The organism is Candidatus Poribacteria bacterium (genome assembly GCA_016866785.1).
Lineage (GTDB): Bacteria > Poribacteria > WGA-4E.
Genome location: VGLH01000007.1, coordinates 1 through 57,671 on the forward strand (window position 1 = coordinate 1; position 57,671 = coordinate 57,671).

34 protein-coding genes, 4 tRNA genes and 1 pseudogene (1 of these 39 running past the window's edge) are annotated in these 57,671 nt (G+C 64.4%); 8 read left to right on the forward strand and 31 right to left on the reverse strand.

Features of this window, described 5'->3' with window-relative positions:
* The 10 genes from tuf to FJZ36_02035 form a co-directional block, all read right to left on the reverse strand.
* On the reverse strand, positions 1 to 127 hold a 127-nt coding region (tuf, locus tag FJZ36_01990; GenBank protein MBM3213675.1), incomplete at its 3' end, for an elongation factor Tu.
* A gap of 116 nt (positions 128 to 243) precedes the next feature.
* Positions 244 to 319 (reverse strand) — tRNA-Thr (locus FJZ36_01995).
* Between the two features lie 52 nt (positions 320 to 371).
* Positions 372 to 446 (reverse strand) — tRNA-Gly (locus tag FJZ36_02000).
* Positions 447 to 523: 77 nt separating this feature from the next.
* Positions 524 to 609: transfer RNA gene (locus FJZ36_02005), tRNA-Tyr, on the reverse strand.
* A 47-nt stretch (positions 610 to 656) separates the two neighbouring features.
* Positions 657 to 731 (reverse strand) — tRNA-Thr (locus FJZ36_02010).
* Between the two features lie 111 nt (positions 732 to 842).
* Positions 843 to 1,340 carry a hypothetical protein gene (locus FJZ36_02015; GenBank protein ID MBM3213676.1) on the reverse strand — a complete coding sequence of 166 codons (498 nt, stop codon included), beginning with the start codon at positions 1,338 to 1,340 and terminating at the stop codon, positions 843 to 845.
* A gap of 91 nt (positions 1,341 to 1,431) precedes the next feature.
* Complete coding sequence (locus FJZ36_02020) at positions 1,432 to 2,373, reverse strand: LysM peptidoglycan-binding domain-containing protein (GenBank protein ID MBM3213677.1); 942 nt, start codon at positions 2,371 to 2,373, stop codon at positions 1,432 to 1,434.
* On the reverse strand, positions 2,291 to 3,262 hold the full coding sequence (locus tag FJZ36_02025; protein MBM3213678.1) for a hypothetical protein: 972 nt from the start codon (positions 3,260 to 3,262) through the stop codon (positions 2,291 to 2,293). Before FJZ36_02025 ends, FJZ36_02020 begins: the two co-directional genes overlap by 83 nt.
* An 85-nt stretch (positions 3,263 to 3,347) precedes the next feature.
* The gene (locus tag FJZ36_02030) at positions 3,348 to 10,991 is read right to left on the reverse strand and encodes a hypothetical protein (protein ID MBM3213679.1); all 7,644 of its coding nucleotides are present in this window, start codon (positions 10,989 to 10,991) and stop codon (positions 3,348 to 3,350) included.
* A gap of 338 nt (positions 10,992 to 11,329) precedes the next feature.
* Positions 11,330 to 23,011, reverse strand: coding sequence for a hypothetical protein (locus tag FJZ36_02035; GenBank protein ID MBM3213680.1), 11,682 nt, complete (start codon positions 23,009 to 23,011; stop codon positions 11,330 to 11,332).
* A gap of 294 nt (positions 23,012 to 23,305) precedes the next feature.
* On the opposite strand from FJZ36_02035, the gene FJZ36_02040 reads away from it, so the two are divergent.
* Positions 23,306 to 24,898: a hypothetical protein gene (locus tag FJZ36_02040; GenBank protein ID MBM3213681.1), complete on the forward strand. Its 1,593-nt coding sequence runs from the start codon at positions 23,306 to 23,308 to the stop codon at positions 24,896 to 24,898.
* A 62-nt stretch (positions 24,899 to 24,960) separates the two neighbouring features.
* Here the strand turns inward: FJZ36_02040 and FJZ36_02045 are convergent, their stop codons facing one another.
* From FJZ36_02045 to FJZ36_02125, 17 genes are all read right to left on the reverse strand, one after another.
* Positions 24,961 to 26,511 (reverse strand): hypothetical protein, encoded by a 1,551-nt coding sequence (locus tag FJZ36_02045; GenBank protein ID MBM3213682.1) that lies wholly within the window; start codon positions 26,509 to 26,511, stop codon positions 24,961 to 24,963.
* A complete protein-coding gene (locus FJZ36_02050; GenBank protein MBM3213683.1) occupies positions 26,508 to 27,191 on the reverse strand; it encodes an HAD family hydrolase in 684 nt (227 codons plus the stop codon). The genes FJZ36_02045 and FJZ36_02050 overlap by 4 nt, the downstream gene beginning before the upstream one ends.
* The gene (locus FJZ36_02055) at positions 27,076 to 28,080 is read right to left on the reverse strand and encodes a GHMP kinase (GenBank protein ID MBM3213684.1); all 1,005 of its coding nucleotides are present in this window, start codon (positions 28,078 to 28,080) and stop codon (positions 27,076 to 27,078) included. Before FJZ36_02055 ends, FJZ36_02050 begins: the two co-directional genes overlap by 116 nt.
* A gap of 45 nt (positions 28,081 to 28,125) precedes the next feature.
* Positions 28,126 to 28,839: a nucleotidyltransferase family protein gene (locus tag FJZ36_02060; protein ID MBM3213685.1), complete on the reverse strand. Its 714-nt coding sequence runs from the start codon at positions 28,837 to 28,839 to the stop codon at positions 28,126 to 28,128.
* Between the two features lie 10 nt (positions 28,840 to 28,849).
* Positions 28,850 to 29,965 carry an NAD-dependent epimerase/dehydratase family protein gene (locus FJZ36_02065; protein ID MBM3213686.1) on the reverse strand — a complete coding sequence of 372 codons (1,116 nt, stop codon included), beginning with the start codon at positions 29,963 to 29,965 and terminating at the stop codon, positions 28,850 to 28,852.
* Entirely contained in the window at positions 29,962 to 30,609 is a 648-nt protein-coding gene (locus FJZ36_02070; protein ID MBM3213687.1) for a sugar transferase, read from the reverse strand. The genes FJZ36_02065 and FJZ36_02070 overlap by 4 nt, the downstream gene beginning before the upstream one ends.
* A gap of 107 nt (positions 30,610 to 30,716) precedes the next feature.
* Positions 30,717 to 31,847 carry an adenylyltransferase/cytidyltransferase family protein gene (locus FJZ36_02075; protein ID MBM3213688.1) on the reverse strand — a complete coding sequence of 377 codons (1,131 nt, stop codon included), beginning with the start codon at positions 31,845 to 31,847 and terminating at the stop codon, positions 30,717 to 30,719.
* Between the two features lie 145 nt (positions 31,848 to 31,992).
* Entirely contained in the window at positions 31,993 to 33,183 is a 1,191-nt protein-coding gene (locus FJZ36_02080; protein ID MBM3213689.1) for a glycosyltransferase family 4 protein, read from the reverse strand.
* 81 nt (positions 33,184 to 33,264) lie between these two features.
* Complete coding sequence (locus FJZ36_02085) at positions 33,265 to 34,425, reverse strand: glycosyltransferase family 4 protein (protein MBM3213690.1); 1,161 nt, start codon at positions 34,423 to 34,425, stop codon at positions 33,265 to 33,267.
* A gap of 3 nt (positions 34,426 to 34,428) precedes the next feature.
* Positions 34,429 to 35,970, reverse strand: coding sequence for a DUF362 domain-containing protein (locus FJZ36_02090; protein MBM3213691.1), 1,542 nt, complete (start codon positions 35,968 to 35,970; stop codon positions 34,429 to 34,431).
* 19 nt (positions 35,971 to 35,989) lie between these two features.
* Positions 35,990 to 37,405 (reverse strand): phenylacetate--CoA ligase family protein, encoded by a 1,416-nt coding sequence (locus tag FJZ36_02095; GenBank protein MBM3213692.1) that lies wholly within the window; start codon positions 37,403 to 37,405, stop codon positions 35,990 to 35,992.
* 34 nt (positions 37,406 to 37,439) lie between these two features.
* Positions 37,440 to 39,614, reverse strand: coding sequence for a zinc-binding dehydrogenase (locus tag FJZ36_02100; protein ID MBM3213693.1), 2,175 nt, complete (start codon positions 39,612 to 39,614; stop codon positions 37,440 to 37,442).
* Positions 39,611 to 40,372, reverse strand: a complete 762-nt coding sequence (locus FJZ36_02105) for an FkbM family methyltransferase (protein MBM3213694.1) — start codon at positions 40,370 to 40,372, stop codon at positions 39,611 to 39,613. Before FJZ36_02105 ends, FJZ36_02100 begins: the two co-directional genes overlap by 4 nt.
* A 59-nt stretch (positions 40,373 to 40,431) precedes the next feature.
* Positions 40,432 to 41,274 (reverse strand): class I SAM-dependent methyltransferase, encoded by an 843-nt coding sequence (locus FJZ36_02110; GenBank protein MBM3213695.1) that lies wholly within the window; start codon positions 41,272 to 41,274, stop codon positions 40,432 to 40,434.
* Positions 41,267 to 42,673 (reverse strand): lipopolysaccharide biosynthesis protein, encoded by a 1,407-nt coding sequence (locus FJZ36_02115; GenBank protein MBM3213696.1) that lies wholly within the window; start codon positions 42,671 to 42,673, stop codon positions 41,267 to 41,269. Before FJZ36_02115 ends, FJZ36_02110 begins: the two co-directional genes overlap by 8 nt.
* Positions 42,670 to 44,076, reverse strand: a complete 1,407-nt coding sequence (locus FJZ36_02120) for a glycosyltransferase family 4 protein (GenBank protein ID MBM3213697.1) — start codon at positions 44,074 to 44,076, stop codon at positions 42,670 to 42,672. Before FJZ36_02120 ends, FJZ36_02115 begins: the two co-directional genes overlap by 4 nt.
* Positions 44,070 to 45,386, reverse strand: coding sequence for a UDP-glucose/GDP-mannose dehydrogenase family protein (locus FJZ36_02125; GenBank protein MBM3213698.1), 1,317 nt, complete (start codon positions 45,384 to 45,386; stop codon positions 44,070 to 44,072). The genes FJZ36_02120 and FJZ36_02125 overlap by 7 nt, the downstream gene beginning before the upstream one ends.
* 79 nt (positions 45,387 to 45,465) lie before the next feature.
* On the opposite strand from FJZ36_02125, the gene FJZ36_02130 reads away from it, so the two are divergent.
* A complete protein-coding gene (locus tag FJZ36_02130; GenBank protein ID MBM3213699.1) occupies positions 45,466 to 46,491 on the forward strand; it encodes a sugar phosphate isomerase/epimerase in 1,026 nt (341 codons plus the stop codon).
* Here the strand turns inward: FJZ36_02130 and FJZ36_02135 are convergent.
* Positions 46,488 to 47,780, reverse strand: a complete 1,293-nt coding sequence (locus FJZ36_02135; protein ID MBM3213700.1) for an enolase — start codon at positions 47,778 to 47,780, stop codon at positions 46,488 to 46,490. The two genes, FJZ36_02130 and FJZ36_02135, sit on opposite strands and share 4 nt — an antisense overlap.
* Between FJZ36_02135 and FJZ36_02140 the strand changes: the two genes are divergently transcribed.
* Together FJZ36_02140 and FJZ36_02145 are read left to right on the forward strand one after the other, a co-directional pair.
* Positions 47,722 to 48,672 carry a slipin family protein gene (locus tag FJZ36_02140; GenBank protein ID MBM3213701.1) on the forward strand — a complete coding sequence of 317 codons (951 nt, stop codon included), beginning with the start codon at positions 47,722 to 47,724 and terminating at the stop codon, positions 48,670 to 48,672. The two genes, FJZ36_02135 and FJZ36_02140, sit on opposite strands and share 59 nt — an antisense overlap.
* Positions 48,662 to 50,398, forward strand: coding sequence for a hypothetical protein (locus tag FJZ36_02145; protein ID MBM3213702.1), 1,737 nt, complete (start codon positions 48,662 to 48,664; stop codon positions 50,396 to 50,398). Before FJZ36_02140 ends, FJZ36_02145 begins: the two co-directional genes overlap by 11 nt.
* Positions 50,399 to 50,424: 26 nt before the next feature.
* On the opposite strand, the gene FJZ36_02150 is transcribed toward FJZ36_02145, so the two are convergent.
* The 3 genes and pseudogenes from FJZ36_02150 to FJZ36_02160 form a co-directional block, all read right to left on the reverse strand.
* Positions 50,425 to 51,402 carry a M23 family metallopeptidase gene (locus FJZ36_02150; protein MBM3213703.1) on the reverse strand — a complete coding sequence of 326 codons (978 nt, stop codon included), beginning with the start codon at positions 51,400 to 51,402 and terminating at the stop codon, positions 50,425 to 50,427.
* Between the two features lie 288 nt (positions 51,403 to 51,690).
* Entirely contained in the window at positions 51,691 to 53,316 is a 1,626-nt protein-coding gene (locus tag FJZ36_02155) for a DUF5110 domain-containing protein (GenBank protein ID MBM3213704.1), read from the reverse strand.
* Positions 53,317 to 53,347: 31 nt separating this feature from the next.
* Positions 53,348 to 53,842, reverse strand: a pseudogene (locus tag FJZ36_02160) (hypothetical protein).
* Between the two features lie 144 nt (positions 53,843 to 53,986).
* Here FJZ36_02160 and FJZ36_02165 point away from each other — a divergent pair.
* The 4 genes from FJZ36_02165 to FJZ36_02180 all read left to right on the forward strand — a co-directional run.
* Positions 53,987 to 55,162 (forward strand): Gfo/Idh/MocA family oxidoreductase, encoded by a 1,176-nt coding sequence (locus FJZ36_02165; protein MBM3213705.1) that lies wholly within the window; start codon positions 53,987 to 53,989, stop codon positions 55,160 to 55,162.
* A 65-nt stretch (positions 55,163 to 55,227) separates the two neighbouring features.
* Complete coding sequence (tmk, locus tag FJZ36_02170; GenBank protein MBM3213706.1) at positions 55,228 to 55,881, forward strand: dTMP kinase; 654 nt, start codon at positions 55,228 to 55,230, stop codon at positions 55,879 to 55,881.
* 44 nt (positions 55,882 to 55,925) lie between these two features.
* The gene (locus tag FJZ36_02175; GenBank protein MBM3213707.1) at positions 55,926 to 56,792 is read left to right on the forward strand and encodes a phytanoyl-CoA dioxygenase family protein; all 867 of its coding nucleotides are present in this window, start codon (positions 55,926 to 55,928) and stop codon (positions 56,790 to 56,792) included.
* Positions 56,793 to 56,833: 41 nt separating this feature from the next.
* On the forward strand, positions 56,834 to 57,671 hold part of the coding region annotated (locus FJZ36_02180; protein MBM3213708.1) for a PAS domain S-box protein (this coding region is incomplete at its 3' end). The annotated region continues 1,412 nt past the right edge of the window; 838 of 2,250 annotated nt are visible.

Below are 57,671 nucleotides of genomic sequence, written 5' to 3' on the forward strand. Positions count from 1 at the left end.
TCGCCATCCCCCGCTTGGAGAGAACGTTCGTGATCGCCGCCGTCAACGTCGTCTTCCCGTGGTCCACGTGACCAATCGTCCCAACATTGACGTGAGGCTTCGTCCTCTCGAACTTCTGCTTCGCCATCCTCGAATACCCCTTACCAGTGTTTCTTCGGCAGCGCCCATACGGGTCGCGCGCTCACGAATCTCCCCATCGGGCCAGTACTTCGGGATTCCGCTGGCGGGACGGCAGTTCTGAGTTGGAGCCGACGACCGGAATCGAACCGGTGACTCCGTCCTTACCAAGGACGTGCTCTACCGTCTGAGCTACGTCGGCGTGTCTCACGACGCCACGACCCGGCAAGTCCCGATCACAGAGCGAAACGAAGTGGAGCGGGAAACGGGACTCGAACCCGCGACCGTCAGCTTGGAAGGCTGTCGCTCTACCACTGAGCTATTCCCGCCTATCGCGCGACTCGACATCGCCCATGGGACGCAACACGACCTTCCTGATGGCGTCCCGTTCGACTGGACCGGTGAGTGGTGGGGAGAGGAGGATTCGAACCTCCGAAGGCATGCGCCGACAGATTTACAGTCTGTTCCCGTTGGCCACTTGGGTATCTCCCCGTCCGACGCCCACTGCGAACCAGTCGTCTGCCGCCAGACCGCGCTAATGGAGCTGGCGAGAGGATTTGAACCCCCGACCAACTGATTACAAATCAGCCGCTCTACCACTGAGCTACGCCAGCGTCGTGACCGTAAGCGCAATCCGGCATGGCGCTGGGAAGCGCAGGGGTAATTGTAGGTAGCCCACCACGGCTTGTCAAGCCGATTTGACCCAAGACCGCGCCAGCACCGGCTTAGGAAGACTTTGCCTGCAGTCTCGCCGACCGTTGCCTCTCGAGCAGCGCGGGATCGAACACCGCCGCCGAGAGAGCTCGAGCGATTGCTTTCCGCAAGGTCGACGGAGCCGAGGGTCGAAATCGGTAGTCGGAGTCGATGTCGTCCACCGACTCCGACACGATCGACAAGTCCGAAATGCTGCGCAGGTCGTCATGTCCTGGATGGATCACTCCCAGTACTGGCGTGTCTGCGCCGACCAGCGCCGTCACGACGGCGTTCGGAAGACCGACCGAGCCAGACGGGTTCCCAGCAACGACGATTGGCACGCGCATGTGCCGTGCCAGCGCGACGCCGCGTTCGGTCTTGCGAACCGCGATGTCGCTTGGTCCGCCTGAAAGCTCGATCGCGACGCATCGCTTGCCTCCGATCCACGCCAGGAAGAGCCCGACCTCGTCCGTGTCCCCGGACGTCCGGTCGCCGCGCAGTTCGAACCGACGGTCGTAGGGAAGAGACATCGACGCTCCTCTGAACAGCAAGACGGCAGGGACGCTCAAACAATGCGTCCCTGCCGCCAACACTACGTCAACACTACGTTTACTGCGCCGTCTACTGAGAAGCGGAGACCGCCAGGAACGCGATACCCACCGCCAGCGTCGACACGAGACCGACGATCCCTCGGTTCTTCTTCTCTGTTGCCTGATCGCCGTGCATCGGCATCGCCGACATCTTGGCGTTCAGTTCCTCGACAGCCTTGTGCTGCATGTGCACCTGGGCTTCAACCGACTTGCTCAACACGCCAAGCTCGGCTCGAAGCGCCTTGACCTCCGCAGCAGTCTCCTTGACCGCGCCGCTCTGCATCCCGCCGTGTTCCTCGACGAGTTGCTTGAGGTCCTTCTTGGACAACAGCCCACCCAGGGCTTTTTCCAGCTTCGCGAGACGCTTCTCGATTGCCGCCGTGTCAGCGACAACCGGAACAGAAGCCTTCGCCGCGTGTTCACTCAGCATGCCAAGCGAGGCTTCCAGCTTCTCGAGGCGCGCGCGCATGGCAGCGAGATCGGCAGTCAGCGGCTCCAACCGGGCGTTCATGTCCCGCAGCATCTTCTCAACCGAGGACACAGGCATCTCGATGGCGTCGGGCGTCTCCTTGATAACGACCGGCTCCTCCGCCGCCTGAGTTCCCGGAATGTTCAGCACCTGTCCGGGGCTGATGCGGTTCGGATTGCTGACGGTGTCTCTGTTGACTTCATGGACAGCACGCCATTTCTCGCCATTGCCCAAGTACTGCTTGGCAATCGCCCACAACGTGTCGCCTTTCTTGACGACGACGGTCTGCATTTTCTGGGCAATCACCGGAACGGCGCCAGCGACCGTGATCGACACGAGCGCGATCGCCAGCGGACGCAGCCGCCGCCAGCGCGGCAAAGAGAACGTCATTGGGTTCGCTCCTTTCGGGGTCGTCATGAACTCAGTACGCGTACGACAGCGACACGAAGTGCCTCGGGACATCTTCGAGGCCTCGTGCGGTACGATTGATGAACTGGAACGCATAGTCGGCTCGGATGTCGGCGATGCTGACCCCGAATCCCGCGAACCATCGGCTGCGATCGGCGCTCTGGCTCGTACCCAGTCGCAGCGCCACCGGGGCGATTCGATACTCTGCCCCCATGCGAACGAACAACGTGCGCTCTTCGAGCTCGACGAACTGCTTCTCGACGTCCATCGAGAGCAGGACCGAGCGCCTCCCCGGAGTCACCGTGGCGACGCCTGCGCTCATCGTCACAGGAATGGATGAATCCTCGCCCAGCGAACCGGCGAGATTGCGCACGCTCACGCCGTATTGGAGCAGATCAGGGATACTCCCAGCGAGTCCCAGGCTGAGCCCGCCGAACCCCGAACCGTCGGCATCGTCCGCATAGGCTGTGCCGTCCAGGCCGCTGAACGAGTCGAGTGCGTAGTCGATTCCGATCCCCAACTGCATGTCATCGTTCGCCTTGATTCCATAGGCGAACGTGAGGGCGTTGGCGCTGTACTGACCGCGACCGATGTCGGCACCCGTCGGATCCGTATAGATGAACGGCGCATCGTCGCTGTCACCGGCTCCGGCGTTCCGCCAAGCGACGCCGATGGCTCCAGGCCCGACCTTGGGCCACACGGCCGCGAGGTAGTTCTCGTGGATGTCGTAGGAATTCTCGCGCGTGTAGAACAGCGCTTCGACGCGGCCCATCTTGCCGAGGCCCGCCGGGTTCAGCGACACGCTCGCGACATCGTCGGACAGGGGGGTGTAGGCCTGAAGAGCGATGGCGCGCGCGCCGACCGGCTCCAACAACCAAGCCCCGGCGTTCTCTTTAGCCGCGTGTGCCGTTCCCCAAATGCCCGCGAGGGCGTAGGTCAGGATCGCCACGGCGCCCACCTTGCGCCACTGCTTGCGAACTGGCATTGCACGCTCCTTGTGCTAACTCGTCCCTTCGGCGTACCAGCCGACCGCTGGGCGTCCCGACACGCGTCGGGACGCCCGCGTGTGGCTAGCGAACCTTCGCCATCTTCAGGACTTTGACGACACGTTCTCCGCCGAAGCGGGACTCGATGGTCACTTGAGCGAAGTAGACGCCGCGACCGAAGTCGGCGATCCGAGCTCCGAGCGCCAGCTTGTGAACGCCCGGCAGCAGGCCTGGGTCATGGCGTTCTGCGACGAAGCGCTGACTGAAGTCGTAGATGCGCACGGTCACGTCCGACTCCTGTCCGAGCGAGAACCAGAGAGCGGTCTCCGCATCGAACGGGTTCGGCACGATCCGCATAGACGAGCCGGCGATCACCTGCTCGTCTTCGATCATGAACAGCCAGCTATGCTCCGCCTCGTTGCCCACCGTGTCAGCGACGGCTACGGCCGCGCGGTAGACGCCCGGCGCGAGGGTCGCGCTGGGCCGCCAAGTGACCGCGCTCGCCTCCTGAGCGACGGTTCCCGCGACTTCCTTGCCCTCAGACGTCACGACCAGCGACGCCGACGACTTGTCGATGCCAGCCTGGTTGTCCGAGTAGAAGGCGCTGACGATCACGTCAGAGCGTTCCTTCTCGTTGCCTCGGATCTTCCCGCCTGGCGCCGGAACCACTGATGTGATGCTCGGCGGCGTCGTCTCGATCGAGAACTCCCACTTGACGGACGTGGCGTTGCCGAGCATGTCGGCGACGGAGACCGTCACGACGTGGGAGCCTGTGGCGAGGTCTGACGTCGGTGTGTAGACCAACCGGCTCGTGTCCTTCGCCGTCGGGGTCACCGACTTGCCGTCGACATCGAGCGTCACCGCGTCAGCCTTCACGCCACTGCCGCTGTCGGAGTAGGACACAAGGATCGTCGGTTTGCGCGTTCCGACGAATCCGGTCGGCGAGTGCGCGGTGATGGCTGGCGCGTCGCGGTCGAGCTCGACCGTGAAGGTCCACTCGACCGAGGCGACGTTGCCGTTCGCGTCCGTAAGGTACGCGATCACGGTGTACTGTCGCTGCGTCAGACCGCTGACGGCGCGGGTCCAGCGCGAGTCATCGACGCGGGAACCGGCCTGCTGCGCCGCCTCGGTGTCGAGGCGGAACGTCACCGTGACCGGCGAGGCATCGGTGAAGGAGACCGCCAGCGTGGCGTCCGTCCGCGGGACGATGCCCGTGGGCGAAACAGCCGTGACCACCGGCTTCTCCTTGTCCTCGACGACCGTGAACTGCCAAACCGCTGGGACGCTGTTGCCGTCCACGTCGGTGACCACGGCGCTCACGACGTACTCGCCCGCCTTCAAGTCCGCGTTCGGCGTGAACACGGCGGAGCCGCTCAGCAGCGCCGAGCCGGCTGCCGCGTCCGTGCCGTCAGCCTTCTTGAGGACGGTGGAGCCGGCAACGCCGTCGATCTTGATCGAGACGCCCGCGGCGGCAACACCTGAGATGTCGTCGGAGAACGCCACGGTCACCTTCGGGCGCTTGGTCGTCGTCGTGCCCGTCGGGGCGAACGACGAAATGCGCGGAGCCGTGGTGTCCGTCTCGACGACAAAGCTGATGGCAGCCGTCGCCGGATTCCCGGCGCGATCGACGACGCGCACGTTCGCCGTGTGCGGTCCCGGCTTGAGTCGGGACTCAGGCGAGTAGACCATTCGGGTAGCTGTCGCGTTCGCGCCCTTGCTGTCGCCAGCAAGAGCCTTCTCGGTGTCTCCGAAAGCGACATCGACCACGCTGCCCTTCAGGTCCGCGAGTCCGAACGTCAACTGCACCACCGTCGACGCGTCGGAGTAAGCAGCCCAGACGTAGGGCCGCGTTCCGACCGTCGTTCCGGCTGCCGGAGCGACGAATGCGAGCGCCGGCGCGGTGTTGTCGACGAGAATCGGCGCCGCAGGCACGAAGACGTTCGGGCTCCCGCCCAACACGATCCGCGCTACGGATGCCCCCTCGGGTAGCTTCTTGGTATCCACCGTGAAGCGGAAGGTGTCGGAGCCGGCAGCCTTCACGCCCGGCACATGCATGGCGGCGATCGGCGCATCGGGCTTCGACGGGTTGACCGCGCGCAGCACTTCCTCCGAAACGTCCTCCGCCTTTGCGGCGATGAACAGCCCGGCAATGTCGGCGAACGGCGCATCGATCTCAATGACGGCAGAACCCGCCAGCGGTCGATCCTCCGGCGTCATACCAAGGTGGCGCTTGACGTCGAAAACGCCGGTCTTGACGATCCGGGTCTTTGCCAGCACTTCGGGGTCCTTGGCGACGAGGATGTTCCGCACCTCGACGGACTTCACGGCGTCGGCTGCGACCGCCTCTCGGTTCCCTGCGGCGTCAACCGCCAAGACCGCAAGACGATACGTGCCGTTGGCGAACGCCGTGCTGTCCACCTCGAACCGGTACTCCGGTCCTTCGGCAGCCGGCAGTTCGCCGACGACGCTATCGACCGTGTTGTCCGCCTTGACGCTGGCGAGCAGAACCTTGCCGCCCGCGTACGTCGCTGCCTTGGCAGCAACGACCGCCGTGAACCGCGCCTTCGCGCGAACGACGATGCTCTTGCCGTCCGCGCTGACGGCGGGCTCCCAAGCGGTCAACACGCGCGCCTGGCGCTCGACGGTGGCGATCACCGTGCCTGCTGCCGGGGACACGTCGTCCACGTTGTCGACCGCGACCGTGACCGTCTTGCTCGCCGGATAGGTCTTTCCAGCGGCGTCTGCCGGCACGATCCGCAGGATGTACGGGTTGTCGTCCTTCGTGGCGTCGCGCGCCTCGGGGGACTTGTTCTCGACGGTGTCCTTCGCCTTCGTGGTATCCCACTTCGCCGACCACGCGACCGTGTTCTGCGCGCCGGTCACTGGGGTCGACTTGATGATCAAGCCGCCCTCGGGCCCGCCGAGGCTGGCGCCGAGAGGCGCGAAGGTCTTCCCGCCGTCGGTGCTGAGCTCGATGCCCATGGCGAGGATGGCAGGAGCCGTGAACGCCGCCGTGTTGGCGGTCACGATCAGCGTGCCGCGCTCGCCGCCGCTGTCGGGGCTAGGCGTCGAACCTGCGTCCCGCGTGACCGTGAAGCTGAGAACCTCTGGCTCGATCGCCAGTGGGTTCTTGTCGACCGACAGCGCCGTGACGACGCTCGTACCGACGACCGTCAGCGCATTCGTGGTCACGACACGCAGAGACGCCGTCGTTACGCTCGCGGCGAACGCCGGCGTGTAGTTCAGCGTGAACGTGTCGCCCGCCTTGGCGCTCGCCAACTGAGCCGACGTGAGCGAACCGATGTTCGTCCAGGTCGTGCCGTCGACCGAGAGCTGCAGCGTTGCCGCGCTCAGCGGGTGTGCCGTCCGTGTCTGAACCGTGATCGTCGTCGCCAGAGACTTGGTGTTGGACCAGATGCGGAACGCAGCCGGGTCCACCTTGCCATCTGCGGCGACGCTGATCGACTCGAACGGACCTTGATCGTTCCCGTCACCGTTCTGATCCCCGATGGACAGCTTCGACACGCGGATCACGTCCGCGTCCGGAGGCACGATGTCGATTCGAACCGACGAGCCGTAGGGCCCGAAGTTGCCGAACTGGTCCACCGGCAACGCTCTCAGCGCGTACTGCCCGGACGGCGGGAACAGCATGTTCACCGACCCGCTCAGTCCTGGGAACGTCGGTGTGAGGGTACGGAGCGCGGCGACGAGCCCCGCGTACTCCTGTAGCGTGGCGAAGTTCAGGCTGAGTGCCGCGCCCGCTGCAACCAGGTCCTGACCGATCACCGCGCGCCGTACGATATCCGCCGCCGCCTGAACGTCAGCCTTCTTCGATGCCGAGAGCGCGTTGTACCCGGCGAGGAAGGTCGCGACGCCATCCGGCTCGAGGACGGAGAGCTTGGCGATGAGTTTCGGATCCGTCAGCACGACGGCGAGCAGCGCGATGTCGTACGCATCGTCCTTGTCGGCTGCGACGCCAGCGGACTTGAGCGCCGAGGCGATCAGGATCGCCGTCTGGTTGACCGGCAGCCAGATGCGCTGCGCTTGCTTCGCGGCGTCCTTCTCGATACCGAGCATCTGGAACACGCCGCCCTCGGCGTCACCGGTGATCTTGGCAGCGAGCCCAAGCGTGCCGCTCTTGTCGAGAGCCGTCGCGACCTGGACTCCGTCAGCGGACCGAATGTAGGACGCGGCGCCCCGGTTCGGAGCGACCGTCAGGCTCGTGACCTCTCCGGCGGAACGGTCGATTCGCAGCGGCTTCGCCACGAGTCGATTGTCGGTTCCAGCGATGACTTCGACGGTGTAGTTACCGTCTCCCACGGTCTCGAGGTCGAAGGTCGCGACCCACAGACCAGCCGCGGCAGGAACGGTGAACTTCGACACGAGCGGAACTTCCATCGTGCGCTGGATTTCCGCCGTCACCTTGTTGCCGAACGGAATCAGCTCTGCCTGAGCGCGAGCGATCAGCGCGGATGGATCGCCCACCACGTTCGCGAGCGCCTGGTTCAGGAACCGTGCCCCGTACTTGGCGATCAGGATCGGCTGAATGTCCGCCTGCACCAGCGGCAGGATGTCGTTGCCGACCACCGGCACGAGGTCCGGAGCCACCACCGGCAGGATCTTCGGCGCGGCGAGCGGCAGGATCGCGGCAGCGACCGTCGGATCGCCCAGCAATCCCGGTAGCGCCGCGTTCAGGCGTGCCGTCACGATGGGAGGAGCCAACTCGCGGATCTTGGCTTCCGCGGCTGCCTTCGCTGCTGCCTCCGCCTGCGCCGGTGTTCCGCCGGACAGCAGCGTCGCCTGCGCAGCGTCGTTCGCCGCCTTCACGACAGCCGGATCGCTCGCCAGTTCGGTTGCGACCTGGGTGGCAATCTGGTTGCCCCTAGCCCGAACGACTGCGTTGCTCTCCAACGCCGACTTGATCGCGGGATCCGACAGCAGTTGCTGCTGGATCGTCGCATCCGTCTGCAGCCGGCTCTGGATGACCGACCGTGCCGCCGGATTGTTGATGATCGCCGCCTGCAGCGACGGATCGCTCTGGATGCGCGCCAGCAGAATCGCCCGCACCTCAGGATCGTTGGCGATCTCAGCCTGAATGGCAGGATCGTTCAGGACGGCGTTCTCAGCGATGCGAATCGCCTCGCGTTCGACGTCCTTGACCAGCGCCCCGACGATGGGCTGAATCCGCAGCGCGACGGAGTCGAGCAACGGACGCCGGAGTTCGGGGTCGGTGGAGGTCGGAAACCCGCGATCCTCGAACTGGATGTTGCGGACGTCCGGCACCGCCCACTCGCTGGTGAACGACGCGGGGAGCGTGCTGATCGGGATCGGGTTCGTGAGCTTGATGCGGTAGTAGTAGTGGTAGACGCGTCCCGCGTTGAGCGTCTCGGTGACAGCCCAGCCGGTGCGGCGATGCGAGCCAGCCCGGAACGTCGTCTTCGTCAGCGGAACCGTACGATAGGGACCGCCTCTGCCGCTGTCCGACAGGTAGAGCGTCACGCCTGCGACTGGGTTGCTCGTCGATCCGGGCCACGACGGAAGAACGGCAAGGAGCTGTTCCTCGTCAGTCGTGAACTGGTAGTCGAACGTCCCGCTCGCCGTGACATCGCGCATGGACGCAGGAATCGAAGCGCCTGCGGTCGGCTTCAGGGCGACCGAAATCCCGGAGTCCGTTCCGCCGCGAACGTAGAGGTTCAGCTTGTTGCCAACGAGGGACACCGGAACTCGGAACGAGTTGTCCGCCAACCCGATGGGGTTCTCGTTCGCCGCATCCAGCAGCGGAACGAACAACGGGTTGCCGAAACTCTCGAGGTCGAGGTCCGTCGGATCAGGAACAAGCACCGGAGCCGTCGGCTTCTCATCGAGCGTCGCCGGGAACACCGGGACGGCGATTCCAAGGAGCGAGCCGTCGCGGACCAGTTGAGGCAGCAGGCTCTTGATCAGCGCCCTCGTCGACTCGTCGAGTTCAGGAGCCTCGACCACAGTCGCGAGAGTCTTCTGGAGCATGCGGATGTAGTTGGGGACGTCGATCGCCAACCCGCCGACGGACACAGGGCCCGTGAGCTTGAACTCGACATTGACCGACGCGCCGAGGACGTGCGCGGCAGTCAGGGTCACCTTGCTGCGTCCGACCGAAGTCCCTGCGGCGTTGATCGCCTCGAACACGAGCACGTCGCCGGTCTGGGCGACTGGCTCGCCGAGGGCGTCGAAGAACACGACGCCGAACTTGCCGGCTCCCGCCACGCCGATAGTGCTGGTCGCGACACCCGCCGACGGTCGTGACGAGTTGGTCACCCGGATCTGCGTGCCGGATGCTGCCAATGTCCCGTCTGCGTTCTTGACGGTTCCAGTCACTGCGAGGGTGATCGTCGACGGATTCAGCGAGGTGACGATCTTGCCGGCGTCGATGGCTCCGGCAGTCACCTGGGCGGCGGTCGCCTTGGACGTCACGGTGGCAACTGCCTTGCCGCCCTTGAGAACCACGACGGTGATTGTGTCGCCCGTCGCAACCACTGGCTGTGTCGCGTTGAAGAATGCGATTGAGAACTTGCCGACGCCGGCGTTTCCAAGAGTCTGCGTCTCTTGCAGTCCGCGCACCTCGACGCGCACCGACGCGCCTTCAGTGGCCGATAGAATCGTCGAGCCGTCGGCGTAGTAGACCTGACCGGACACGGCGAGCACCGTGCTCGTGGCTTCGGGCTGCGTCAGCCTCGAGGCGAGGGTTCCTAGGTCGAGGGCTCCCGCAGTCACCGCACTTGACGAGACGATGACGCTCTTCTCTGCGACGACGGTGCTCCCCTGCAAGACCCTGACGGTGACGACATCACCGGATGTCACCACGCCGCCCGTCGCGCTCACGAACGCCACGGAGAACTTCCCGCCTCCCGCCGAGCCTATCGTCTGCGTCTCCTTCAGAGCCCGCAGCGAAACCTCAGCCGTGAGGTTCTCGAACGCGGCGACGGGCGACTTGCCATCGACGTACGTGACGAGCCCGGACACGGCGAGCACGGGCCCAGACACGCCGGGCTCACCAACCTCGCCGCTCGCAACGACGAGCGACACGTCCGAAACGGACGACGTCGACAGTGCAGCCGACGTGACCGTCAGACGCGCTGAAGTCGTTGTCGCCACGGACGCGGCGGTGTAGGTCGCGGTGTAGACGCCACCAGCCGTGTGCGTGAAGGCTGTCAGCGTCCCGGCGGTCGCTGTTGCGGTCAGCGTGTCGTTGGTGACAGCCGCGCCACTTCGGTTGACCACCGTCGCCGTGACGGTCGCAGTGGCTTTGCCATCGCCCGGCAGAATCGACCGGCTCAAAGTCACCAGAAGTCCAGACAGCTTGACATTGACGGTGACCTTGGCGTTCGTCTCATCGGCGGCAGACAAGGCGACGCTCGCCTCTCCGAGCGTCGATCCGCCCTGGCGAATCGCCACGGAGATGTTGTCGCCGGCGGCGGCAACGTCCTCGACGAAGTTCGTGACCAGGAGAGCGGAGTAGGTTCCGCCGGCAGCCGTCTTTTCGGTCACCGAGACGTCATGTCCCAGCCGGGTCGCAGCCGTCGGGTTAGAGATCGCGACGTCGAGACCGGAGGCGGCAGGAGTTCCGTCAGCCTTCGTGACGGTTCCGCTGACTACGAGAACCTGTGCCGCCTGGGCCGGAAGCGACAAGAGGAGTGCAAGGAGCAAGCTCCCATAGACGAGATGCGGGAACCGCCTCTGGAAAGACCTCATGCGTTGCCTCCTGCTAGACCGAGTCACCCGGGCTGGCACCAAGACGGCACACCGGCGTGACGTTCCTTCGATGGGGTACGAAGCTCTTCGCGCGGACGCGGAGTTGCATAGATGGAAAGAAGTCCTCGTGCGAGCCGGACGCAACCACGTACGCGATGTCGAACCGAACTGAGCGAGCTCTTAGCCGTCTATTCGCGCCGAATCCGGGCTCGTCTCCGAAACCAAGACGAGCCCGGACTTTGCAGGGCGAAGCGGATGCTCTGCGTATGGCGTGAGCGCGGGGGCTCGCCGATTGCTCGGCGCTGCCCCGCGCGGTTGGGGTTAGGGTCGGAAGGCGACTACTTCAGAATGACCATCCGGCGCATCGCGCTGTAGGAACCAGCCTCGATGCGGTAGAGGTAGAGACCGCTGGCAACGCGCTCGCCAGTCTCGTTGGTGCCATCCCAGTAGGCAGCCTTGGACCGTGTCGTGTATGTGCCAGCCGGCAGCGCGCCGAGATCGAGCGTTCGAACCACCTCGCCAGCCGGGCTGTAGATGGTGATCCGAACCGCAGCGCTCTCAGCGATCTGGAACGGGATCCAGGTCTCCGGGTTGAACGGATTCGGGTAGTTCGGCATCAGAGCCGACTGAACCGGAACCACGCTCAGGAGAATCGAACCCATGTCCAGATGTCCGCGACGCACGTCCTCGGAAGTGATCGTGTGCCGCACCGGCTTGACGCCACCAAAGGTTCCGCTACCGTCGGTGACGCGCAGTTCGAGCGTGTCACCTACGCGGAAGTCCGCATCGCCGGAGCCGAGGTTCACGAACGTGGCAGCGTATCGACCGTTGCCAGCCGTGTTCCCGGAAGCCTCGGACAACGTCAGACCAGACCGCAGGTTCGTGACCGTCACGTCGATGCCGTTGACTGCGCGAGCGTTATCCTCGCGCGCCAGCGTACCGTCGATCACGAAGACCGGTGTCGCATCGGCGTTGTAGACGGAGCTAACGGGCGCGGCAGACGCCGAGTTCATCCAAGCGCCGCCCTTGAACGTCAGCGTCGCCGCCGTCGTCGCGTTGACGAGGTACGCCGCACCACCGGAGACGCTGACGTCAGCTGCGGCACTCACAGGCTTGAACTGCCCACCGGACTCGGCAATCACGACGCTGACCGCGTCGGGAGCCAGGCCCTTGATGGCGCTCGCCGTCGCGACCGCGCCAGAGCGCGTCACGCCGACGACGTTCAGTCCCTTGTTGAGTGCGACGGTCTCACTCAGCATTCCGCCGGTGACCTTGACGCTATTCGCCTTCTTCATGACGACGATCGCACCCGTTCCGTCGCTGATCGCACGGTCAGACGGAGATCCGACCTCGACCGCCGACGTGAACGGCTGGAACTTGCCAGCGGCATCCGCGAGGATCACCACGCTCACGAACTCGTCGCCACCAAGGAGCTTGAACAGGTCGCTTGCGCGGGCAAGGGTCTTGATCTTGACCGGCACGCTGACCAGATTCACGCCTGCATGGAGACTGACCGTGTAGGTCGTCTCGTTCTGGAGACGAACCTTGAGCTCGGCGCTCGCGGTGTTACCTGCCGCGTCGGTGACCGTCACCTTCACGACCTTGTCGCCGCTCGCGGACGTCGAGTCGGAGCTGATCGCAACATCCGCCGAGAACGACCCGGCAGTCGTGGCGCTCTCCGTCAGGTTGACGGCAGCCGTCTTGGTGCTGTCAACCGTCGAGACATCCGCCGTGATCTTGGCGCCGGCCTCAGTGGTCACCTTGACGGTGAACGTCAAGCCGTTGCGGACCTCGGCGGGCTCCAGACTCGATGCGGTGATCGCAAGCTTCGTGTCGATTGTGACCGTACCAGTCGCGGTGGCGCTGGACGTCTTCCCAGAAGCGTCCGTCGACGTGACCGTGACGGCTGCCTTGGAAACGTCATCGCCATCCTTGACCGTGTATGAGCCCTTGACCGCCTTGTAGCCTGCAGGCGCCGGGGTTGCCGGGCTGGCGTCCGTCGCCATGGCGACGTCCTTAGCTCCAGCAACACCAGTGATCGTGAACGTCGCGTTCGACGCGCTGCCGATCTGAGCCGTCACGGTGATCGCAACACCAGCCTTCGCAGGCGTGGTGGGCGACACCGAAACCGCCTCGATCGCATTCAGGTAGACGAACGTGTCGTTGGTCGCGAGTGCCGCGGTGTCGGTCTTCGCCGTCACGACGACGCGCGCGCCTGCGGTCTGAGCCGCGCTGATGGTGCCCTTGACTTCGATCGTTCCGCTCGCCGTCGCCTTAGGCGCGGCGAAGTTTGCGATCGTGCCGAAGTCGATCGTCATGTTCTGGTCGGCTGCGAAGCCATACCCCTTGACGGTGACCTCGGTGCCAAGCGTACCGGTAGCCGGCGTGACGCTCAGGCTGGCGTTCATGTGGAGCGCTTGGGCGACGGTGATCGTCAGACCCGCCGCGTCGCTGACCGTGATCGCCTGCACGCCGTTGACGACGGCAGGAACCTTGATGACGGCGCTGAAGTCACCCTTGGCGTCCGTGGTCGCACCGGAGACTGCCTCAGCAGTCGTCGACCCGACCTTGAACGTCAGAGCGCTGTTCGCCGTGAAGAGCGTGCCCTTCACCGTCACCTCGCTGCCCATCGTGACAGGCAGCTTGGCGTCGGCTGCAGGCTGCGACACCGCCGACGGGAGCGTCAGCTTCGCCGTGCCAGACGACAGCAGCCCTTGCGCGATGACGTTGATCGCGCCACCGGGCAGATCGCCCAGTTTCAACGTGACTGCGGCAAACGAGCCATTGGCGTCGGTTGTGACGACCAGCGGCGACGTCTCCACCGTAGCCTCGGCACCAGCGGACCCGACCTTCACCCGGATCGTCTCACCGGGATTGAAGCCCTTGCCCGCGATGGCGACGATATCGCCACGCGCAGCCGAGGTCGTCTTGGTGGCATCACCGTTGATGCTCGTCACCGTGACGCCGCCGACCACCGTGAACACGGTGCTTCGGTCACCGACCGTCACGAGGTACGTCCCGCCAATCTTGTCAGCCAGCGTGAACTGAACGGCGTAGTTCCCGGTCACGTTCGTGATGATCTGGTCGGCGCCCACGATCTGACCCGTCGTCGCCGTCAGGCCTGTGACGACCTGAGTGGCGAAGAACAGGTTCCCGAGGTTCGTTGACGGGTTGGCAACGCCGCTCACGACGATCGTGTCACCAGGCGTGCCGGTCGCAGCACCCGTCCGCGTGGACACGATGCTGACGAGCGCGCCGGAGAGCGTCACCGTCGCAGACTTCGCGAACCCGGTCGTGGCACCCATGACCTCAACCGTCTTGGACGCTGAGAACGGGCGGTTCGGGACCGAGAACGTCAGCGTGAACTGACCATCGGCTCCCGTCGTCCCGCCGGACACCGCCGGCACGACCTGACCGTCGTACTTGACCGTCAGCGACTCACTGGCGCCGAACCCGGAGCCAGTCACCGACACGATGTTGCCCGGAGCAACCGTCGTCGGCGAAACAGCCACGGACTGACCGATCGTGATCGTGTCGCCGAGCGACAGCGGGCTGGAGCCCGTGCCCTCACGGGCGATCAACTGGACCGGTCCGCCGGGGACTGCCGGCACGGAGAACTGGACACCGGAGAAGGCGCCGGTGCTATCCGTGAACGTCGTCGCAACGCGGATGCCCTTGACCTCCACGTAGACGATCGTGTTCGCCGCGTAACCCGTCGCCCGCAGGCTGATGAGTCCGCCCACGTTCGCGCTCGTCGGGGTGATGGTCAGCGAGCCGCCGACGTTGAACGTCGCATCGACGTTACCCGTGCCAGTGCCGGCAGCGCGAATCGTCCGCGCGCCAAACGGCACCGTGACCGGCATCGTCTTGACGACCGTGAACGCGCCGCCGCCGTCTGTCAGGGCGGACCCAAGGCTGGTGGCCGGGTCAACGATCGTGAACGTGACGGCATCACCACCGGGGAACCCGGTACCTGTGATCGTGAACGACGTGACGGACGCGCCGCTGTTGGGTGACAGCGTGATCTTTGGCTTGACCGTGAACGACGGGTTCGTCGCCGGCTTCGTCGAATCGACGGAGATGACTAGCGCCTTCGCGCCCATCGTCGTCGCCGGAGCCGTCGCGCTCAGCGCAACCGCACCGTTCGCTTGGACGACCGCCGTCGCCACGACCGCGCCACCGTCGCCGTCGAACCGCAGGCTCGCCGTAGCGCCCGCCGGGAACCCAGAGCCGGAGACCGTGAATGCGGTTCCGACGGTTCCATTGGCGGGGCTGGGAGCAGCAGCCGACGGTATCATCTTGTAGGCGAGCTGACGTTCCGTCGCCGAATTCAGCGCCTGACCCGAGGTCGTGCCACGGAGCTGAATGTCGGTCACGCCGAACGCATGCTCCGGCGCCGAGAACGACAGGACGATGCTTCCGTCGCTCTTGGCGATGGTGCTGAACGACGTGCCGTTCACCGTCGCCGTGACCGTCTCGCCGCCCGCGAAGCCGACGGCGTTGATCACGATCGCCTCGCCCTTGCGCGCCTCAGGAGGCGTAAAGGAACCCGACGGGGTCGATACGGTTCCAGGGACGCCGTTGGCGAGGACTGAGCGGACACCCGCGACGACACTCACAGACCCCGACGCAACCTGATCCGTGCCGACATCCACGACAATCGCCTGGCTCCCGTAGGGAACCGGGGGTATGTCAAGCGCTAGCTTGAACGTCCCATTTGCCGTTGCCGTCAGGGTACCGGCAGCAGGATTGTTGAGGTCACTGATGCTCGTCGGGTTCAACCCGCCGACCTTGACCTGCGTGGTCAGGATCGCTTGGCTCGCCGCAAAGCCATCGCCCTCGACGACGATGCGCCCGCCCGGTTCAACCGACGCCGGATCGACCTTCGTGATCCGCGCGCCCTTGATCTCGAACGTTCCAGCCGTGTTGAACACCGTCAGCACCGTCGTGGCGACTGGGTAGCCGGCGAGCTTCGACCGCGTCGGAACGCTGATCGTCGCGACGATGACGCCGTTGCTGTTGCTCTTGACGGTGAACGGGTCGCTGCCCTCGCGGACGCCCGTCGAGACGGAGGTCGTCTGGACGCTCGTGCCGCCGAAGGTGATCGAACCGTAGTTCGTGTCCGCCTTCAAGCCCGTCAGGGTCACAACCAGAGCCGTGCCCGGAGCGCCCGCGGCAACGTTCAGCGCCTGCTTGGTCAAGAGCGTCATGGCAACCGCCGTCGCAGCGCCGACGCGCACGTTCTTGGTTCGGCTAACCGTCTCCGTGGCGTGAATGCCGCTCGTGGGCCAAGCGAACTTGGCTTCGAACACGCCATTCGCGTTCGTGATGATTTGGTTGCCGATCTGCGTCCCGAGCGTGACCGAGCTCAACAGCACGTCGGTGTACTGCTCACCCGCCGACGTCAGCGAGCTGATCTGGATCGCGCCGACCGTCGTGTTCGACGCGAAGCCAACGCCCTTCACGGTGATCGTGTCCCCCGGCAGAACCGTCGTGGCAGACAGCGTGATCGCTGTACCCGACCCTGGGGTCGAGAGCAAGAACGTGCCGTAGGTCGCAGTTCCTGTGCCTGCAGTCGCGACGATCGACTTGACGCCGGCGGTTGCGGCGGCTGGGATAGAGTCCTTGTCCAGCCGGATCGATGCGCTGAACGATCCGATCGCGTCGGTCGTCACCGTGGACGGGCTGACGAGTCCGCCAACGCCTCCTGGCACGGCAGAGCCGCCGAACGTGAACGTGACGGCCTGGCTAGCCGGGAAGCCCTGACCGGTGACGAAGATCGTCGAGCCGGGTTGAGCATCCGACGGCGAGACAGAACTGATCACGGGTGTTGTGGTGACCGTCGCCGCGGTGGCTTCGGCGATGACCGCCGAGGCGGAACCGACGGCGCGGAACCACTTCGTTGCGCTGCCGCCGGAGCCGGCGTCAGACGCCTGGACGATGTAGTCGATGCTGAAAGTACCGTCGGCGGCGGCAGTCGTCGACTGCGGGTTCTTGAACCCGAGGGTCGTGTTGCCGAGCGACACCGTCACGGTCTCGCCAGCGCCGAAGCCGTTGCCCTTGACGGTGACCTTGTCGCCGATCGCCTTTGCTCCGACGACCGCCGACGGATCGGTGATCTTGCCGGTGATGACGACCGTGACGATGGGGGCGGTGATCTTGGCAGACCCATGCACGCCCGTCGTCACGCCGCGCAACCGAATGTCGCGCGCGCCCGCAGCCTTCGTCGGAACCTTGACGCTCAGCGTCAGGGCGCCGCCGGAACTCGTCTTGTGGCTACCGTCGCCCGACTTCTTGCCGGCGGAGTCGGCGATGTCTTGATCGAAGACTGGATTGTTCCCGAAGTCGATCGCGACCTGCTCGCCGCTGCCCATGTTGACCAGCGAGATCGTGCGGACGTCAGCGACGTTGACCGTCGCGCTGCCAGTCAGCGTCGCGCTGGGCAGGATCTCGAGCGACAGGCCGCTCGACTTCTTGTCACCAGGACCCACGATCTCGATGGCTTTCACGCCACCGGCGATCGTGCTGGGAACGAGGAAGTAGGCGACCGTGGTGCCGTAGCTGTTGGCGACGGCTGCGGCGACCGGCGTTCTGTCCGTACCGCTCGTCACGAACGACGTCGCCGCGTCAGCGCCGAGCTTCACGGTGAGAGCGCCGCTTGCCGGGAATCCGGTCACGCCGACGCCGATCACGTCCGCGAGGACGCCGCCGCGCAGGCTGATCGCCTCGAGGACGCCGTTGAAGTCGGCATCCGGCTGCGTCACGCCAGGCACGGAGAAGTTCTCGATGCCCGTCAGGTTCGGAACGACTGTGAACTTGTCGGAGGTGAAGCCGCCGACCTTCACGAAGTAGTCGTTCGTCGGGAGATCGAGGACCTTGATGCTGGCGTCGAACGAGCCGTTGGCGTTCGCCACGATGTAGCCGGACTGCAGGATGCCCTCAGCCACGGTGATGTTCGTGGTCGAGATGGTTCCGCGTCCTGCGGCGATCGCGTCCTGGCTGTCGGCAGCCTTCGAGGCGTCCGAGCGGGTGACTTGGAGGTTGTCCGACCGGAGCCATGCCGTCGAGGTCCCGTCGACGATCGACCACTTGTTGAAGCGGGTTGTCGAGAACACCTCGTAGGTGGCGCCGTTCGCCTTGAACCCGGTACCGCTGAAGGTCACGATGCCGCCGACCTTCACGCTCGCCGTCGCCGCCGAGATCGTGACCTTGGGCACGATCTGGACGTTCGTCCGCGCCGTCGGGACGCTCGAGGACGCCAGTGCGTAGATTGCGGCTGGCGCCTCAGGCATCGTGAACGTCACTTCGAACGCCCCTGCGCCGTCGGCGATGATCGTCGCCCCGGACACGATCCCGACTCCAGCGCTCGCTGGAGTCAGCGTGATTGTCCCGAGCTGCAGCACGCCGGTACTGGCGTTGGCGCTGAACCCGGCGCCGACCACGCGCACCGTCGTGCCAACCTGAACGTCCGGCGCACCGTCGCTGCCGGCGTCCGTGAAGGACGACTTGTCCGACTTCGTGACCGTCAGCGTTGCCGCTGTGCCGGTCGGGCTGAAGACGAACGCTGACGAGCTTGCCGTCACCGTCGCGTCCCCGCTGTCGGTCGCCGAGATCGTCACGGATCCGGCGGTCGTCGTCCCAGCGGTGATCTGGGCGCTGAACTCGCCATTCGCCGCGACTTCAGCCGTCCGCTGAACGATTCCCGCATAGGAGATTGACACAAGCTGGCTGGGTCGGAATGCCTTGCCGCTCACCGTGATCGTCGTTCCGCTCGCGCCACTCGAAGGCGACACGGCAATCGACGGGGTGATCTTGACGAGGCTCGCCAGTTGCCCAGCGAAGTCGAGGATCGAGTCCCCCTTGAATGCCAGGCTCAGCAGGCCCGCGTTCAGCTCGGATGGGACCACGAAGCTGGCGCTCATGTCGCCGTTGGACCCAGCCACACCGGACAACGTCAGCGCCTTCCCGCCATCGAATGCGGCGCCAGCGTCGGCGATACCCGGGTTGGTGAGTCGCGCCAAGGACGCGCCCGCAGGCATGCCCTTGATGATGACCGTCACCGTGCTTCCGATACTGACCGAGACCGGCGTAGCACCCTCGGTCAAGCCACGGTTGCTGTTGAACTTCGCCTTCGCCGACCCTCCGACCTGGATCTCGGTCAGAAGCGGCAGGATCTTCAGCGCATCCGTCGCCGAGCTGGCGCTCTCATTGAGCGTCTTGCCCAACACGCTCAGCGTCTTGCCGCCTGCGACAAGGCTGCCCACCGTGATCGACGTGGAGAACGCGCCGTTGGTGTCCGCCGCGGACGCGCCGCCGGACGCGAACGACTGGACGACTCCGCCGAGTTTCGGCTCCAGGGCTTCGCTCGCGCCGAAACCGTTGCCGGTGAAGGTAACCGTATCGCCGACTTCGATGTTGCCCAGTGTCGTGAGCGTGACCGAGGGCTGGATTAGGATCGACGCCGAGTCCTCTTCAGACGTGAGCGTGCCGGTCAGCAGGCTCTGGACGCGGATGCCCGTCGTGCCGCCGCGAATGCCGGCGGGAACGACGAACCTCGCGACCAGCCGTCCCAAGCCGTCCGTGCTTGCACTCGACGCAACGTCCTGTCCGAGGACCTTGACGGTCGTGCCAGCCAGCAGGCTCGCGCCGCTGATCTGCGTCGTCGCCGACTGCCCCTCGAAGATGACCGTCACGGCGGAGCTGCCGGTGAAGCCGGCGCCCGTGATCGTCACCGTGTCGCCGATCTTCGCCTTGCCCGGGCTGACGTTCAGCACGCCCGCGACGATGTTGAACGCGACCGTGTTGCGACGACCGGAGATGTCGCCCCAGACGGACAGACCGCTGTTGGTAGCGGTACCGGTCGTCGTCTCGGAGTAGGCGCCAGCAGCAAGGGCGGGCAGGCTCATGAGGAGGCTGTTGAAGCTCCCCGTCCCATCGGACGCGCCGATCAGCCCCACTTCGCCGCCTGCGACACTCGCGCGCAGGTTCTCATTGGCGCCGAAGTGAACGCCCGACACCTTCACCTGGTCGCCCGGGGCGCCGGTGGAGAAGGAGAGCGTGATCTTGGCGTTGAGGAGAACCGTGTTCGCCGAAGTCGCCGTCAGCGTCGAGGTCAGACCCGTCGCCTTCACCGCGATGCCCGAGCTGGAACCAGCCTGCGCGGGAATCGTGAACGTGACGGCGGTCAGAACGCCCGATGCGTTCGAGGACGTCGTGGCGATCCCACTGGTCGACCCGAAGTCGATGCGGACGGACTCGTTCGCGCCGAAGCCATCACCATCGACCTTGATCGTGTCGCCCTTGACCTTGTCCGTGATGTTGCCGGTGGAGTCGTTCAGCTTGGTGATTCGCGGCGACACCGTGAAGGGCACCGTGAACCCGCCGACGCTGACGTCCGCAGCGCCGCCAGCGCGCGACGGAACGACGAACGTCACGACGAAGGTTCCATCAGCCGCCGTGATGATGCGGCTCTGGTCGTCGATGGACCCCGTCGTCGCGGCGAGGGAGTTCCGCGTATTGCTGGAATCCACCGCCTTGAGCATCGCCGTGCCGCCGAAGAACAGGTTGCCGAGGTTGACGATCGCGGGGGTACCGACGGTTCCCGTCACCTGGATCGTCGTCCCGCCCGGCGCCGAGTTGGAGCCTGTCGCGGGATTCACTGCTGACAGGATCGGACTCGCGGACGACGCTTCGACGGTGAACTCCATCGTCGAGCCGCCGATCGTCGTCGTGGCGCCGTGGATCAGGGCAACAGCGCCCTGGATCTCGATCAGGCGGCGCGTCTTGGCGTTGTTGGCGACCGTCAGCGAACCCGCCAACCCGCCAGCCGCGTCGGTCGTCCCGATCGTCACGTTCTCCTGAAGGTTGGCACCGGCGATCCCGCCCGTGTAGTCCTTGACGTGGACCTTGATGGCAGTACTCGCCGGGAACCCGTCGCCCGTGAAGGTGATGATCGACCCGACGACCACCGGCACCGGCTTCAGGAACGCGGTGATGGCGCTCTTCATCGATACCGGGTTCGCTAGGCTCGCGCTTCCGCCAGAGGACAATCCCGTGATCTTCACGGTCTTGTCGCCCGCCGACAGGTTCCACACCTGAACGCTTCCGAGCAGCTCACCGTTGGCGTCTACGCCCGTCACGTTCTGCGCGTACGTGCCGATCTCGACCTTGACGGTCTCACCGGCGGCGAGCCCACGCGCGCGGAAGTTGATGACGTTCGAGTTCCGAATCGCCGACTTGGCGTCCGCCGCGAGTCCCGCGCCGGGCTCAGGGCTGTTCACCCAGACCTTCGTCAGGCTCGCGGAGACAGAGAAGGAGACGATGTTCGTGACCGCTCCGGTCAACTCGACTCGCTTCGAACCAGCGGTTGACTGCGGCACGGAAGCCGGCACCGGGAACGTCACCTTAAAGATACCGTTGGCGTCGCTCGTCACATCAGTACCCGTGACGGTGCCGACGGTGGCGGTCGGGGTGACGACGTAATCGATGTTGCCGAACGTGACCTTGCCAAGGTTCGTCAGCGGGACGAATCCGAAGCCCGTCAGCGTCAAAGTGTCGCCGACAGCGCCGCTGGACTTGTCGAGCGCGATGGACGCGCCCAGACCCGGATTCGAGTAGACGAACCCGCTAACGGTCGCCGGCTTGCTAGAGACCTTGCCTGTCACGGTGATCGACTTGACACCGCTCGTGGCAACGCTCGGAACCGCGAACTGGACGACGCGCGTCCCGTTGGCATCCGCAGCGTTGTCGGATGCATGGGCAGTGGCAGTCACGGCGATGCCGTCGAACGTGATGTTGACGTCTTCATCCCACGTCGCGTTCGTGTCGCCGCCCCGCTTGTTCAAGCCCTTGACGTCGATGATGACCGTCGTGCCCGCTGTGCCGGACTGCACCGACGCGGCATTGAATCCGGCGCTCACGTTGACCGTCACGCCGCCGGCGTCCGAGAACGTGTCCGCCTCACCGACGACCTGCATCGTTACCGTGTTCGCCGTCGCGGCGTACTGCGCTTCGGCAACCGTCGTGCTCAGGTCGACAACGCCGAGCGCCGAAGCGGCGACCGTCGATGTGCGGCCGGGAGTGACGACGGTAACGTTGGCGCCACCCGGGAAGCCCTCGCCCTTGACGACGAGCGCTTCGCCCACGAGACGCGACGTCTTGTCGATCGACGCGACCTTCGAGATGACGCGGAAGTTCGACGTCGCCGCCAGGTCGCCGCCGACGTTCTTGTCGACCACGGTCACGCCGACGACACCGCTCGTCGTCGTCGCGCGGGCAACCGACTTGAGCGCGATAACGACGGAGAACGTCCCGTCGGCGTTGACGGTCGCGTCCTTGTTCAGGTTGTCGGCGTGGCTGGAGGTGGAAGAGGCGACTCCCGCCGCGAGGGCCACGTCGCCGAGGCTGACCTTCGCCTTGTTGTCACCCGACTTGAGCCCGTTCCCGGTGACCGTGACCGACTCGCCGACGCGCGCCGCGAAGGGCGAGACGCTGGTGATCTGCGGCAGGATCGTGAACGCCGTGGTCGCCTGGGTTCCACCCACCCGCAGGAACTGCTGACCGCCGCTCACCGCCGGTAGACGGAACTGAAAGCGGTAGGAGCCGGAGCTGTTGGTCACCACGCTGTCGTCGCCGCTCAGACTGCCCGTGATGGCGAGCAGGTTGTTGGACGCCGACGTCAGCGTGATGCCTCCGATCGTCACACGACCGAGGGTCGTGTTGGGCGTCAGGCCGGAGCCCTGGACGAGGATCGTGCTGCCGACCTTGCCCGAAGTCGATCCATCCGCTGCCAGTACGCTGTCGATCAGCGCAGCCTGGGTCGACCCCGCAACGCCGAAAAGCACCAGAACCAGCAAGCAGGCGAAGGACATGCCCTGCTTAAGGTACTTTCGCATCGCAGATTCTTCCTTTCGTTCCCGCGAGTCTTCCGACATCGGAAGGGGGGTTTCCGCGAACCGACGTGACTTCGTAAACGCTGACATACGCACCTTGCGATTGAGGGATGTTATGGACGATTGCATTGGTGACCGACGGGAGCTCAGGTGCTTCTTCTCAGCGCTCCTTCTGCTGGCAAGACCTCCCACCGAGTGACGCCGCGGGCGGCGGCGTAGAACCGATGGCAAGCCGCAAAACGCACTCGATAATACACCGACCGCCCAGATGTGTCAAGGCGTTTCCGCCTGCGTCCAGGGCATCGCACACGTCGGCTATTGCACCTATCCAGTCCGCATCGTTACGATCAACGCCAGCCGGTTCAATTCCGTTTCAACGCAGCGCCCGTGCTGCGCCCATCACCATTGGATCATTGACGAGATATGCCGTCTCCGGGATTACCAGACCTGCGACTCCGAGCTGCTGAACGCGCCCGACTCGCTCTGCACCGACCGACACTACAGGCGACGTTGCTGGTCATCGCCGTCCTCGCGTGGAGATTGCCCGGCGTCCTCGACGGAGACGTGACTCCGGATCCGCGCGAGCGCCTCATCGCAAGGGAAGCCCAGCGCCTACGTGCGGGTGAACCGCTCACGCTCTTTCACTGGCCCGGAACGCCGTGGGTCGCCTTGATCGCCGCTACCACACCGGATGTGTCCAATGAGCGCGACGTTGCCAAAACCGGACGGCGGTGGACGTTGGCGTTCCAGGTGTTCGCCATCCTGGCGCTCCTCCGACTGGCGCGACGCAATGGCGCAACGGATGGAGCCGCCGCCATCGCGTTGGTCGCCTCGCCCGCGTTCGTCACGGGAGAAGCGGCTCTGGCGCTGGTCGATGTGCCTGCTCTGGCTCTGACACTCGCCTCGTCGCTCGCCGCCTCGGAGCCACGATGGAACGCCCCTGTCCGCGCCCTGGTTGCCGGCGTGCTCGCCGGTCTCGGAGCGGCGTTCAAGCTGCCGGCGGTCATCGCCGTTGCGCCAGCGCTGGTGCTTCTGAATGCCAGCAATCGGAGAGCGGCGCTTTTCCTCAGCGCAATCGCTCTAGGCGGTGTCGCGGTCGGATTCATCGTCGGCTGTCCGTATATCCTCACGAGCATCGTCGATCCCGCCGCCGGTGTGTTCGCCGACCTTCGATACGAACTCGGGCATTACCGCCTCGGGCACTTCGGTATCGTCGCAACGGCGCGCGACATGCCATGGACGCCCGTCGTTCGTCACGCCTCCGCCCTCGCATGGGCTGCGGGACCCCTCCTCGTCGCTTTCGCCGTATCGATGGTGGGTCTCGCCTTGACTCAGATCCGGCACTGGCGGCGGTTCGATGCTGCTCTCTTCGTGTGGTTGGTCTGCGCGGCGGCGCCGATTCTGCTCCAGCGGCTGAGTTTCGGTCGCCACTGGCTCGCCGTCCTGCCGCCGCTGTACCTCACGGCGTCGCGCGCCGTGGTGCGGCTCCCACGAGGCTGGAGAGGGTTCGCCATCGCTTGCGCGGCGCCCGCCGTCCTCCAGGCTGCCCTGGCGTCCGCCGCCATCGAGTCGGCGATACGTCAGCCTTCGACCATCGAGAGCGTCGCGTCGTGGATACGAGCAAACCCGTCACAACCGCTCTCTGCGGGACCCTCACTCCCAGTCCTGAATTGGGTCTACCCGCAGAGCATCGTTACGGGCCCCTTGCTTGCGGATGTCGGTCAGGCGGACGCGTTCCTCGTGGCATCTATAGAGGAGAGCATTCACTCAGCCGTGTCCAACGATCCAGATGCCTATCGTGAATCGGACTTCTTCCCGCTCGAACGCGCCGACTTCGCGTCGGAACCGTTCTACCGGACGTTGCTCGCCGGTTCCAGGTACGTCGAAGCTCGGCGATTCGCCGCAAAGCCGCCGGGCTGGCTCGAACGCTGGGGATTGTTGGAGCGACCACTGCCATTCCCGCTGAACGCGCTGGCGCATCCTGAGTTGCGCATCTACGTCCGATCCGCGAAGTGACAGCCTGTCGGCGGATGTTCGCCCGCCTTGTCGCGTCCGCACAGGCGCGGCTGTGGAACCGGCTAGTAGGTCACGCGAACCGCGACCTCGGCAGTCAAGTGGGTCTCGTCTACCCCGGCTCGATGGTCCAGGTTCCGCACGCGCCGGATGCCGGCGCTCACGACTCCCTCGAAGCCACCCGCGCGCGTGTGCGAGTAAAATGCCGACGATTCCGATATGGACTCCACGGTCCCCGAGAGATAGTTCCACGAGAGCGGATCAGCCGCCGTATGCCGATCCGCAAGGCGTGTCTCGCCCTGCCGCGCGGTTTGGTGCAGCAGACCCGTTCTGCCGCGCGCGCCGACCGCTCGCGAGACTTCGACGGCAATCAGATCGGAGTCCGGGCCCGTGCTCAGTCCCAGCGGCCGCCCGCCCAGCGAGTAGTTCAGCCCGTCCGCTTCGTGTGTATACAGCCACTGGTTCGCGAACGCGTACTCCGCGCGGACGTCGGCTCCGCCGAGCGGAAGCACATCGAATGCGTGGATTCCCGCGTGGACACCGTACTTCGAGTCCCAGTTCCGAAGGAGCCCAACCCCCTCTTGTGGCTGGAGGTCGTCGAAGAAGATGTCGACAAAGGCGACCGTTCGCGGGGCGATCCGCGCCACGATGTCCCCGCCGAAGAACATGTTGTCACCGGCGTAGCCGTCGCCGCCCGGGGCAGCGATGCCACTCTCAACCATCGGCACTAGGAAGACGTAGACGCCGACCGGGTTCACGTACGCGAGCTCGAGGCGATCCCGGTACACCACGCCCTCGTACGCGCTCAATGCCACGCGGTCCGAGACCCGCGCACTCAGACGGTGCCCAGACCAGTAGGTGGAAGTGCCGGCATGGGGGAGCGCGAACGTCAAGCTCTCGAATCGCAGCGGTCCAAAGGACGCGGCAAATCGCACGCCGTCCTTACCGTCCGACGCCGCCGAAAGCGCGAGATGCTCGAAGGTTCCCGGTCCCCACACCGCGTTGAGACGACCCACCTGAACGTTCAAACGCGGCGTGCCAACCGAGACGTGCCCTCGTGCGCCGTTGATCTGGTTCGGGAGGAACGAGAACGATTCGCCCGCCAGCGGATGCTCATCGGGACGATACGGATAGCCCTCCGACGAGACGCCCCAAGTGAGCTCGCTCAGAAAGCCGAAGTTGCCGGTCTCCCCCATGATCCCGGAACGGATCGAGGCAATCGAGCTCACACCCGAATCGTCGCGTTCGGCGCGCGTTTCGATCCCGATCGACACCGCAGCAATACCGAGGGGATCGTTTGAGCGGACCGTCATCGAGCTCGTCTGGAACCGGAGATATGAAAGGAGGTCATGAGCGCGCGCCTCGTCCGACTCCGACAACGGAACCGCAAGAGCTCGTTCGAGCCAATCCACCAACTCGCGCCGGGCGTGCTGCCGGAACCCGATGGCTTCGATGGGCACGACGCCGCGCACGGCGAGCGACGTCAGCAGACGCGATGCTTCGTCGTCCCTACCGAGAAGGATCGTCGGGTTCGCCGACGCTTGCCCAACCACCAGGAACATGCCCGCAGCGCAGAGCACGAGCACCAGACGAAACGCGATCTGACGACGCGTCATCCGACGTGACCTTTGAACGGCGATAGGTGAACCACGAGGAGAGGCACGGCATCGACCAGCATCGCCCGACGCTCGGTCGGCGTCACGCCCAGACTCGACGGCTCTGCTGGATCGGATGTGGCATCGTCGCCGACCAGAACCGTGCGACAGCCGGAAGCCGCCCCGGCGGCGATGTCCGACCACGAATCGCCGACCAACCAGCTCTGCGGCAGGTCGATCCCCAGGTCCAGGCTCGCGCGGCGAAGCATGCCGGGCTTCGGCTTCCGACATTCGCAGTCTGACTCTCGCAGATGAGGACAGTGGTAGATGGCGTCGATACGTCCTCCGTGGGCAGAAACCGCGTCCACCATCCGCTCGTGAATCTCAGCTAAGTCGGACTCGGACATCAGCCCCTTGCCGATGCCCTGCTGGTTTGTGATGACAACCACGGGAAGGTTCAAGAAGGACAGATCGCGGAGCGCATCCAGCGACGATGGCAGGAAGCGGAACTCACGCCAGGACGTGACGTAGCCGCCGATGACGCGCTCGTTGATGACGCCGTCGCGATCCAGAAAGATGGCGGGACTAGGCTTGCCGGATGTTGAACACCATCTTGCTGCCGTCTTGGACGAAGTCAAACGGGAACTCTCGCAGGTGACCGAGCGCCTCACGCACTCTCTCCTGGCGATCGATCGGGACACACAGAAGCAGGAACCCGCCGCCTCCGGCTCCCAGCAGCTTCCCACCAATCGCTCCAGCCTCCAGCGCGGTCTCGTACATGGCGTCGATCTGGCTATTGGAGACCTTGCTGGCGAACTGCCGCTTGAGGAGCCATCCGTCATGCAGGATGGTTCCGAACTCCTCGATCAGTGGACCTCTAGTCGGAGTCCGATTCAGTTCATCCAGGAGTTCCAGGGTTCTTGGGACCAACTTCTTGAGGAGAAGGAAATACTCGGACCGCTCGGGGATGTTCTGTTTCTGCTCGGCAAGTACCGCGTTCGCCTTTCGCTCGATGCCCGTGTAGAAGAGGAGCAACGAGCGCGAGAGCGAACGTCGGGCTTCCGGGCTCACGCGCACGGCCGTCACATCGACTCGATCGTCTTGGCGGAACTCAATGTGGCGGAAGTTGCCGTAGGCGGCGATGTACTGGTCCTGCTTACCGATCGGATGGCGGAGGATGTCGATCTCGACTTCGCACGCTTCACGCGCCAAGTGCTCGGCATCGACCAGTTCGCCTTTGTACGCGTGGAGGGCGTTGAGCAAGCCCACGGTCACACTGCTCGACGAGCCGAGCCCGGTTCCGCGCGAGGGGATGTCCGCCAGGAAGGTGATCTCGACGCCACCATCTACCTCAAGCTTGCGCATGCACTCCCGGACGATGTCATGCTCGATGGCATCGACGTCGGAGACGATCTCTTTCTTCGAGTAGTTGATGTAGATGTCAGAGTCGAACCGTTCTTTCACGATCACATAGATGTACTTGTCGATGGCAGTGCTGACGACGGCGCCTGCGTGATCCAGGTAGAAGTCCGGCATGTCGGTTCCGCCGCCGACAAAGCTGATGCGCAACGGCGTCTGGGTGATGAGCATTGCTGAGTCGGCGCCTCCGGCCCCCTGCAGTCCGCCGCAGGAGCCCTACCGTGTCTCTGATGTGCGTCTCCGGTACCAGTCCAACTGAGCCCGGGCGTAGCTTTCCATTGTGCCGATGTCGCGCAAGTAGCCTTTAACCGGCGTACCGCGCATCTTCCCGACTAGCCGTGGCAGTACGTCCTTGCCGATGTCGGCGTCCGCCTCGCCAATGTAGTCTAGAAAGGACCTTGAGGCAACGTAAATCCCGGCGTTCGCCCATCGGCTCACTGGCTTTTCGGGCTTCTCGACGAAATCGACAATGGTCGAGTCCTCGTCGAGAGTCGCGATCCCACAACCGCGCGGATTGTCGGACTCGAACAGCGCCATCGTCAGCACGTCACGGTCCTGGCGATGGCTCGCTGCCAGATGAGACAGATCGGCGTCCGTCAGATTGTCGGCATAGCAGACCAGGAAGTTGTGATCGCCCTCGACCCATCCGCGGTGTCGCCGGATCGTCCCAGCGCTCCCTAGGAGTTCTTCCTCATGCGACGTGAAGACATGGATGCCGTAGCTCGGACGCGCCGACGCGAGATAGCGTTCCACCGACTCGGGCAAGTAATGCGTATTGATCAGAACCTGACTGATCCGATGCTGCTGAAGCAGATCCAACCAGATCGCTAGCAGAGGTGCTCCATTAATCGGCAGCATGCACTTCGGCAGTTCGTAGGTCAGGGGCCGTAGGCGCGTGCCCAGTCCGGCAGCAAGCAAGAAAGCCTTCACGCGGCGTCCCTCACGCCAGCGCTTGACGGACCGCCCCGACAGCCTTCATCGCCTGCGCGGCATCCTCGAAGTAGTCCGCGAGGTCCGTACGCTCTCCGAGCCACGCCACATAGTCGGCGATGATCTCGTCCAAGGACTTCGTCACACGCCACCCGAGCGCGCAGAGACCGGACACGTCAGACACGATGTGACGTACGTCACCGTAACGGAACTCGCCGGGAACCGAGTAGACGGGATCGACTTTCAGGTGCGCCGCGAGCTTCTCAGCGTATTCGATCTGCGTCGTGGCGACGCCGGAACCCACATTGAACGCCCGGAAGTCGGCTTCGGAACTATCCAGCACGACCATGTTCGCCTCGACGACATCGTCGATATGCACGTAGTCCCGCTGCATGCGCCCGTCTTCGTAGATCACCGGGGTTAACCCCTGGAGATATCGCAGGGAGAAGATGCGGAGGATCCCGCTGTAGGCATTCTTGAACGACTGTCGGGGTCCTTGCGTGATCGAGTAGCGAAGAGCGACCGAGGGAATGCCGTACCGCCGCCCGAAGTTCAGGGCGACCATTTCCTGCGTGTACTTAGACAGCGCGTACTGCGTGAAAGGCTTGACCGTCGCCTCGTCCGTGTGGCGCCACCGCAGATCGGTTCCGCACGTCGGGCAGGGTACCTCCCACTCCGAACGCAGTAGGCGCGCCTCATCGCGCGGTCCTGGGAACTCGATCCGATCGCATGACGGGCAGTAGTACTTCCCCTCGCCGTAGACCGCCTGAGAGGACGCGACGACCACCTTCCGCACGGGCAGGCGTTGTGCCACGATCGTCTCGAAGATCAGCGCCGTGCCGACCGTGTTGACGTCGAAGAATCGGCTGAACTCCGGCAAGAACCCTTGGCGCGCGGCTTCGTGGAACACGACGTCGACGTCGGCGAGGGCTCTCGACATCAGTTCGGGATTGCGCACGTCTCCCGAGAGAACCTCGACGTTGTCCGGAACGTACGAAGGCATTCCTCCGGCGTGAACGACCGGATCCAACGCGTCCACGATGCGGACACGATAGTGGCGCTTAAGGAGGGCATCGACGATATGTGATCCGATGAAGCCGGCGCCGCCTGTGACTAGCGCTCTCATGAAGCCCCTCTGCCGGACAGGACGGCTGGGATGGTCTTCACGAGTATCTTGAGGTCTAGCCAGAAGGACCAGTGCTCGATGTACTCGAGGTCCATCTTCACCCACATATCGAAGTCCTTGATCTCGTTGCGCCCGCTGATCTGCCAGAGACATGTAATGCCAGGCGTCACAGCGAACTTCTGACGATGCCACTCCGAGAAGTGCGGCAACTCCGACTGGAGGCAGGGACGGGGTCCGACGAGGCTCATGTCTCCCTTGAAGACGCTCCATACCTGGGGCAGCTCGTCGAGGCTGTACTTCCGCAGGACTCTGCCGATCTGAGTGATGCGCGGATCCTCGCGCATCTTGAAAACCGGGCCCATCATCTCGTTGTGCGTCATCAGTTCACGCTTGATCTGGTCGGCATTGGCGACCATCGTGCGGAACTTGTAGCTGCGGAACGGTCTGCACCCTTTCCCGATGACCTCCCATCGGTAGAATGCCGGTCCGCGAGATGTCAACTTGACGGCGAGTATGAGCAGAAGGAATACGGGGAGCAACACGACCATTCCGACCGCCGAGACAACGACGTCAAGCAAGCGCTTGAGCGCGCGTTGGATTGGCTTGCTGCCCTCGGCAGGCGTCGTACCGACCGACACTTCCATTCAATCACCCATGGGCGTCAACGACGGCGGAGCCGGTACTGGTGGCTGTCTGAGCGCAATGGTGGAACGCTCTGGTCCGCCGGTAGGTTCACTACGGCACAGCTAGGCTAGCCCTGATGCGGATTCACTCGATCATCCAGTTCCGCGGCAAACTCCATGTAACGCATGTGCGGCTCGACGGGAATCGACCCTGGTGTCGACGACACGAACGACTCCCGACGGTCTGGATCGTCGAAGAGATACAGCGCGTACCCGCCCCATCCGGCGCCACAATACTTTCGCGATGCCCCGCCTGCTTCCGGGAGAGGCGGCATGCGCTCGTCCAACTGCACTTCGTATGATCGGTCGATCGCTTCGCGCAACAGATCGATGTCGCTGTTGAGAGCTCCGCGCATCGCCGTCTCGCCTGCCTCGACGATCGCGTCATAGTCCCGGTGGATCAACGCTGGGTCGAAGGATTCATCCCGCGCGTACGTCCACACGGCGACCATGTGTCCCTTGAGGAACGCCGGGTTCCGCTTCATGACCAGCCCGGCTGCGTCGCCAGCTCTCCATACGCACAAGCCGGTCTCCAAGACGACGGCGGGGTCTTGCCAGCCGCGACCTCCAGCCCACTCGGACAAGAACGAGTTGTTGCCGTGCAACGCGCTCCATGCGGCGGACCCGCCCAAGCCGGCGCCCTTCTCGTAGGACCACTCCCCGATGCCCACCAGAGGCGACACGGAGCAGTTGACCACATATCCCTCGATCCCGCCGCTCGCCTTCACGTAGTCGAGCCACCCGCCTGCGATATCGACGCGAAGCGGAACCATCCACGGCGCTGCGGCGCGCGCGCGCATCTCGGTCGAACTGATCTGCTCATACGTGAGGGTCTTCGGAAGGACGACATACTCGCAACCGACTTTGGCGCATAGCTCGCGCTTCATCGACTCGAACCGGTCATCTTGCGTGACGGCGAGGATGCTGGGGTTGATCCGCTCGAAGACCTCTTGGAAGTCGAGGCCGACCCGATCTCCCGAGCTCAGGTAGGCTTCGTCGACGTACTGAATGGCACGAACGACCTCCAAGCGGTGTTGTTCCGGCATCGCCGGGAGTCGGTACTTGTGCCGCATCAGCACGCGATCTGACGCGACGGACACGACGAGTCGGTCGCCTAACGCCCGAGCCGCTCGAAAGAACTCGATGTGTCCACCGTGGATCGTGTCATAGCAACCGGAGACGAAGACCGTTCTCCCCATGTGTCTTCCCATCAACGTTTGAGGCTCCGGTGACGGACTCCCTAGCTCGGGTCGGTCGCGAGTCGAGCGCTCCGAATGTCCGTGGACGCGTGAACGTTAGCACGCCAGACCAGAGACGCACAATGCCAGGCTGCAGAAACAACACCTATCGCGAGTAGAACGCACTCGCCGTGGTGTCGTACCATTCGATCAACTGCCCCGCAATCGAGTCCCAGTCGAGCACGGCTTCGGCGAACCGGCGAGCGTTGTCGCCGCGCGCGCGCGTAGCGCAGATGTCCGACAGAGCCGACTCCATGGCATCCGCGAAGGCAGCCGGAGAGTCGTCGTGTGCAAGCACGCCGATGTCGTGCTCGGCGAAGACGTCCGGTAAATCGGTCGCAGGCGTAGCGACGATCGCTCTACCGCAACAGAAGTAGTCTCCCATCTTCGACGGCCATCGCGCCATGTTGGCAGTCGTCAGCTGGAGCGGCAGCAGAGCCTGGTCGGCAGCGCCGACATGCCTGAGCATATCGCTGAACGATTCCAGCCGACCGGTTGTTCGAACGCGAAGCCGTTTGGCGTCCAATGGGCTCACGTCGTGTTCCCCGACGAGCACGGTCAGCGGCAGTGCACGTCTCTGTCTCAGCAGTTCCAACGAGTCCAGCAGGAGCTTCAGATCGAAACGATTCAGCGCACCGACGTAGACCTGGATCGGATCATCTTCCGGGAGCCCGAGACCTCGCCTCAACTCGCGCTGTGGGTTCCCCCAACCGAATGGGACATAGCGCGAGACAAAGCATCCGGGGCGCTGGATGAGGATCCGCGTCGGATCGTAGCCCATTGAGCTCAGCCGTCTGAACAGCGCCTGCGACACCACGGTTGCCGAATGGGCGTGATGGCGAAACGCCTCTTCAAACCACGTCTCGAGATGCCCGAAGGTGTCCTGGTAGAGTCGGGAGGAGCGGCCCACCATGGTCCCGCCTTTCCCGAACCAGTCCCACCAGCTCAGCACCAGCGGACGCTGCTGGACATGACGGAAATACAGCGCTGGCAGCAACACGGCTGGCCGGCAGTCGATAGCATGGACGATATCGAACGCCTCAGCCCGCAGGCGGAGGATCCGCCGGATGCCGTTGATCGGGTCCGCTCCTTGCCTGAGCGGGCCCCACAACAGATCCGGTGCTTCGAGGTACTCGACGTTCGCCTGCACACGCCGCTGGAACCGCAGCAACCGAGTCGGCGACGTCGAAACCAACGTCACGCGATGGCCCCTTGCCGCGACGGCTTCCGCCATCTCGGCGACCTTGACATAGGCAGAGCCGTTGCAGACGTTGTGGATCAGCATCGCGACGCGCATCGAATAGTCCCTAAGGATCGACGGATCGGGTCGTGCTGCACAGGCAGCGGCGTCCCATGGCGACGCTTGCCGACTGTACGACTACATGTGGGCGGCTTCGGCGTAAATGCCGATCATTTGCCCCGCCGTCCGCTCATAGGAGAAGTCCTGCGCTCGCGCGAGACCGCTTTCGCGTAACCTTGTGTGCAGATCATCCTCGCTGACGACTCGCTCGATGGCGTCCGCAATCTCATCGACAGATTTCGGATCGATCAACACCGCGGCGCCTCCGGCGATTTCGGGGATGGACATCACGTTGGACGCTATGACGGGAGCCCCGCAGGCCATGGCTTCCGGGATTGTCAGACCGAACGTCTCGTAGTGTGACGGATACACGAATACGCTCGCGCCATTGTAGAAGAGAGCTACGTCCGGATGCGGAAGGTAGCCCGTGAAAACAACACGGTCAGCAAGCCCGATGGCTTCTGCCTGCCGTTTGATCTTGCCGAGATACCCGTCCGTGTCATTCCCGCCGACGCATACCAAAAGCATGTCTTTGCACGCCGGCTTGTCGCAAACCCGTCGAAACGCTTCGAGCAAACCCTCTGCGTTCTTGTACGGATAGAAACTGGAGACAAACAGCACGTACGGACGTTCGATCCTGAATCTCCGCGAAAGCTCAGCCTTGACGAACGCTAGGTCCATGACGTGGAAGATGGTCGGGTCGTATGCCTCGTGGACCTTTCGTATCTTCGCTCGGGGGACACGCAGAAACCTGTCGACGTCTTCGACGCAACTATCGGAGTTTGCGACGACAAGCGTCGCACGCCGCGCCGAACGCTCCAGCATCAGGCTCCGGTAGGTTCGCACGCGCCACGGAACTGCTCCCGCATGATGAAACTGCGTAAGCGCCTTCACCGTCAGGACGAGCTTGCCCGGTGACGTGATCGGAGCAATCGTCGCTGGCGCGTTGAACACATCGACGCGGTAGCGCCAGAGCAATGCAGGAATCGATGTGTGTTCCGCCAAGACGCGCCACTTGCGGGCTTCGTTGGACGGGCCGCCATGGACTAGGCGAAAGTTCTGGTACCCGAACTCGTAGAGATGCCGGTTCGTCCGACTGACAAACACGACGTACTCGTTCTCGGTGTCGAGCTTGCCGATCTCCCGCAGCAGATTGATGAAGTACCCTTGCGCGCCGCTGGGGCTGAAGGGGTTCTCAGATAGCGTGTTGAAGCCGATCCGCATCGGTGCCCGTCTCACGCGTTACGCGTTCGGTTCCTGTTCGTCTGCCAGCAGCTCGATGTGACCTCGCCAGCCGGGGTGCGGGTCGAACTCCACGCCCACACGCCGACGATGGCGCATCATCGACGAAACATCGCCATCTCTTGCGTGGACACGCAGCGCGTCCGGGTCCGCGAGCCGGAAGCGCTCGGCAAGCGAGCCCGTCGACGCCTCCGCCTGGGCGAACCCGAGCTGCGGTACCTTTCGCCAGTCAAACCCCATGAGCCGCGTCACCGCCATGTCCACCGCGTACGGATGGTCCCCGACGACCACCCAGCCGCTGGCGATTGGCTTGGGGGACAGGGGTCCGTGCAACTGCCCGCCGACGATGCCATCGACGACCGATAGGAACCGCCTCTGCGGCTCATCCCGGATCGTGCCGTCGGCATCGGCGTAGATCAGGATGTTCATCAGATCGACGGCCATGCGCCAGCAGGTGTCGTTGCGGTGCCAGTTCCCGGCCACGACCGGCTTGTCGACGCGAACGTGCAATCCATCGCGCAGCAGACGGTATGCGCCAAATACGACCGAGTAGATGAACTCCCCAACGCGCGACCCCGATGTCAGCAGGCGCTCCTGGAGCCATGTCCTCGCTGCCAGGGCTTTTCGGCCCTTGACGTCCATCGTGTCCGGGTATTCGTCGCCGCCTTCTCTGGGCGAGCCGACGCGGTAGTGGGGCAGGTAGTTCTTGTCGCCGTTGATCCCGACGAGGTTCTTGATATTCAGCGTGACGCCGACCTTCTTATGCACCTTCATCTTGGGCGCATTGATGACGATGTCAGCCTCTAGGACGGTGCGGGAGACTAGGTACTCGTGGCGACCCTCGTGATGGTGGCTCACGGTCTCGGTTCGGTCGTAGTCACTGCCGTAGAGACGCTCAGGATTCGGCAGATCCGCGAGCGCACTTCGTGCTCCCAGGTCGACGACGGTGTACCCATTAGGATCACCATCCAAGTAGACGCGGTCATCCTGCCGAACGTACCCGCGATCCGTCACGCGACGGCGCAGCTTGCGCAGGTCGAGGAAAGCGAAATCGAGCCTGTGGCGCTCGTAGAACGCCGTGATGGCTTCGAACCCGCCCCATGCCGACAGTTCCTCAAAGTCGCAGTCCCACTGCGGCGCGTCAGCGATCCGCACAGAACCGGACCCCTGGAGGGCGATGAACGCGTAGTCGGCGATTGCCCGGAGCACCGACGGGTGTGTGACGACCGGATCGAGCCCATGGCCCTCTTCGTTGAACGAGAGCACGAAGTTCGGCTTGATGACGACGCGATCCCCAGGCTCAATGACCGTCCCTAGCGGGTTCCAGCGATCCGTTCCGTAGTTCGCCGAATCCATGCCGTTCAGATGGAACGCTTCACGCACAGCGGCATACGCGTGATTCGGTTGAGGTGAGTGTTCCCCAAGCCGGTACTCGGGATAGACGTCGCCGGGGTGGTAGGGAGGTTCCTGAGGATACATTGGGAACTCGACGTGGGCGACCGCGACGTCTGCCGTCATCGATGCATTCTCTGCGGTGGACATGCTGTTCGTAGGCGTCGGCTCAATCGGAGTACCGCACCGGGAGTCGCTGGATCAGGAACCGGTGCTTCCCGGATGCGCTGCGCGGGATCGATTCGACATACTCGATGTGGATGTCGATACCTGCCAGTTTCTCCCCAATCTCGTCGCAAATCCGCCGCTCGTCCGCCTCGCCGTAGTCCGGACGCCTCGCGATGCGCATCGACAGTTTGCCGGGCTCTACCTGCTCAAACTGGAACTGCTCGACGCGGTCGAACAGGTCGTTGTGCATGTTCACCGCGGTCATCGAGACGTGCCGGCCGTCGCTTGTGACAACAAGCTCCTGCAACCGTCCTTCGATGCGCGAGACCCGCAGAAAACCGGGGCACTGGGAGGTCTCGGATGTGTCGAGAGCCGCCAGGTCACCAGTTCGGTAGCGTATGAAGGGCATCGCCCGATTGTGGAACCCGGTCACGACGATCTCTCCGACGTCACCATGGCGCGTCACCGGTTCGCCTGCCGGAGAGAGCAGCTCGGCGATGCCATACGCCGCGTGGAAACAATACCCCGGCGGATCGTCCACCTGCAAGGCGAACGCGGCACGCTCAGCCATCCCGTACCACGACACGACGGGGCATCCGAACGCCGTCTCGACGAGCCGGCGTTGCCAGTCGTAGAGGTTCTCCGACGCAAGGAGTGCGGCGCGAAGCGGCGGAGGCCTCTGACCCGTTTCGATGACATGCTGCGCCAGGATCGTCGCTGCGGACGGATAGGCGTGCAGGTACTCCGGCCGATACCGCTGCATGGCGGGCAGAAAGTGCTCGGCAATGACCTGTGGCGAGAGGTGGTACGAGGACAACAGCAGTTCTCGCGCCAGTGGGTCGTGGGCGTGATAGCGGCCACGTTCAGCGGAACCGACGAACTTGCCCCGAAGCACGACGTTGCGGCTTCGCGGCGTCCACCCGACCTGAGCCCATGTCTCGTGCAGGTGTGCCAGGGTCGCCACGTTCGTCCTGCCGCGTTCCAGGTAGAATCCGAACGGGATGCCGGTCGATCCGCTGGTGGTCATGTACGTGAGCCGCTGTGGTGGGCAGTCGTCAGCGACGAACCGCATCCGATCGTCGCTCAGAGCCACCTTGTCGAGGGCAGGGAGCCTTCGGAGGTCGTCCAGCGACCCGAACGAATCGGCGTGCCAGCCGTGTCGTCTGAATAGGTCGCGATAGAACGGCACGCGCTGTCGAGCGTGTTCGAGCAGGCTCCGCAGGACGTCCAGTTGGTACGCTTCAGTCTGGTCGCGGTTCCACGTGCACGCGGCGCGGAACTGCCTTCGCGCCTCGACGTAGAGACACGCCAGCCTCGGCGAGAACACGACGTCGCGGAACCCGGCCCGAAGCGGATACGGCACGACACCGTACGCTGCCTTGAAGGCATGCACCAGCAGATCTCGTTGCGGTCCCATCACGCACGTGGCCCATCTACGGACACCAGAACCGTCATTCGACCTCCGCTTGAAGCCCGTCGGCCTGGGGCTGAAGACGATCCTCGACCCAGAGCGTCATCTCCGTCGCGTGTAGCTGTTCCCAGACAGGGATGGGTGGTTCTGTTCCGTGTCGTATGGACTGGAAGAACGCGCGCACGGCGGATCGGTGTCCCTTATCCGCCACGCGTCTGCTGTCGCCTTTCGCGCGCACGCCCTTGGCAGCCCAGCCGCGATAGTCGTTGAGGGTGAGCACCGCCCCGTCGACAAAGACCTCCATCGTCTCTTTCGGGTGGTCCGATGATCCCAGCGCGGTGTAAGTCAGCGTCGCGATGCTTCCCTCTGCGAATGCGAACGTCGCGGAGAAGTTGTCATCGTGCCGGCAATGATGGGTGCGCGGCACGATGTGGGTTACAGCAACGCTCTCAACCGATGCGCCCGTCAGGTAGCAGAACAGATCGTAGATATGGCAAGCTTCGCCGCGATTTCGTCCGCCGCCAGATGAAGAAAAGAACCAATGGTCGGGCGGCAGACGGCCTGCGTTCATCCGGTAGTCGATGATCATGGGGTTGGTGCGCCGTCCGACGATGCTCGCCATTGCCGCAATGTCCGGCGCAAACCGTCGGTTGAACCCCGTCTGCAGCACAGGCGCATCCGAGCCGAGCTCCGAAAGCAGATCCTGGATGTCGTGGTACTCCTTCCAGGTCATGCAGAGAGGCTTCTCGACGAGGACATGCTTCCGGGCTCTGAGCGCGAGCATCGCCATCGAGGCATGGACATCGTGAGGCGTCGTCAGGATGACGGCGTCGATGGTTTCGTCGGCAAGCAGCGCCGCGTAGTCCGTCAGCGCGTGGTCGGCTCCTAGCTGACGGGCGACAGCGACAGCGTTCGCCCCTGTGCGGCTCACCACGGCCCGCACCTGGCATAGATCCGACAGCTCCGACAAGATGGGCACATAGGTGCCCTTGGCGAAGCTCCCTGCACCCACCAAGGCGACACGAACCGGCGATTCAGACTGAATCCCCCGTCTCGGCGTGTGTTCCAGGCGGACATGCGTCGATGGGGCATCGCCAGGGTCCGGGTAGTCCAGCACGACCAGCAGGGGCTTCTGCTGCCCGTGCTGGAGCTCACGGTACGCGTCGGCCGCCCGATCGATTGGGTAGGCAGCTTCGACCAGCGGCCCGACATCCATCGCCGAGTCACGAAGGAGTTCCAGGTACGCCCTCATGTTGCGCTGCTCGGTCCAGCGAACGTACGCGAACGGATAGTCGACGCCGCGCTCTTCGTATTCGGGATCGTACCGACCGGCACCGTACGAAGTCGAGATGAGGAAGTCCAGTTCCTTCTCGTAGATGTCCTGGCGGCGCACATTCAGGCCGACGTGGCCGACCAGGACCACTCTGCCCTTTCGCCGGCACATGCGGAATGCCGTCGAGATCACCTCGTCGTTGGCTGCATGCGCGGCAACGATCACACCGTCGGCGCCGAGGCCGTCCGTGTTCAGTAGCACTTGCTCCACGGGGTCGTTTGCAGCCGGGTCGATGTGTGTCGCCATCCCAAGACGTTCCGCCAGGGCGACTCGATTGGCGGAGAGGTCCGATCCGATCACGCGGCAACCATTGGCTCTGAGCGCCTGAGCGGTCAGTTGGCCCACTGCCCCAAGGCCAATCACGACAAACGTCTCACCGATCGTCGGGGATGCGCGACGTATCCCCTGAAGGGCGATCGCACCGAGCGCCACCGTGCTCGCATGGCGGAACGGCAACGCCGGAGGAACAGGCACGACGAGGTTCTTTGGAACGCAGATCACTTCTGCGTGATGGGCGAACTGCGCACCGGCACATGCTACTGCCATTCCAGGCAGTAGACCCTCGACTCCCCGCCCTAGTTCGAGGACGACGCCTGCCGCAGAGTATCCGATCTGGTGTGCAGCGGACACCTTCCGCCGGACCTCGCGGATCGTTGCCCGGACGCCCGATGACAAAGCCCGGTCGATGACCTGTCGAACTCTCTGTGGTTGCTCCAGCGAGCGCTGGATCAATGACTTCCCGCTCGCCTCAAGCGAGGCAAGCTCCGTGCCGGGAGAAACGCACGAGGCGCGCACGCGCACAAGGACGCATTGGTCCTGCACGACGGGAGCCGGCACGTCATCGACGATCACCTCGCCGTCCTTGAGGAACACCTGCCTCACGTCACGCGCCCCCCCGGAGAGGGATTCGTCGTGGGTTTCACGAACAAGGCGTCCACATAGGAGACGTGCCCGTCCCGCGGGTCATAGACCTGGGCGACGTTGCCCCCGTACTGGAACCCAAGCCCACACAGCGCCACCACCAAGGCGTCGAACCGTGCCTGCCCCTCGTAGATGCTGTCGAGATTCGCCTCAATGGTGCATGCGCGCGCTCTGCCCAGCGTGCGCGTCGCTCCCCGGATCACTCGGTCCTCGAAACCCTGGACGTCCATCTTCACCAGGATGCCATCCTCGAGCGACTCGCCCGCCAGCGCCGAATCAAGCGTATCGATCGGCACGCTGATCCGTTCCTGATCCAACAGTTCCGGGTGGAGACGACCGAAATCGCTTGTGGTCTGAAGCATCGACGATGATGGAGAGAACTCACGGTGTCGCAGCATCGTCGCCTCGCCTGGGGCTTCTCCGAGCGCGATAGGAAACACCTTGACGCGCCCTGCGCTGCCTTCCGCCCACGTCGAAAGCCGCGCCGCGACATCTGGGAGTGGTTCGAAACAACAGACCTTGGCATTCTTGAAGGTCTCGAGGGCGAACTGCGCAAACTGCCCCTCGTTGGCACCAATATCGATCACGCTGCGGATGGACAACCGGCTCAGGCTTCCCCATACCTGTTCGGAAAGAGAGGACGCGCGAACTACGTCAAGCCCTACGGAACGGAGTGCGCGATGCGCGAGGCGTTTCGCTATGGAGAGCAGGGATCGCATGGCGCTGAATGAGTCCTCCGACCTGTGTCCTTGGGCAGCAGCTCGCAAGTGCCGAGCGCTCAGATGGGAGAGCAGAAGGCAAGGACGCACTGCTTGGCGTCGCTTGTGGCACACGCCTGCACCAGACGAGGCAAGATGCCCGGCAGATGGTAGTTGAACGTGTCCATGCACTCAACCCGGAAGCCACTCCATTCGAGCACCTTCCTCACGTCGGACGGAGTGTACTCCCGATTGTGCCCGGCGTACGGGTACTCACTGTCGTAGTAGTGTTCGATGGCCGGGAAAGGGGGGCGGCCGCGAAGCAGCATGCGCAGGCGTTTCCAAAGCGATGCCGCGTTCGGAACGTCGAGTACGAAACGTGAGGTGCCGTCTCTGAGAAGTCCGTGGCATTTCTGGAGCAACGCTCTTGGGCTGCCGTTCAGGTGCTCGATGACAGCCATCAGGAGTACCGCGTCGAATGTGCCGGGCAGAGGGTCTGAGATGATATCGAGGTCGAGGAACTCGATCGACGTCTCCCGAAGGGCGCTTGTGATCTTGGCGTATTCGCCAGCGTAGAGCTCGTGCTTCTCGACGGTCACCACATGGAACCCGAGTTCCGCCAACATGAGGGGCAACGTCGGAACGAAACTGCCGACATCGACCACGGTGCCCCCATCTGGGAACTGACGGCGAAGGTACGTCGCAACCCGCATGTACGGGACGGACTCGTTGTCGATCCGATCCACGACCGGATTGTGGGCAGCACGCGCGATGTCGCGGTCGTACTTGCTCAGCCGATCCCAGTCCAGTTCTCTCAGAACCGGCGCGAGGCGGGTTCTGGCGCTCCGAAACGCCTCGACCACCTCCTTCGGGGTTCTCATTCGCATTCCCTTCGACTGCATCAGCCCTTGACTGTCAGCCATTGGAGCTGTTGGGCGAGCTCGGGTCGGCACGGCGTCCCAAGGTCAGGGCTCTACGCATGATACTCGTGTCACACCAGCCCCGCCAACCAAAGCCCTCCCACGTGTGGTACACGGCAAGGCACAGAGCCAACCAGACGATCTGAGACACAGAGAACGAGATAGCGAACCATGTCGTCCCTGCTGAGTGCGTTGCGACAGCACATGGGACGAATATCGCAGTGCCGACGGCAGGGAGCACCGACGTCACCAGTGGGAACCCGCGCGCGGCGATCACCTGGATGACCGCCGAGGCGACCACGGTCGCGGCGATCCCCGGGAACGAGGCGACCAACACGTAATCGGGGTCCGCGAACTCCGCGCCGAACACTATCTGCGTAAACGAGGTGGGGAACGCCAGGACCACGAGGAACCCGGCTGCCAAGGCAAGCGTCATTGCCTGGACCACAGCAACGGTGGTCGAACGGATCGAGCGCTGCGCCGCGTATGGCAGCAGCACACGCCCAAGAACGCCGGACACCTGACGTCCCGTGTCAGCCAGCGTGTTGACGCAATTCCACAGCCCGATGAACACCGGCGTCATCAGCCGCTCGGCGACCAGGTATGGGCTTCGAAAGAAAAGGGCGGTCGAGAAGTTCGCCAGGACTGCCCGGAAGCCGAGACCCCCGAGCTGCACGACGAGCGCGGTTCCACCAGCAGAGCCGGTCCCGAGCCGTCGCCGGACGAGAAGCCATGAGGCAAACGCGCAGACGACAAACGAAGCAGTCCACATCACGGACGCCCTGAATGCGTCGACCCGGATCTGCGCGACAACCGCGCCAACGGCAAGCGAAGCGAACATGAGGGGGTAGATGAGCGCGACGATGGCTCGCCGGAGGAAGTCCTGCTGGCCGATGAACAGCGACTCCACGCCTGTCCGGTATGCCAGTGCGACTGCCGCAACGATCCACATGACGCGCTCGGCGATGCCCGCTGACGTTGCGACGTGTAACCCCTCCGGGAGCATGTTGAGCAACGGAGCCACAACTGTCGCCGCTCCGACAAACAGAGCCAAAGAGAGCACCATCAGTCTGTGCGAGGTCTGCTCGCGGCGAGCGTCCGACGCGACAAACACCGGGATGCCGTAAATGACTCCGAGCGAGGTAAACGGAAGAAGAAGGAAGACAACGCTCTGGAAGATGCCGAACTGCCCGTACGCAGCCGACCCCATCGCGCGACTAAGGAGCATCTGGGCGAGAACCGAGCACGGGAACTGAACCGCCATCGCGATGTAGGAAATCACGACGCCCCGCCGGAGCGTATCGCGGCGTCGGTTGTCTGAGAGCTCGCCCATCTCGTCGCCGTGGTTCATGTGATCCTGCAAGCGCGGGCCCGCTTCTGCGCCGAAGTCTCCTGCCTTCACGTCTCCAAGCCCTCAGCCTGTATCCCAACGATGGCGTCGAGCTCCGTGGCAAGCTGGGAGGTCAGATGCTGGCGGTCGTACCGCGCGAGCCCGTCGACGGAAAGGTCGCCAAGCCCCCCCGACCGCCAGCGGACAACCAGTTCCGCCAGCGCCTCGGCGATCCGCTCGGGATCGTTCCGAACACAGACGCCCAGTTGGTTATCCTCGACCAGCGACCAGGCGGACCCAGGGTCCCCGATATAGAGTTGTGGTCGGCGCGCCGCCCAATAATCGTAGATCTTGCCAGGCACCATGGACGGGAAGCCAACGTCTCCGACGGTCAACAGAAGGTCCGCGTTGCGCGTCACTTTCCAGAACTCGTCGCGTGGCAGAAATCCGACCTCACTGACGCACTCAGTCAAGCCGGCCCTCCACGCGTGCTCCGCAGATACGCGCGGCAGAGGGCCCACGAACAGGAGATCGATTGCCTCGTAGCAGTCCGGCATGTCGCGTCGTAGGTGCGACAGCGCGTCGAATAGCGCGCGCGGGTCGCGGGTCGGCGGCATCACCGTCCCGGCATGTACAATGCGCAAGCGCCCATCATCTCGGTCGTCACGAGGCGTCGAAGCGCCAACCTGCAACTCATCCAGGTCGCATCCGTTCGGGATCATGCGAATCTTGCGACGCTGTGCGCCGTATCGTGCGACGAAGTCCTCGTAACTCCGGGTGGAGACCACGACGACGCGGTCAACCGCTTGCACCGTCCGGCGCTCGACCCATCGCCCGATGGCTCGCTGGATTCGGCTCTTTGTGTAGAACGGAGGCGTGTCCACCCAGTCGTCGCGTACATCCCAGATGACTGGCTTGTGGTAGATGCGTCGCGCCAGCCATGCCAGGACGACCATCGACCGGGGCGGCGCTGTCACGAACACAGCATCGACCCCGCGGCCGGACATCCAACGGCGCATCCGCCAGAGAGCGAACGGGACCCACGCGATCATGGGATCGTAGGTGAGAAGGTGTCTGTCGAGGAGCCCCTGCACGGTACGGCAGAACGCGCGCAATAAGCGCTTTGGGCCCAGGGATTGCTTCCCTGTGGCGGCTCTTGGGTCCGTTGGGGCGGACCCTCCTCGCAGAAGACGGACGAGGAACGCCGGCGGCTGGATCGCCCGAATGCGATCGACCGTCACTCGCGGATCGACTTCTGTCAGGAGCGACGCGCTGTCCCGCCGGACGTACGGGTTCCCGGAGTCGCGGATCGTGAGGACGATGGGCTGCCAGTCGTGGTCGAGCAGATACCGGCTGAACTTTGTCGCCCTGATGCTGCCACCGACCGTCCCAAATGGCGGGTACTGGTAGACGGCCATGAGGAGACGACGTGCGCCGGACTGCGGCTCATGGCTTGACGTTGTCACCTCTACCATAGGAGGCCGACGTACCGGTCGGCCGAGATGGCGTCCCTGTAGCTGCCATTCAGGTCGAGAACCGGAGCCTTCGCCGCCCGTAGGACCTCCGCGAAGCTCTGGTCGAACTTCGACACGACGTGAAGGTCAGCAACGACGGCAAGCTCCGCCGCGTTGGGGACATGCAGGTCCAGGGCGTGCGGAATGCGCTCCTCCAGGTAGGCGACGCTATCGCTGCCCCCGCGCCGGGTGAGGGCTCCGGCCACGTCGGGATCATGCCATTGAGCCGGTACGCCGGCAGCCAGGATGCCATGTAGAAGATCGACCACCGGGCTCTCGCGCACATCTGCCGTGTCGGACTTGAACGAGATCCCCCAAACGGCGACGCGTTTCGGGCTGAGAGAGAGCACTCGATCCAGCGTCCGCGCCAGATGTCGCTGGTTGCTCGGGATTGCCGACTCGAGGAGAGGCAGCCTAAGGTCGCTTCTGCCCGCCAGGAACGCCAGGGCCCGAAGGTCTTTCGGTAGGCACGAGCCTCCAAACGCGAATCCAGGACGGAGATACGCTCTCGACGTGTTGAGCTTGGTGTCCTTAACGAATGCGCCCATCACGGCGTGGCTGTCCAGACCCAACGTTGCGGCGAGCGCGCCGATCTCGTTGGCGAACGCCACTTTGACAGCGTGGTAAGCGTTGCAGGCGTACTTCAACATCTCAGCCGCAGCCGGAGCCATCACGTGGAAAAGGTCAGGGGACGAAGCAACGAAAGGTGCGTACAGCTCGCGCACGACGGCGGCCGTGTGCTCGTCGTCGGTGCCCACGACAATGAACGCGGGAGACTCGAAGTCGCTGATCGCCGAGCCCTCCCGCAGGAACTCCGGGTGGCTGCACACGTCGACGTCGTCGCGCCCAACGCGCTCTCGTAAGAGAGCCCGGTACCGCTCGGACGTACCAGGCAGCGACGTGCTGCGAAGCGCGACGACGTAGGGGCGGCCGTTTGCCGACAGCGCGGAACCTATATCGCCAACCACAATGTCCATGGCAGCCATGTCCGGCGAACCGTCCGCGCCCGTCGGCGTGCCGACGCACACGACCGCCAGTTCCGTCGCGCCGACGGCCGCATCGAGTCGCTGCGTCGCCTCCAGACGGCCAGTTGCCCGCATCTCGGCGATGAGGTCGTCCAACCCCGGTTCTGTGATCGGTGCCTCGCCGGCATTGATCCGCTCGACCTTGCCAGCCATCCGGTCGACGCCGACGACATGGTGACCCAGCTTCGCCAGGCACGCACTCGTCACTGCGCCAACGTAGCCCAGCCCGATCACTGCGACCTTCATCGAACGCTCCTGCGATCCGGTTCGCTGAGCCCGACACACGACATGATGGAACCGGACGGCCCCTCAAGCGCTACGTGCGCTGAGCTCTGATGCCGGCACGAATGGCGTGATTGAGGACTCTGGCTCGGCCGCGGAACCGCAACCATCCAGCGACGGAGAGACATGCCGATTCGCGCGGCCCGGGCGTCACGCGGACAATCATGCCATACGCGTCCCGAGCCCATCAAGTCGATCCGCCCCATCCTCGCCGACGTTGACGAATTCTCGCGGCAGCGACATAGTGGAGCTCGCCATACCACCCGACGACCCCTCACCAGGGAGCATCCACGTGAGAATCGGCTTTATCACCGACCTGTCGGAAGAAGATTTCCGCTTCGCGGCGGAGAACGGGTTCTCGTGCGTCGAGCACATCAGCTTCGGCAACGTCGATGTCGTCGCCCGACGCGACCACATGCGCGCGATGTCGAAGCGGTACGGCGTCGATTTCTCCATGCTGGCGCTCTTCTCGCAGCAGTACAACGCCGACGATCGCGCCGTCGCTGAGGAGTCGATGCGCCAGGCGCGAGCGATGATCGACCTGTGCGCCGACATATCGTGTCCGCTCATGGTCACGTGCGGCGGGGATGCGGGGAACCGATCCCTCGAAGAGAACGCTCGTCGCGCAGTCGATTCGTTCGGCGCGATGATCGACTACGGCAAACCTCGCGGCGTCAGGATCGCCGTCTACAACTGCCACATCACCAACTTCTCTTACGGGCCCGATGCCTGGCAGTTGATCCTGCCGCACCTGCCGGAGCTGGGAATCAAGTTCGACCCGTCGCACCCCTTCTACGACGGTCGGGACTACCTCGCGGAACTGCGGGATTGGGGCAACCGCGTCTACCACGTCCACGCCAAGGGCAGCGTCGTCATCGGCGGCAAGCCGTTCGAGGATCCGCCCGCCGGGCTCGACCAAACGGACTGGGGAACGCTGTTCGCGATCCTCTACCACCACGACTACGACGCCGACATCAACATCGAGCCCCATGCTCGAACGTGGTTGGGCCCTCGAAGGTTCGCCGGAATCCTTCTGGCTCAGCGACACCTCCGGCAGTACCTGATCTAGGCGGAGCGCTCGACGACGGGACCGTCGCAAACGCGTCGGAATAACGCCGCAAACTCCGACGAACCGTCGTCGAACCAGACGTCGAGCCGAACATCCCGGTGACCGATTGGGAGCTTGCGTTCGCGGAAATACGGCACATAGTCGTCGTAGTTCCGGAAGTGAGCACGTGTCCCGTCACCGAAGCGAATCGTCTGGACCCAGCGCGGAGACGGTCGGATGTCCGGCGCATCGACTCGAAGTCTTGCGACGGCGTCTCGGTCGAGTTCGATGCCCAACCCCGGTGCGTCGCCGACTGCGACATGACCGTCGGAGACTCGGATCGGTTCGACGACCAACGGCTCTGAGTAGGTGTTGAGACAGGTGATGGCGGGCCACTTCGCGTGCGTCAGCACCGCACCGAGGTGGTTCGCCCAGGTCGTCGTGATGCCCGTCCCAACGAGCTGGATCCAGAACGGCATATCGACCTGGGCTGCGGCGCGAGCCTGGCTCAGCATCGCGTTCGCGCCACAGCAAAGCACAAAACCGTCGCACGCGCCTTCTGTGACAGCGACGCGGAATGGCGGGCTCCCATAGTGCATCGCGATCTGGCTCTTGAGCTCTGAGCGGAGGCGGACGTTTCCGGGCACATCCCCCTGCGGGATCGGCGACTCGAAGATCTCGACATTGTCGATCTCTTCGAGTGCTTTGAGAACCGACAGCGCGTTGTCTGCGTCCAAGAGGAAGTCGTTGAAATCGACGTCGATGGGCGAGCCTGCCGGGACGACGTCCGCGACGGCGCGCACCTGCTCGACGATGTCGAACCACGGCCGACCCTTGAGCTTGAAGCTCGTGTAGCCCTGGCGGATGGCGTCACGCGCTTCGGACGCCCAATCCTCCGGCGGCATGTCGATGCACCACCAAGCCAGCGGGACCCGATCTCGGACCTTCTGACCCAGCAGCGCATGGACGGGAACGCTGGCGTGCTTTGCCGCGACATCCCACAGTGCGATCTGGAGTCCGGCTCCCAGGTCATCGCGGTAGAGCAGATCGTACGGGTTCTTGCCAATGGCTTCCTGAACCGACGCATCGGTCACGCGCGACCACGTGTAGTGGACGATGGTCTCGCCGATCCCGACCAACCCGACGTTGGTCCGCAGCACGAGAACCTCGCTGATCGTCCATCCGGGGATGTGCCGGAGCATGCTCCTGCCCGCCGCGGGCGTGTGTAGGACTTCGACGAGGGTACGTTCGATGTCTGTGACCCGGATATCCATCGCGGGCTCCTTCCTGACGTGGTCCACGACGCACATTCAAGGGCATCCACATGGTTCCGTCAACGCCCGCCATACGGCGACGCCATGGTTGCGATCGCGTCCGGCACGACCTAGAATATCCCGACTCCGATCAACGTGGGGAGACAAGCCCTTGCCGAGTCCGTACCTGGTGGCGACCGTCGCCGTCATCTTCGCAGCCATTCTCGGGTTGTTGGTGATCCGAATCGTCCGCGATTACGAGCGTGCGGTCGTGTTCCGGCTCGGGCGCGTGCTCCGCGCCAAAGGTCCCGGCTTGATTCTGCTGATCCCCCTCGTCGACCGCATGGTGAAGATCACGCTGCGCGTCCAGACGCTCGACGTCGCGCCACAGGACATCATCACCAGCGACACGGTCTCGGTGAAGGTGAACGCGGTACTGATCTTCCGCGTCATCGACCCGGTGAAGGCGGTCATCGGCGTCGACGACTTCGTGGCTGCGACGGGTTTGCTCGCCCAGACGACGTTGCGGTCGATCCTCGGCGGAGCGGAACTCGATTCCCTCCTAACCGAGCGCGATCAGCTCAACGAAAACCTCCAGGCGGTCCTCGCAGCCAAGGCGGCGCTTTGGGGAGTCGAGGTGCAGTCGATGGAGATCAAGCACGTCGATCTGCCGGAGGGCATGCGACGGGCAATGGCGCGGCAAGCGGAGGCTGAACGCGAACGGCAGGCGAAGATCGTCGCGGCGGAGGGGGAGCACCAAGCGGCAGAAGCCCTCACCAGCGCGGCAAGGGTGTTGGGAACCAACCCCGTATCACTCCAGTTGCGCTACCTCCAGACTCTGGTCGAAGTCGCCTCGGAACAGCACTCCACGACGCTCTTCCCGATCCCGATCCATCTGGCGCAGGCGTTCCGTCCCATCCCAGAGGCAGCGCCGAGCGATGGAGCCTAGTCGGGGCTCGGCGGCATGGCTTCGCCACTATGGCTCGCCGGCTCTGGTAGTCCTCGCCGGCATCGTCGTCTTCATCTGGAAGCTGCGGATCGTCGCGCCGATCCAGTACGTCGGACACGCAGACGCATCCGGCTACGCCGAGATGGCGGATTCGCTCCTGCGGGGTCGCGGGCTCCACGTCGATTACATCTCATGGTACTTCCGCCATTACGCGCCTGGTATCGTCCGTCCTGAGGACCACTGGCCTCCCTTCTACTCGTTCCTGATCGCCCCGTTCTTCGCCGTGATGGGGAAGACCGCGCTCGCAGCCAAGCTGCCATCACTGCTCATCTCATGCTTCGGGTTCCCGCTGATCGTCCACGCGCTGGCGCTGCGCGTTGCCAGATCGCGCGTCGTCGCCATCGCCAGCGCGTTTACGATCCTGCTCTACCTGCCGGTCTTCGAGTGGTCGCTGCATTGCCTGTCAGACGTGACGTTCGCCTTCCTGGTCACTTGCGGGGTCTACTGTCTGATACGGGGCTGGGACGACTCGCGCTGGTTCTATGGCATGGGCCCCTGCTTCGCCGCGTCGTACTTGGCAAAGGGCTCCGCGATCATCCTCCTTCCCGCCGTCGTCGCGTCGTACGTCGTGTGGCGCATCGCGCGCCGTCCAGCCAGGCGATGGATGCGCCGGGATGCTCGGTTCGCAGCCGGCGTCGTGCTGGTCGGCGTGTTGCTGCTGCCTTGGTTCGTGCGCAACACGATGGCATTTGGGAACCCGCTTTACAGCACGCAGAACCACGCTTCCGGGTATATCGGATGGGTGGGATGGGAGGAGGGCACGTACCGGCTCTACTGGGGCGAGGACATCCCATCCTTCCGCCAGAAGCTCTATGAGCCCCAGCGTCTGGCGACGATGAGCTGGCGCTACCTACAACAGCACGCATGGTGGCTGTTCGTTCGGATGGATGCCAAGACCGGGGAGTGGGACAAGGCAGACGCCAGCACGTACGCTCTCGGTCTGCCTGCGGCGCTCACGTTCCTTGCCGGAGGGCTTGCGGCGGGCATGGGCGCCGCGCGTCGCCGATCGCGTGCCCGACGCGGCTTCGCCGTCACGGTTTGGCGAGCCCTGCGATGGGCAGCTCGTCCCGAGTTCGCCGCGTTCGTGCTCATCAGTGCCGCGCATCTGGCTTTTTTGTCGATCTGCTGGGAGCCGATCAGCCGGCTCGTCATCCCCGCCATGCCACTGGTCATCATCCCTGGATGGACGGCGATCCGCCGCGTCCTCTCCGCGCTGACGACGGGCCGACGCTGGCTGCGATTCGCCCCGACCGTGGTGCTCCTGCTGTTGGCTGGAGTCTGGTCCTGGCACGAAACCGGTCGGCTTCAGGAAGCTCAGGCACAGCGCGGATACCCGTGGCGGGAAGCTGATCAAGGGTGGCAGAACGTCGGGAAGTGGATCCGTGAGAACGCCCCAGGCTCGATCACCATGACCCGGAACCCGTGGGAGCTTCACTTCTACTCGGAAGAGCTCGCTGTTCAGATTCCGCTGGCGCCTCTCAAGCGCGTCATCGAGGTGGCGCGCTACTACGGCGTCACGCATCTGATCCCAGAGGCGCGCAGACCCGAACTGAAGCCGTGGGTCGAGGGGCAGATTCCGGGTCTGACGAAATTGCACGAATCGGAAGGAGTGGCGCTCTACTCGATAGACTACGGGGCGCTGCCCGCGGACCTCCTCGATCCGTAGCGCAACGCCCTGTTTCAGCTTTCCGTCTAGCGGTCGAGCAGGAACCGCAGCGGGTTCACACGGACGCCCTTGTGGTGAACCTCATAGTGCAGGTGAGGGCTCGTGGCGCGTCCGGTACCGCCGACGTAGCCGATGATCTGGTTCCGGCGTACGCGGGATCCCACGCGAAGGCCAGCGGCAAACGGAGTGTCCCTGCGCAGGTGCCCGTAGACGGTCTCGAACTGAGAGCCGTGGCGAATCTTGATCGCGTTCCCAAGCCCGCCGCCCTCGGAGACGGGCCACATGGCAACGATCTCGCCGTCAGCCGCCGCAACGACGGGGGCCCCCTCAGCCGCCGAGATGTCCAGACCGCTGTGGAACTCGTAACGCCCCGTGAAGGGTCCGACCCGAACGCCGAAGTTCGACGAAATCCAGTGGGGCTCGCCCTCTTTGAGAGGCGTGATCGTCGGCGTCATCGCCATGTCGCGCTGCTCGCCCGACGCCGCGCTATCGATCTGAGACAAGCCGCTGAGCAGCCGCTCAGCTCGATCTGCGGCCTCTGCGCCCGATAGCGGCATGGCTTCGGACCGCTCATTGGCTCCGGTGACGCGCGCCGTCTCCTCGTATTCGGTGGGGTTGTCCAGCACTAAGCCGTGCCAGTCAAGCGCCTGCCCGCCGCCGCCGAGGCCGGAGGTCGCACTCCCAGCGATAGTCGCCTCCTCGGACGGCAACCCGATGACTTTGCGGATGCTCGCTTCGAGCGCTTCGATCTGGAGAACCTTCTTCTCGAGCTGAGCGTAGTCCTCCGTCAGCCTCGCGTTGCCCTCCTGCAGGGCAACGTAGTCGGAGCGGATCTCTCGCGCCTTGGCGTAGGTCTGATAGACGTGGATGGCGCCGAAGATGCCGGCTCCCAGAGCGATGATCATCGCCCCAGCGCCCAGCCAGAGAGTGACCGGACTGAGGACGATCTGGCGGAATCCGCGATTGCCGGACGTGGATACCATCAGGGTGACGGCGCGGTTCATTGATTCACCTGAGCCAAGTTGGGAACGCGTCGGAGTCTAGGGGATGAATGTCTTCTGCGAATAGGTACGTCCTTGCGTACGTGCTTCGCTCGCTGAAACGGACTCTTGGACAACCGTGAACATTGGACGGACGGCACCCGTTTCATGACGCGATGACGGTCGGCACAGCGTTAGACGTCGCTCAGAACCCGGTTGGCTTAGTAGTCCTCGCCGCGCCCACACCGGCGAGAACCATACCACTCCGCGCCGCCAAGTGCAAGGTCAAAGACGACCGTGCCAGCGCATCGGTTACGACGCGCTCCCCGACATGAACCGCCAGAGGAACGCTCGATAGCTGGTCTCTCTGCCTGCGAACCGTATGGCGCTGGAACCGGTGAGCCCACTGGCTCCGCGTGATGCCGCGAGCTCGATCCAGGCATGCTCCCCGCGTTCATACGCGAACGACAGCCCGTCATCGTCGTAGAGCGCGTACGAGGAGGCAGACCGACCGTAGTGCCGCACTTCGAGTTCCATCGGCTCGTCCGGCATCGGTACGTGCGTCGATGCCTCCATCATCGGCACGATGCCGCCATCGCGGACGAAGAGCGGAATCTGATCGAGCGGCGCGGAGATGGTCGCGACGCCCCCATCGGACACGAGCTTCCCCGTGTAGAAGTCGTACCATCGGTCGGACGGGAACCGCACTTCGCGGGACGACTGCCCGGCGAAGAGCGGGGCGACCAAGATCGACGGACCCATCATGTACTGATCGCGGGCATCGATGATCGCGTCGGAACTGACATCCGAGGTCCCGCGTTCCAGCGGCATCGCCCGGAACGGCGGTGTTCCGTGGAAGCAGTACTCCGCGAAGGCGGTGTAGAGGTACGGCAGCAGCCGCATCCGCAGCAGAATCGCCTCACGCACCGCGTCGGCGACCGTCTCGAACGTCCACGGCTTGGTTCCGCTCGCCCAGGCGTTCAGCATCGCCATCGGTGAGAAGCAGACCGACTGAACTCGTCGAATCCACTCCTCGTCGCTGCCAGCGCCCCGGACTTCCGGCGTCCATAGCACGCCGCCGAACCCCGAGTTGCACAGCGCCGTAATGTAGTCGCGGTGATCGTAGCAATCGCTGTAGAGCACGAACGGCAGCGGCGACGCTCCCACATACGATCCGCGGACCAGTCCGTACGTGCGCCGATCCCGTCGCCGGAACCGCTCCGCCAACATCGCCTGCCACTGGAGGCCGTAGAGCTGCCGCATCTCCTCGCCCGTGAGCCCGGAAGGGAACTCGGCATGCAGGGGCCAGAGCCACGCGTCGTGCCCGTCGCATTCGTCGAGCTTATAGCCGGACACGCCGATGTCCAGGTGCTCCCGCACATGCTGACTGCCGATCAGTTCCTGCGCCTCCGGCAGCGTCAGGTCCGGCACGATGCCGCACCAGACCGTGTGCGAGCCGGACAGCGGCAACAGCGCGTCGTGGAGCGCCGATTCCGGCGATACGTACGGGTTCTCCCACAGGTTCACGTGGACGCGACGCTCGGACATCTTGTCGATGAACGCCGCCGGGTCCGGGAACCGAGTGGCATCCCACTCGTACGTGCAGGGGTAGCTTCGCGAGTGCCATCCCGGCTCGAGCCCGACGACATCGATGGGGACGCCGCGCGCCGCGAACTCGTCCACCTCGGCGACCGTCGCTTCGTCCGTGTACAGCGTCGGCACGCGATGCCAGAACCCCAGCCCCCCACTTCGGCGGAAGGCAACCGCCTCCGCAGAGCAGGTTGTATCGGCGCACGGCATCCAGCGTCGTGGGACCTGCGAACACGATGACATCGATGGATGGCTCTGGAACCAGAAGCTCGACGGCGTCGGAGAGCGGCTGAGCCGACCACTCCGGGTCTGTGTTTCGGTCCCGGACCGTCGGCGGATTCGCCGCATCGACCCGCACTGCCGTCCCAATGTACGCCGTCACGACACGGCTCGTGTTCACCAGCACGCCGTACCCGTCGCTCGAAAAGTAGAGGGGCAGCGACGCGTGTGTCGGACCTGCGTCTTCGCGACCGTAGTGATCCACCTGTAGCCGCTTGACCGTGCCCCGCTGGTCGATGCGCCGGAACTGCAAACCGAAGCCGTAGACGTGCTCGTCGGATCGCAGCGGAAACCTCAACACGGTGCAGCCGCCACGAGGGTCCGCTGTGGCGGCTCCACGAGCGAACGGGAACGGCGCGGTCGGGAGCTCTGCGAGCGCCCCCTCTCTCGCCGCCGCGCGTGTGACATCCAGCGGCCTCAAGCTCGAACCCTCCCCGACGCGACGACGCCACACTCCCGAGTAGAGCTCGATCCATTGCTCCGACGACATGGGTTCCTCCTGTTGTCCGGGACGTCGCTCCCAACGGCTGAGATATAGCCCGTCCGGCGCAGTTGCGCACGTCCCGCAGCGCACGAGCCTTCGGTTCGCCGGCATCGGCGCATCGCTCCGCTGTTGAGAGGAACCTGAGACGCGTGGTAGAATCGGCGGCGATACTGGGCCCAAGAACCGCGATCGGTCCGCGCAGAGCGGCAGCGCCCATGCCGCGAACGAATCAACGACTCGAAGGAGGCACGAACGATGCCACTGGATCGCAAGGTGCGCTACGGCATGGTCGGCGGCGGTCCCGGCGCCTTCATCGGCAGCGTGCACCGCAAGGCTGCCGCGCTGGACGGCGAGATCGAGCTGGTCGCCGGCGCATTCTCATCCGACGCCGCCAAGTCGCGCCAGCAAGGAGCTGAACTGAAGCTCAACCCAGCGCGCGTCTACGGCTCCTATCAGGAGATGGCGGAGAAGGAAGCGCGTCTGCCCGCCGGCGAGCGCATCGACTTCGTCTCCATCGTGACTCCGAATCACGTGCATCACCCGGTCGCCAAGACGTTCATCGAAGCCGGATTCGATGTCGTCTGCGATAAGCCGATGACGCTGACGATCGACGAGGCGGAAGGCCTCTGCCGCCTCGTGTCGAAGCACAAGGCGGTATTCGCCTTGACGCACAACTACACCGGCTACCCGATGGTCAAAGAAGCGCGCGAGCTGGTGCGCGCGGGTGAGCTGGGAACGATCCGCAAGATCGTTGTCGAGTATCCGCAGGGATGGCTGGCGACGCTGCTGGAGGCTGAAGGGGCTAAGCAGGCGGTGTGGCGCACCGATCCGAAGCAGGCGGGGGTGTCGTCCTGCATCGGCGACATCGGTTCCCACGCCGAGAACCTCGCTCACTACATCACCGGGCTGGAGATCGAAGAGCTCTGCGCCGACATGACGACGTTCGTGCCGGGCAGGAAGCTCGAAGACGACGGGAACATCCTGGTTCACTACAAGGGCGGCGCGCGTGGCATCCTGTACGCCTCGCAGATATCCGTCGGCGAGGAGAACGACCTCACCATCCGAGTCTACGGGACGAACGCATCGCTCGAGTGGCATCAGGAGAACCCAAACTACCTGCGCGTCAAGTACCCGGCGGGTCCTGAGAAAGTCTACAAGCGCGGAAACGACTACCTCTCGGACATCGCGAAGCACAACTCGCGCATCCCCTTCGGTCATCCGGAAGCGTTCATCGAAGCGTTCGCGAATATCTACGTGAACGCCGGGAGAACGATCGCTGCGAAGGCAGCCGGCGAAGCGCCGGGCGAGTTCGACACGGATTTCCCGACGGTGCAGGACGGCGCGAGGGGCGTCCACTTCATCCACAAGGCGGTCGAGAGCGGCGCGTCGAAGCAGAAGTGGGTCGGCGCTTCTTACAGCCCGCCAGCGTAGGACCCGAAAACGTTGTGGGGCGCTCCCATCCGAGGAGCGCCCCGCCGACTCTCAGGCAGGTTGCGATGCGCGTCAACGCGCCGGGATGGTTCATCACGTTCGAGGGATTGGACGGCTCCGGCAAATCAACTCAGTTGGCGCATGCGCGGCACTATCTGGAAGGCATCGGTGTTTCTGTCGTGGTGACACGTGAACCGGGAGGAACGCTCGTCGGCGAGGCGATTCGATCCCTCCTCCTGCAGCCTTCGCGTGAGTCCCTGCACGCGCGGGCAGAACTGCTGCTCTACGCAGCCGACCGTGCCCAGCATATCGAGCAAGTCGTGAAGCCCGCTCTGGCACTCGGATCGGTCGTCTTGTGCGACCGGTTCGCGGACGCCACGGTCGCCTACCAGGGAGGCGGGCGAGGCATCGACCTCGGGATCATCGCGGACGCGACGCGGCTCGCTACAGGCGGCGTCGCCCCCGACTTGACCTTCCTGCTCGATATCGACCTCGAAACGCGCGCCCAAAGACTCTCTGAACGTGGCGCGGGAGCAGATCGGCTCGAAAGCGAGGATGGCGGGTTCCACACCCGCGTTCGGTCAACGTACCTTCGGCTGGCGCAAGAGGAGCCGCGCCGTATCGTCGCGCTGGATGGTGCGCAAGGTGCAGACGCGATTCAGCGGCAGATCCGGACCGAACTGCACTCGAGGGGAATCATCAACAGTTCGACACGATAGGTTCGTCTGTCCATCTGGGCTCGGACGCCGGTGAGGATCCACTCATGCAGCTCTCACGCGACCAACTCGCGGCGCTGAACGATCAGGGCTTCCTCGTGTTGGAGGACCTGCTCCCGGCTGCGATTCTCGACGCCATCTGCGGCGAGATCGAGCAGACGATCGACCGGCACGCCCGCGAAGCGCTTGCGCGCGGCGAGATCGACGACCTCTGCGCGGACTTGGGGTTCTACCAACGCCTGATCTCACTGAACGCTCAGAGCGGGCGGCTCTACGACCGCATCTCGGTCGGAAGACTGAACGGACCGGCGCTGTTCGCGTTGTTTGTAGAAGACCGTCTGCTCAACGTCGCCGAGCAGTTGGTCGGTCCCGAAGTGCTCTGCAGTCCGACGTACCGAGTTCGGCCGAAGATGCCCTACTTCCCGAGGACCGACGTTCTCTGGCATCAGGATGTCGCCTACATGCCGGCTGAGTTCGATACCGTGTACTTCGCGACCTTCTGGATTCCTTTGCTCGACGTGTCGGAACAGAACGGATGCCTGCATGTCGTCCCGCAAGGCCATCGGAACGGCGTGTTCCGGCATGTGCAGGAGACTTACTACCTCGACATCGACGATCCCAAGTGCCCGCTCGAGCGGGCGCAGCCGGTCCCGATGCGGCGTGGAAGCGCGCTGTTGCTCCATCCGTGGATGCCGCATTGCTCGCTGCCGCACACGGAGGCGATCATTCGGTGGTCCATCGACGTCCGTTACCAAGACGCCAGGCTCCCGTGCGGCAACACGGGAGAGGCGGGCTTTCTGGCGCGCAGCATCGCTCGACCCGATGACGTCGTCACAGAAGCCGACGCATTCCGGCGGATCCGCGAAGACCACTCGCCGCTGCCCATCGCGCCACGATGGGAACGGAGAGCCTGACCCCCTGTCCCCTTCAAGGAACCACTTGAGGCTTCGCGATCATGGCAACGACAGCTCCACAGCGAACCCCTCACGTCAGCGATGCCATGCTAGAAGGCAGCGCCGCCGATGAACTGTGGGCACTCGTATCACGTGCCATGGCGGACCCATCCGTCGCGCTGCTGGTAACCGACGGCAACCGGTTCACCTATGCGAGTCCGGCCGCCGCCGCCCTTCTCGGCGTGTCGCTGGACCTGTTGATGAACTCGCCAGCGATTTCGCCCATCCCTCCGCGACAACTCGCCGCTCGCCGCGACGAAAGCCCTTGGTTCCTGGGCGTTCGGGGTGAAGGCGACACGTTCCGCCACGTTTGCGTGCAGCCAGTGTCCTGTCACCTGCACGGAGCAGGAGTCATCGCAGCGACGCTGTCGGCAGACTCGGATCCCGACCCATCACACCGCCCATCGCCGGCAGGACGGGCAGTCCTAACGCTCGACGACGCGTTCACGGTTGTCGAAGTCGCCGACGAGCTCGCGTCGATGCTGGGATACGACCCAAGCGAGACTCTCGGGACGGTCCTGGACGAGCTCCCGATCCATCGAGCCTATGCGGACTCGTTCCGTCAGATGCTGGAGCAGGCAGCCGCGTCCGAGGACCGTGAAGTCCACTGGGCAGGGCCTGTCCTGCACCAGCAGGGGTCTTGGCGTTGGGTTCAGGGGATGGCTGTTCGGCGGGCAGACCTACCACGCGGGCGGAACCTCGAGGTCTCGATCCGGCGCGTGTCCGCGCTCGCGCCGGCATCGACCGATATCGAGCGGATTCTCGTCAACGCGCACTGCCTCCTCTGGAACGCAGACGTACACCGCGACGGAGAGGGTCTCATCTGGGACCTCCGTCTGG

Excerpts from the sequence above, each read along its gene's own strand:
- FJZ36_02015 (MBM3213676.1), bottom strand. The coding sequence starts at position 1,340 with ATGTCTCTTCCCTACGACCGTCGGTTCGAACTGCGCGGCGACCGGACG.
- FJZ36_02150 (MBM3213703.1), bottom strand. The coding sequence starts at position 51,402 with ATGAACCGCGCCGTCACCCTGATGGTATCCACGTCCGGCAATCGCGGA.
- FJZ36_02055 (MBM3213684.1), bottom strand. The coding sequence starts at position 28,080 with ATGCTCATCACCCAGACGCCGTTGCGCATCAGCTTTGTCGGCGGCGGA.
- FJZ36_02090 (MBM3213691.1), bottom strand. The coding sequence starts at position 35,970 with ATGTCCACCGCAGAGAATGCATCGATGACGGCAGACGTCGCGGTCGCC.
- FJZ36_02165 (MBM3213705.1), top strand. The coding sequence starts at position 53,987 with ATGCCACTGGATCGCAAGGTGCGCTACGGCATGGTCGGCGGCGGTCCC.
- FJZ36_02030 (MBM3213679.1), bottom strand. The coding sequence starts at position 10,991 with ATGAGGTCTTTCCAGAGGCGGTTCCCGCATCTCGTCTATGGGAGCTTG.
- FJZ36_02145 (MBM3213702.1), top strand. The coding sequence starts at position 48,662 with ATGGAGCCTAGTCGGGGCTCGGCGGCATGGCTTCGCCACTATGGCTCG.
- FJZ36_02065 (MBM3213686.1), bottom strand. The coding sequence starts at position 29,965 with ATGAGAGCGCTAGTCACAGGCGGCGCCGGCTTCATCGGATCACATATC.
- FJZ36_02135 (MBM3213700.1), bottom strand. The coding sequence starts at position 47,780 with ATGTGCGTCGTGGACCACGTCAGGAAGGAGCCCGCGATGGATATCCGG.
- FJZ36_02110 (MBM3213695.1), bottom strand. The coding sequence starts at position 41,274 with ATGGCTGACAGTCAAGGGCTGATGCAGTCGAAGGGAATGCGAATGAGA.
- FJZ36_02020 (MBM3213677.1), bottom strand. The coding sequence starts at position 2,373 with ATGCGTTCCAGTTCATCAATCGTACCGCACGAGGCCTCGAAGATGTCC.
- FJZ36_02040 (MBM3213681.1), top strand. The coding sequence starts at position 23,306 with ATGCCGTCTCCGGGATTACCAGACCTGCGACTCCGAGCTGCTGAACGC.
- FJZ36_02075 (MBM3213688.1), bottom strand. The coding sequence starts at position 31,847 with ATGGGGAGAACGGTCTTCGTCTCCGGTTGCTATGACACGATCCACGGT.
- FJZ36_02155 (MBM3213704.1), bottom strand. The coding sequence starts at position 53,316 with ATGCGGCGAATCCGCCGACGGTCCGGGACCGAAACACAGACCCGGAGT.
- FJZ36_02140 (MBM3213701.1), top strand. The coding sequence starts at position 47,722 with ATGTCTGTGACCCGGATATCCATCGCGGGCTCCTTCCTGACGTGGTCC.
- FJZ36_02125 (MBM3213698.1), bottom strand. The coding sequence starts at position 45,386 with ATGAAGGTCGCAGTGATCGGGCTGGGCTACGTTGGCGCAGTGACGAGT.
- FJZ36_02025 (MBM3213678.1), bottom strand. The coding sequence starts at position 3,262 with ATGCCAGTTCGCAAGCAGTGGCGCAAGGTGGGCGCCGTGGCGATCCTG.
- FJZ36_02035 (MBM3213680.1), bottom strand. The coding sequence starts at position 23,011 with ATGCAATCGTCCATAACATCCCTCAATCGCAAGGTGCGTATGTCAGCG.
- FJZ36_02045 (MBM3213682.1), bottom strand. The coding sequence starts at position 26,511 with ATGACGCGTCGTCAGATCGCGTTTCGTCTGGTGCTCGTGCTCTGCGCT.
- tmk (MBM3213706.1), top strand. The coding sequence starts at position 55,228 with ATGCGCGTCAACGCGCCGGGATGGTTCATCACGTTCGAGGGATTGGAC.
- FJZ36_02120 (MBM3213697.1), bottom strand. The coding sequence starts at position 44,076 with ATGGTAGAGGTGACAACGTCAAGCCATGAGCCGCAGTCCGGCGCACGT.
- FJZ36_02175 (MBM3213707.1), top strand. The coding sequence starts at position 55,926 with ATGCAGCTCTCACGCGACCAACTCGCGGCGCTGAACGATCAGGGCTTC.
- FJZ36_02070 (MBM3213687.1), bottom strand. The coding sequence starts at position 30,609 with ATGGAAGTGTCGGTCGGTACGACGCCTGCCGAGGGCAGCAAGCCAATC.
- FJZ36_02095 (MBM3213692.1), bottom strand. The coding sequence starts at position 37,405 with ATGGGACCGCAACGAGATCTGCTGGTGCATGCCTTCAAGGCAGCGTAC.
- FJZ36_02105 (MBM3213694.1), bottom strand. The coding sequence starts at position 40,372 with ATGCGATCCCTGCTCTCCATAGCGAAACGCCTCGCGCATCGCGCACTC.
- FJZ36_02080 (MBM3213689.1), bottom strand. The coding sequence starts at position 33,183 with ATGCGCGTCGCGATGCTGATCCACAACGTCTGCAACGGCTCTGCCTAT.